This window comes from Streptosporangiales bacterium (assembly GCA_009379955.1).
In the GTDB taxonomy this organism is placed as follows: domain Bacteria; phylum Actinomycetota; class Actinomycetes; order Streptosporangiales; family WHST01; genus WHST01.
The window spans coordinates 1-57,179 of sequence record WHST01000028.1 but is presented as its reverse complement, the minus strand read 5'-3'; the positions used below and the strand labels follow the sequence as shown (position 1 = coordinate 57,179).

General features: G+C 69.7%; 52 protein-coding genes (1 of these 52 running past the window's edge). 33 read left to right on the top strand and 19 right to left on the bottom strand.

Going from position 1 to position 57,179, the window contains the following annotated elements:
• The 7 genes from GEV10_11190 to GEV10_11160 all read left to right on the top strand — a co-directional run.
• Positions 1 to 23, top strand: the final stretch of a protein-coding gene (locus tag GEV10_11190; protein MQA79022.1) for a gfo/Idh/MocA family oxidoreductase. The gene continues 997 nt to the left of window position 1, outside the view; only the last 23 of its 1,020 coding nucleotides appear in the window; its start codon lies off the left edge, out of view; the stop codon is at positions 21 to 23.
• Entirely contained in the window at positions 20 to 790 is a 771-nt protein-coding gene (locus GEV10_11185) for an amidohydrolase family protein (GenBank protein ID MQA79021.1), read from the top strand. The genes GEV10_11190 and GEV10_11185 overlap by 4 nt, the downstream gene beginning before the upstream one ends.
• The gene (locus GEV10_11180; protein MQA79020.1) at positions 787 to 1,533 is read left to right on the top strand and encodes an amidohydrolase family protein; all 747 of its coding nucleotides are present in this window, start codon (positions 787 to 789) and stop codon (positions 1,531 to 1,533) included. Before GEV10_11185 ends, GEV10_11180 begins: the two co-directional genes overlap by 4 nt.
• Positions 1,530 to 2,474 carry a dihydrodipicolinate synthase family protein gene (locus GEV10_11175; protein MQA79019.1) on the top strand — a complete coding sequence of 315 codons (945 nt, stop codon included), beginning with the start codon at positions 1,530 to 1,532 and terminating at the stop codon, positions 2,472 to 2,474. The genes GEV10_11180 and GEV10_11175 overlap by 4 nt, the downstream gene beginning before the upstream one ends.
• A gap of 105 nt (positions 2,475 to 2,579) precedes the next feature.
• On the top strand, positions 2,580 to 3,926 hold the full coding sequence (locus GEV10_11170) for an extracellular solute-binding protein (protein MQA79018.1): 1,347 nt from the start codon (positions 2,580 to 2,582) through the stop codon (positions 3,924 to 3,926).
• Between the two features lie 62 nt (positions 3,927 to 3,988).
• The gene (locus tag GEV10_11165; GenBank protein MQA79017.1) at positions 3,989 to 4,867 is read left to right on the top strand and encodes an ABC transporter permease subunit; all 879 of its coding nucleotides are present in this window, start codon (positions 3,989 to 3,991) and stop codon (positions 4,865 to 4,867) included.
• Complete coding sequence (locus GEV10_11160) at positions 4,848 to 5,723, top strand: ABC transporter permease subunit (GenBank protein ID MQA79016.1); 876 nt, start codon at positions 4,848 to 4,850, stop codon at positions 5,721 to 5,723. The genes GEV10_11165 and GEV10_11160 overlap by 20 nt, the downstream gene beginning before the upstream one ends.
• Positions 5,724 to 5,832: 109 nt before the next feature.
• Here GEV10_11160 and GEV10_11155 read toward each other — a convergent pair whose 3' ends face one another.
• Positions 5,833 to 6,693, bottom strand: coding sequence for a DegV family EDD domain-containing protein (locus GEV10_11155; protein ID MQA79015.1), 861 nt, complete (start codon positions 6,691 to 6,693; stop codon positions 5,833 to 5,835).
• Between the two features lie 92 nt (positions 6,694 to 6,785).
• On the opposite strand from GEV10_11155, the gene GEV10_11150 reads away from it, so the two are divergent.
• A complete protein-coding gene (locus GEV10_11150; protein ID MQA79014.1) occupies positions 6,786 to 8,210 on the top strand; it encodes a serine hydrolase in 1,425 nt (474 codons plus the stop codon).
• 6 nt (positions 8,211 to 8,216) lie between these two features.
• Here the strand turns inward: GEV10_11150 and GEV10_11145 are convergent, their stop codons facing one another.
• Positions 8,217 to 11,102: a leucine--tRNA ligase gene (locus GEV10_11145; protein MQA79013.1), complete on the bottom strand. Its 2,886-nt coding sequence runs from the start codon at positions 11,100 to 11,102 to the stop codon at positions 8,217 to 8,219.
• Positions 11,103 to 11,321: 219 nt separating this feature from the next.
• Between GEV10_11145 and GEV10_11140 the strand changes: the two genes are divergently transcribed.
• A complete protein-coding gene (locus tag GEV10_11140) occupies positions 11,322 to 11,813 on the top strand; it encodes an NUDIX domain-containing protein (GenBank protein ID MQA79012.1) in 492 nt (163 codons plus the stop codon).
• 175 nt (positions 11,814 to 11,988) lie between these two features.
• Here the strand turns inward: GEV10_11140 and GEV10_11135 are convergent, their stop codons facing one another.
• A complete protein-coding gene (locus GEV10_11135; protein MQA79011.1) occupies positions 11,989 to 12,840 on the bottom strand; it encodes a CPBP family intramembrane metalloprotease in 852 nt (283 codons plus the stop codon).
• Between the two features lie 401 nt (positions 12,841 to 13,241).
• Here GEV10_11135 and GEV10_11130 point away from each other — a divergent pair, with 401 nt between their 5' ends.
• Positions 13,242 to 13,454 (top strand): LysR family transcriptional regulator, encoded by a 213-nt coding sequence (locus tag GEV10_11130; GenBank protein MQA79010.1) that lies wholly within the window; start codon positions 13,242 to 13,244, stop codon positions 13,452 to 13,454.
• A gap of 280 nt (positions 13,455 to 13,734) precedes the next feature.
• Here GEV10_11130 and GEV10_11125 read toward each other — a convergent pair whose 3' ends face one another.
• Together GEV10_11125 and GEV10_11120 are read right to left on the bottom strand one after the other, a co-directional pair.
• The gene (locus GEV10_11125; GenBank protein MQA79009.1) at positions 13,735 to 14,721 is read right to left on the bottom strand and encodes a helix-turn-helix domain-containing protein; all 987 of its coding nucleotides are present in this window, start codon (positions 14,719 to 14,721) and stop codon (positions 13,735 to 13,737) included.
• Positions 14,722 to 14,806: 85 nt separating this feature from the next.
• Positions 14,807 to 15,142 (bottom strand): metalloregulator ArsR/SmtB family transcription factor, encoded by a 336-nt coding sequence (locus GEV10_11120; protein MQA79008.1) that lies wholly within the window; start codon positions 15,140 to 15,142, stop codon positions 14,807 to 14,809.
• 74 nt (positions 15,143 to 15,216) lie between these two features.
• Here GEV10_11120 and arsM point away from each other — a divergent pair, with 74 nt between their 5' ends.
• Positions 15,217 to 15,999: an arsenite methyltransferase gene (gene arsM, locus GEV10_11115; GenBank protein MQA79007.1), complete on the top strand. Its 783-nt coding sequence runs from the start codon at positions 15,217 to 15,219 to the stop codon at positions 15,997 to 15,999.
• Positions 16,000 to 16,005: 6 nt separating this feature from the next.
• On the opposite strand, the gene GEV10_11110 is transcribed toward arsM, so the two are convergent.
• On the bottom strand, positions 16,006 to 16,938 hold the full coding sequence (locus GEV10_11110) for a WYL domain-containing protein (GenBank protein ID MQA79006.1): 933 nt from the start codon (positions 16,936 to 16,938) through the stop codon (positions 16,006 to 16,008).
• Positions 16,939 to 17,033: 95 nt separating this feature from the next.
• Between GEV10_11110 and GEV10_11105 the strand changes: the two genes are divergently transcribed.
• Both GEV10_11105 and GEV10_11100 read left to right on the top strand, forming a co-directional pair.
• Entirely contained in the window at positions 17,034 to 18,044 is a 1,011-nt protein-coding gene (locus GEV10_11105) for an ATP-binding cassette domain-containing protein (protein MQA79005.1), read from the top strand.
• Positions 18,041 to 18,793 carry an ABC transporter permease gene (locus GEV10_11100; protein ID MQA79004.1) on the top strand — a complete coding sequence of 251 codons (753 nt, stop codon included), beginning with the start codon at positions 18,041 to 18,043 and terminating at the stop codon, positions 18,791 to 18,793. The genes GEV10_11105 and GEV10_11100 overlap by 4 nt, the downstream gene beginning before the upstream one ends.
• 140 nt (positions 18,794 to 18,933) lie before the next feature.
• Here the strand turns inward: GEV10_11100 and GEV10_11095 are convergent, their stop codons facing one another.
• From GEV10_11095 to GEV10_11085, 3 genes are all read right to left on the bottom strand, one after another.
• The gene (locus GEV10_11095) at positions 18,934 to 20,313 is read right to left on the bottom strand and encodes an amidohydrolase family protein (GenBank protein ID MQA79003.1); all 1,380 of its coding nucleotides are present in this window, start codon (positions 20,311 to 20,313) and stop codon (positions 18,934 to 18,936) included.
• A gap of 21 nt (positions 20,314 to 20,334) precedes the next feature.
• Positions 20,335 to 21,759 (bottom strand): hypothetical protein, encoded by a 1,425-nt coding sequence (locus tag GEV10_11090; GenBank protein MQA79002.1) that lies wholly within the window; start codon positions 21,757 to 21,759, stop codon positions 20,335 to 20,337.
• Positions 21,760 to 21,840: 81 nt separating this feature from the next.
• Positions 21,841 to 24,837, bottom strand: a complete 2,997-nt coding sequence (locus GEV10_11085) for an alpha-mannosidase (protein ID MQA79001.1) — start codon at positions 24,835 to 24,837, stop codon at positions 21,841 to 21,843.
• A 161-nt stretch (positions 24,838 to 24,998) separates the two neighbouring features.
• Here GEV10_11085 and GEV10_11080 point away from each other — a divergent pair, with 161 nt between their 5' ends.
• On the top strand, positions 24,999 to 25,706 hold the full coding sequence (locus GEV10_11080; GenBank protein ID MQA79000.1) for a 4'-phosphopantetheinyl transferase superfamily protein: 708 nt from the start codon (positions 24,999 to 25,001) through the stop codon (positions 25,704 to 25,706).
• A gap of 13 nt (positions 25,707 to 25,719) precedes the next feature.
• Here the strand turns inward: GEV10_11080 and GEV10_11075 are convergent, their stop codons facing one another.
• Entirely contained in the window at positions 25,720 to 26,346 is a 627-nt protein-coding gene (locus GEV10_11075) for a TetR family transcriptional regulator (protein ID MQA78999.1), read from the bottom strand.
• 113 nt (positions 26,347 to 26,459) lie between these two features.
• Here GEV10_11075 and GEV10_11070 point away from each other — a divergent pair, with 113 nt between their 5' ends.
• Together GEV10_11070 and GEV10_11065 are read left to right on the top strand one after the other, a co-directional pair.
• Positions 26,460 to 27,125 carry a hypothetical protein gene (locus tag GEV10_11070; protein ID MQA78998.1) on the top strand — a complete coding sequence of 222 codons (666 nt, stop codon included), beginning with the start codon at positions 26,460 to 26,462 and terminating at the stop codon, positions 27,123 to 27,125.
• Positions 27,126 to 27,225: 100 nt separating this feature from the next.
• Positions 27,226 to 28,374: a cytochrome P450 gene (locus GEV10_11065; protein ID MQA78997.1), complete on the top strand. Its 1,149-nt coding sequence runs from the start codon at positions 27,226 to 27,228 to the stop codon at positions 28,372 to 28,374.
• A gap of 51 nt (positions 28,375 to 28,425) precedes the next feature.
• Here GEV10_11065 and GEV10_11060 read toward each other — a convergent pair whose 3' ends face one another.
• The gene (locus tag GEV10_11060; protein ID MQA78996.1) at positions 28,426 to 29,487 is read right to left on the bottom strand and encodes a LacI family DNA-binding transcriptional regulator; all 1,062 of its coding nucleotides are present in this window, start codon (positions 29,485 to 29,487) and stop codon (positions 28,426 to 28,428) included.
• A gap of 113 nt (positions 29,488 to 29,600) precedes the next feature.
• Between GEV10_11060 and GEV10_11055 the strand changes: the two genes are divergently transcribed.
• The 3 genes from GEV10_11055 to GEV10_11045 are packed head-to-tail and all read left to right on the top strand — an operon-like array spanning position 29,601 to position 32,810.
• The gene (locus tag GEV10_11055) at positions 29,601 to 30,962 is read left to right on the top strand and encodes an extracellular solute-binding protein (protein ID MQA78995.1); all 1,362 of its coding nucleotides are present in this window, start codon (positions 29,601 to 29,603) and stop codon (positions 30,960 to 30,962) included.
• A gap of 14 nt (positions 30,963 to 30,976) precedes the next feature.
• Positions 30,977 to 31,915 (top strand): ABC transporter permease subunit, encoded by a 939-nt coding sequence (locus GEV10_11050; protein MQA78994.1) that lies wholly within the window; start codon positions 30,977 to 30,979, stop codon positions 31,913 to 31,915.
• Position 31,916: 1 nt separating this feature from the next.
• Positions 31,917 to 32,810, top strand: coding sequence for an ABC transporter permease subunit (locus tag GEV10_11045; GenBank protein MQA78993.1), 894 nt, complete (start codon positions 31,917 to 31,919; stop codon positions 32,808 to 32,810).
• A 126-nt stretch (positions 32,811 to 32,936) separates the two neighbouring features.
• On the opposite strand, the gene GEV10_11040 is transcribed toward GEV10_11045, so the two are convergent.
• Positions 32,937 to 34,382, bottom strand: a complete 1,446-nt coding sequence (locus GEV10_11040; GenBank protein MQA78992.1) for a sulfatase-like hydrolase/transferase — start codon at positions 34,380 to 34,382, stop codon at positions 32,937 to 32,939.
• 23 nt (positions 34,383 to 34,405) lie between these two features.
• Positions 34,406 to 35,962, bottom strand: coding sequence for an extracellular solute-binding protein (locus GEV10_11035; protein ID MQA78991.1), 1,557 nt, complete (start codon positions 35,960 to 35,962; stop codon positions 34,406 to 34,408).
• Between the two features lie 63 nt (positions 35,963 to 36,025).
• On the opposite strand from GEV10_11035, the gene GEV10_11030 reads away from it, so the two are divergent.
• From GEV10_11030 to GEV10_11015, 4 genes are all read left to right on the top strand, one after another.
• Positions 36,026 to 37,057: a LacI family DNA-binding transcriptional regulator gene (locus GEV10_11030; protein ID MQA78990.1), complete on the top strand. Its 1,032-nt coding sequence runs from the start codon at positions 36,026 to 36,028 to the stop codon at positions 37,055 to 37,057.
• A 106-nt stretch (positions 37,058 to 37,163) separates the two neighbouring features.
• Positions 37,164 to 38,114: an ABC transporter permease subunit gene (locus GEV10_11025; protein MQA78989.1), complete on the top strand. Its 951-nt coding sequence runs from the start codon at positions 37,164 to 37,166 to the stop codon at positions 38,112 to 38,114.
• Entirely contained in the window at positions 38,111 to 38,953 is an 843-nt protein-coding gene (locus GEV10_11020) for an ABC transporter permease subunit (GenBank protein ID MQA78988.1), read from the top strand. Before GEV10_11025 ends, GEV10_11020 begins: the two co-directional genes overlap by 4 nt.
• Before the next feature lie 188 nt (positions 38,954 to 39,141).
• The gene (locus GEV10_11015) at positions 39,142 to 40,944 is read left to right on the top strand and encodes a beta-galactosidase (GenBank protein ID MQA78987.1); all 1,803 of its coding nucleotides are present in this window, start codon (positions 39,142 to 39,144) and stop codon (positions 40,942 to 40,944) included.
• 8 nt (positions 40,945 to 40,952) lie between these two features.
• Here the strand turns inward: GEV10_11015 and GEV10_11010 are convergent, their stop codons facing one another.
• A complete protein-coding gene (locus GEV10_11010; protein ID MQA78986.1) occupies positions 40,953 to 42,263 on the bottom strand; it encodes a hypothetical protein in 1,311 nt (436 codons plus the stop codon).
• Between the two features lie 88 nt (positions 42,264 to 42,351).
• Entirely contained in the window at positions 42,352 to 43,227 is an 876-nt protein-coding gene (locus tag GEV10_11005) for a virginiamycin B lyase (protein ID MQA78985.1), read from the bottom strand.
• A gap of 45 nt (positions 43,228 to 43,272) precedes the next feature.
• Between GEV10_11005 and GEV10_11000 the strand changes: the two genes are divergently transcribed.
• On the top strand, positions 43,273 to 43,662 hold the full coding sequence (locus GEV10_11000; GenBank protein ID MQA78984.1) for an MmcQ/YjbR family DNA-binding protein: 390 nt from the start codon (positions 43,273 to 43,275) through the stop codon (positions 43,660 to 43,662).
• Between the two features lie 162 nt (positions 43,663 to 43,824).
• On the opposite strand, the gene GEV10_10995 is transcribed toward GEV10_11000, so the two are convergent.
• Entirely contained in the window at positions 43,825 to 45,630 is a 1,806-nt protein-coding gene (locus GEV10_10995; GenBank protein ID MQA78983.1) for a GAF domain-containing protein, read from the bottom strand.
• Between the two features lie 180 nt (positions 45,631 to 45,810).
• On the opposite strand from GEV10_10995, the gene GEV10_10990 reads away from it, so the two are divergent.
• The 9 genes from GEV10_10990 to groL all read left to right on the top strand — a co-directional run bounded on the left by GEV10_10990 (position 45,811) and on the right by groL (position 54,926).
• Positions 45,811 to 46,059, top strand: coding sequence for a hypothetical protein (locus GEV10_10990; protein ID MQA78982.1), 249 nt, complete (start codon positions 45,811 to 45,813; stop codon positions 46,057 to 46,059).
• Between the two features lie 97 nt (positions 46,060 to 46,156).
• A complete protein-coding gene (locus GEV10_10985) occupies positions 46,157 to 47,809 on the top strand; it encodes a methane monooxygenase (protein ID MQA78981.1) in 1,653 nt (550 codons plus the stop codon).
• A gap of 32 nt (positions 47,810 to 47,841) precedes the next feature.
• Complete coding sequence (locus GEV10_10980; protein ID MQA78980.1) at positions 47,842 to 48,891, top strand: 2Fe-2S iron-sulfur cluster binding domain-containing protein; 1,050 nt, start codon at positions 47,842 to 47,844, stop codon at positions 48,889 to 48,891.
• Positions 48,892 to 48,909: 18 nt separating this feature from the next.
• Positions 48,910 to 50,079, top strand: coding sequence for a toluene hydroxylase (locus tag GEV10_10975; GenBank protein MQA78979.1), 1,170 nt, complete (start codon positions 48,910 to 48,912; stop codon positions 50,077 to 50,079).
• Positions 50,076 to 50,447: a monooxygenase gene (locus tag GEV10_10970; protein ID MQA78978.1), complete on the top strand. Its 372-nt coding sequence runs from the start codon at positions 50,076 to 50,078 to the stop codon at positions 50,445 to 50,447. The genes GEV10_10975 and GEV10_10970 overlap by 4 nt, the downstream gene beginning before the upstream one ends.
• Positions 50,448 to 50,456: 9 nt before the next feature.
• Complete coding sequence (locus GEV10_10965; GenBank protein MQA78977.1) at positions 50,457 to 51,497, top strand: amidohydrolase family protein; 1,041 nt, start codon at positions 50,457 to 50,459, stop codon at positions 51,495 to 51,497.
• A complete protein-coding gene (locus GEV10_10960) occupies positions 51,494 to 52,186 on the top strand; it encodes a DUF59 domain-containing protein (GenBank protein MQA78976.1) in 693 nt (230 codons plus the stop codon). Before GEV10_10965 ends, GEV10_10960 begins: the two co-directional genes overlap by 4 nt.
• Positions 52,183 to 53,208: an alcohol dehydrogenase catalytic domain-containing protein gene (locus tag GEV10_10955; GenBank protein MQA78975.1), complete on the top strand. Its 1,026-nt coding sequence runs from the start codon at positions 52,183 to 52,185 to the stop codon at positions 53,206 to 53,208. Before GEV10_10960 ends, GEV10_10955 begins: the two co-directional genes overlap by 4 nt.
• 26 nt (positions 53,209 to 53,234) lie before the next feature.
• Positions 53,235 to 54,926 (top strand): chaperonin GroEL, encoded by a 1,692-nt coding sequence (groL, locus tag GEV10_10950; protein ID MQA78974.1) that lies wholly within the window; start codon positions 53,235 to 53,237, stop codon positions 54,924 to 54,926.
• Between the two features lie 35 nt (positions 54,927 to 54,961).
• Here groL and GEV10_10945 read toward each other — a convergent pair whose 3' ends face one another.
• From GEV10_10945 to GEV10_10935, 3 genes are all read right to left on the bottom strand, one after another.
• Complete coding sequence (locus GEV10_10945; protein MQA78973.1) at positions 54,962 to 55,444, bottom strand: DUF1772 domain-containing protein; 483 nt, start codon at positions 55,442 to 55,444, stop codon at positions 54,962 to 54,964.
• 327 nt (positions 55,445 to 55,771) lie between these two features.
• Positions 55,772 to 56,470, bottom strand: coding sequence for a hypothetical protein (locus tag GEV10_10940; GenBank protein MQA78972.1), 699 nt, complete (start codon positions 56,468 to 56,470; stop codon positions 55,772 to 55,774).
• A 3-nt stretch (positions 56,471 to 56,473) separates the two neighbouring features.
• Positions 56,474 to 56,908, bottom strand: coding sequence for a hypothetical protein (locus tag GEV10_10935; protein ID MQA78971.1), 435 nt, complete (start codon positions 56,906 to 56,908; stop codon positions 56,474 to 56,476).
• Positions 56,909 to 57,179: the final 271 nt, after the last annotated feature.

Here is a 57,179-nt window from a genome sequence, read left to right as displayed (position 1 = left end):
ACGGAGGCGAGAGCCGGGCATGATCGACTTCCACTCCCACCCTCCCGCCTGGCGCACGGCGAGCTGGCTCGCCGGCGCGGCGTTCGGACCCGACGAGTTCGTCGCGTTCATGGACACCGCGGGCATCGAGGCGGCCGTCGTCCTCGCCCACGACGGCCTGTTCAACGCAACACCGGAGGCCAACGACGAGCTCGCCGCGTTCGTCCACCGGTATCCGGACCGGCTCGCCGGCTTCGGCACGGTCAACCCGCGGCACGACGGCGCGGTCGCGGAGACCGAACGGGTCCTCGGCGAGCTCGAGCTCGCCGGCCTCAAGCTGCACCCCTGGCTGCAGGGCTTCAGCATGCACGAGCCCGCGCTCGACGCGATCTGCGAGGTACTCGTCGCCGGCGACAGCGTGCTGCTCAGCCACGACGGCACGCCGCCGTACTCGACGCCCGCACAGATCGCGGCCCTCGCACGCCGGCATCCACGGCTGCCCGTGGTCCTCGGTCACGGCGGCCTGCACGACTGCTGGCGCGAGGCGCTCGCCGTCACCCAGGAGACCCCGAACCTCCACCTGTGCATCTGCGGCACCCCGCCGTACGCCGCGCGCACGATCCTCGAGCACGCCCCCCGCGACCGCGTGCTGTTCGGCACCGACGCAGGCCTGTCCGACAAACCCAGCCAGGACTACGCGGTGGCGCGCGTCGCCGAGATCGACGGCTGGGGCATCACCGACGAGCAGCGCACCGCGATGCTCGTCGACAACCCGCGCCGGCTACTCGGCGACCGGCTGGGGGCGCGATGATCGTCGACGCACACGTGCGCCTGGGGCGCGGCCGCGAGGTCGCGCTCGACGCCGACACCCTGCTCACCACCATGGACACGCTCGGCATCGACCGTGCGCTCGTCGCGCCGGACGAGCGCTGCATCGCGTACGACAACCGGGCCGGCAACGAGGCCACGACGACGGCCGCGGCGGCGGCCGGTGGCCGGCTGCTCCCGTACGCCGTCGCCAACCCGTGGCGCGGCGAGGCGGCACTCGACGAGCTCGCCTGGGCGCGCGACCACGGCGCTCGTGCGCTGGCCGTCGACTCGGTGCTCCAGGGCTTCGACCTGCTCGACGGCCTCGTCGACCCGTTGCTGCGGTTCGCGGCCGACGCCGGCTGGTTCGCGTACGTGCGCACCGGCACGCCGCCGAGCGCGGTGCCCCTGCCGCTCGCGACCCTCGCGCGCCGGCACGACGACCTGCGCTTCGTGATGGGTCGCAGCGGCGCGACGGACTTCTGGATCGACGCCGCACCCGCGCTGCGGCACGCGCCGAACGTCTACGGCGACACCTGCTACGCGCCGTGGGACACCGTCCTCTCCGAGCTCGCACGCGACCCGGAGATCGGGACGTCGCGACTGGTCTTCTCGACCGACGCGCCCTACACGGTGCCGGCCGCCGAGCTGCGGCGCGTCACCGACTGGCCATTGGAGGACGGGGACCGCGCCGCGGTGCTCGGCGGCAACCTGAGCGCACTGCTCGGCGAGGAGGAGGACACATGAAGGTCGACGAACGTGACGACGCCTCGACGCTCGTCCGCGGCGTGTCACCGGTACTGGGCGTGCCGTTCACCGCCGCGGGCGAGATCGACGTCCAAGGGTTCGACCGCGTCGTCGCGCACGTGCTCGGCACCGGGGTGAGCAGCGTGATGTTCCCCGGGTTCGCGTCGGAGTACCACAAGCTCGCCGAGGACGAGCGTCGGCGCCTCACCGAGGTGCTGCTCTCCCACACCAGGAGCCGCGACGACGTGGCCGCGATCGTCGCCGTCCAGGACCACGCCACCATCCTGGCCGTACGCCGCGCGCGTGAGGTCGTCGAGGCGGGCGCCGACCTGGTGAACCTGCTGCCGCCGCACTTCCTCACCCCGTCCAGGCGCTCGGTCGTCCAGCACGTCGGCGCGGTGCTGGAGGCGATCGCGCCGACGCCCGTCGTCCTGCAGTACGCGCCGAGCGAGACGGGCACGAGCCTCGACGCCACGATCCTGCGCGGCCTCGCCGCGCGGTACCCGAACCTCGCGCTGGTGAAGGTGGAGTCGAGCCCGCCAGGCCCGCTCATCGAGGAGCTCGCCGGCGGTGACCCCGCTCTGTGCGCCGTCGAGGGCTACGCCGGCGTCCAGCTCCCCGACGCCATCAGGCGGGGCGCCGTGGGCACCCAGCCCGGCTGCTCGTTCACCGAGATCTACGTCGAGATGTGGCAGCGCTACGCCTCGGGCGACGAGAAGCGCGGTGACGAGCTGCACCGCCAGCTGCTGCCGTACATCTCCTACTGGATGCTCGACACCGAACGGATCATCGCGGCGGAGAAGCTGATCTCCGTCCGTCGCGGACTGTTCGCGAGTAGCTACTGTCGGGAACCCGCACACCTGCTCGACGACGAGGAGGTCCGGGTGATCGACAGGTTCCTCGACGAGTTCAGCGACCTGCTCCCCACACCCACCGCCTGAGCCCTTGTGCGAGCCGGACCAGCGGAGTACTTTCTACGAATTCAGAGAACTTCTTTCGATATTCTAGAAGTTCGTCGGGCGGCGAGCGAACGAAGGAGGACCCGGATGAGAACCCGCACCAGCTGGGGAGCGCGAATCGTCGCGGCGCTTGCCGTGTGCTGCCTCGGCCTCACCGCCTGCGGTGGCGGCGGCGGCAACGAGGAGGCCCCCGACGTCAAGACCTGGCAGGACGACATCAAGGGCGGCCCGCTCGAGGTCGGCGTCCTCCCGGCCAAGGGCACGCCGGGCTACACGTTCCTCGAGGACCTCGCGACCGGCCTGGAGAAGGACCACCAGGGCACCGACGTCAAGCTCACGTTCGCCAACACGAAGGCACGGCCCGGCCTCGAGCAGCGGTGGCGTGCGGGTGACGCGCCCGACGTCGACTACGGCATGTTCGACGCGACCGACCCGAACCTGCAGGCCTGGGCGGACGACGACTTCCTGCTCGACCTGGCGCCGTACCTGAAGCAGCAGGACCCGGCGACCGGCAAGCCGTGGCTCGACAGCTTCACCCCGTCGGTCGTCCAGTTCATGAAGTCCAAGGACGGCGGCATCTACGGCATCCCGTCCGAGCTGTCCGTCCACGCGCTCTTCTACAACAAGAAGCTGTTCGCGGACAACGGCATCAAGGCCCCGACCACCTGGGACGAGCTGCTCGCCGCCAACGCGAAGCTCACGAAGGCCGGCGTCGACCCGATCGCGCTCACCGGCGGCTTCGAGCCGTACATGGGCATGTGGAGCGACCACCTGTGGCTGCGCACCGTCGGGTACGACAAGGCCCGTGCGGTGCTCACCGGCGGCAAGGGCCACATCACCGACGACCCCGGCTTCCTCGACGGGCTGGAGAAGCTGCAGCAGCTGCGTGACGACAAGGCGTTCCTCGAGGGCTTCGAGGGCACCGACTTCACCGCGGCGCAGGCACAGTTCTTCCAGGGCAAGGCCGGCATGATCCTGATGGGCAGCTGGCTGGTCAGCGAGATGAAGGACGTCATCCCGAAGGACTTCGAGCTCGGCGTCATCCCGTTCCCCGCGGTCACCGGCGGCGCGGGTGACCAGAAGTCCGTCATGGCCGCCGCGCAGAACGTCTCGATCTCGGCCGAGAGCGAGGTGCAGCCGCTGGCCCTGGAGTGGTGCCGCAGGCTCACCAGCGTCGAGACCCAGACCGAGCGCGGTGACAAGACCGGCGAGGTGTCCGCGGTCCAGGGAGTGAAGAGCCCGCCTGGGCTCGAGGGCATCGACAAGGTGATCAAGGGAGCCGACAAGCTGCAGCCGCGTGACTACGGCATCTCCACGAGCAAGGCGAAGGACGTCATCTATCCGGAGATCTCCCGGCTGCTCTTCGGCAAGCAGGACGCCGACGAGACACTGCAACGGTTGGACAAGGCACTGCGCAGGTACCACAAGAACTGACCGGGTGGTCCCCTGGTCGCCGGCCCTGTGGCCGGCGGTCACGGGACCAGGGAGAGAAGGCGATGCACAAGCTCGCGCAACGCAGGATCGTCATCCCGTTCCTGCTGCCCGCGCTCGCCCTGCTCGGCGTCTTCTTCGTCTACCCGCTCGTCAGGACCGTCGGCATCTCGCTCAGCGAGTTCTCCCGCACCGGGCGGTCGACGTTCGCCGGCCTCGCCAACTATCAGCAGCTGTTCGGCGACCCCGCCTACTACAACGCGCTGCAGAACACGTTCATGCTCACGTTCGTCGGCGGCTGCATGCTCTTCCCGCCGGCGATCGCCATCGCGTGGGGACTGAGCCAGCGCCTGCACGGTGAGCGCTTCTTCCGGTTCATCGTGTTCGCGCCGATCGTGCTGTCGGTCGCGGTGGTGTCGCTGCTGTGGAAGTTCCTCTACCACCCGACGCTCGGCCTGATCAACCCCGCGCTGAAGGGCGTCGGCCTCGACGTGCTCGCGCGTACCTGGCTGGGTGACCCCGCCACCGCGCTGCCCGCGGTCGCGTTCACCTCGGTGTGGCACGGCATCGGGATCTGGGTGGTCCTGCTCTGTGCCGGCTTCGAGCGGTTGCCGAAGGACGTGCTCGAAGCGGGGCGCATCGACGGCGCGGGCGAGTGGCGGCTGTTCTGGACGGTGATGCTGCCGATGATGCGCGACCTGTTCCGCGTGCTCATCGTGCTGTGGATCGTGCAGAGCATGCAGGCGTTCGCGTTCGTCTTCATCATGACCGACGGTGGCCCGTTCAAGTCCACGGAGATCGTGGGCACGCTGATGTACCGAGCCGCGTTCGACCACATCGAGTTCGGTTACGCGGCGGCGATGGGCGTCGTCCTCATCGTCCTGATGCTCGTCATCGCCCAGGTCCTGAACAAGGTGTTGAAACGTGACGACGTCCAGTACTAGGCGTACGAAGCGGGAGGCGCGCGCGCCGTTCCGCCGCTACCACCTGTTCTTCTACCTGCTGCTCGGGTCCATCGCGTTCTCCACGATCAGCGCGTTCGTCTGGGTGTTCAACGCCTCGATGAAGAGCAACAGGGAGTTCATCGGCACTCCCCCGTGGAGCGCCGCCGACACCTGGCGGTGGGAGAACTACGCGAACGCGTGGAACAACGCCAACGTCGGCGCGTTCTTCGGCAACAGCATCCTCGTCAGCGTCACCGCGACGGTGCTCGGCGTCGCCCTGTCGGCGTTCGCCGCGTACCCGATCGCGCGCATCCCGTTCCGGGTCAACAACCTCGTGCTCAGCCTGTTCCTCGCCGGGCTGATGGTGCCGTGGATGGTGACGTTCATCCCGCTGTACCTGACACTGCAGGAGCTTGGCCTGCTCGACAGCCGCACGGGCCTGATCCTCGTCTACGCGACGTACAACCTGCCGCTCAACGTGTTCGTGCTCGTCGGCTTCATGAAGACCCTGCCGTACGAGCTGGAGGAGGCCGCAGCCGTCGACGGCGCCGGGCCGACGCGGACGTTCGTGCAGATCATCCTGCCGCTGCTCGGCCCCGCGCTGGCGTCGGTGAGCATCATCAGCTTCCTGAACAACTGGAACGAGTTCTTCTACGCGCTGGTGTTCATCCACTCGCCGGAGTACATGACGTTGCCGCTGGGACTGTTCCAGCTCGGCCAGTCCGCCGACTACGGCACGAACTGGGTCACGCTCTTCGCCGGCATGATGGTGACGGTCGTGCCGGTGCTCATCGTCTTCGCCCTGCTGCAGGACCACGTGACCAAGGGCCTGACGACCGGCGCCCTCAAGGGCTGATCCTGCAGTCACGGCGGCGAGCACTCGGGTACTTCCCACGGCGAAGGTGACGGTGCCAACGTCGTCGCGTCGGTCATCGCCTCTCCTCGTATCCGCCTGCAGGGAAGGATCAGGCGCGGTGGCGTGACACCGTCACTGCGATCATGCCGGGCCCGACGTGCGCGCCGACGACGCCGCCGACCTCGCCGGTGTAGAGACGCCGGCAGCGGGGCAGGTGCCCCCGCAGGCTCTCGGCGAGGCTCCCCGCGCGCTCGTGGGCGGCGAGGTGCTGGACGGCGAGGTCGACCACGGTGCCGGGAGCGCCGGACGCCGACGACACGGCGATCTCCTCCAGCCGGACGAGCGCCTTGGCCGAGGTGCGCACCTTCTCCAGCAACGCGATCTGGCCGTCGTGGATGCGCAGCAACGGCTTCACCATGAGCACGTTGCCGACGAGGCTCGTCGCGGCGCCCATCCGGCCGCCGCGGTGCAGGTACTCCAGCGTGTCGACGTAGAAGAACACGTCGGTGGACGTCGACCGTTCCGCCGCGGCCGCAGCGCATGTCGCCGCGTCCGCACCCGCCGCGGCGGCCTCCGCCGCCGCGACCACGCCGAAGCCGAGGCCCATGCCGATGCGGCGCGAGTCGACGACCTCGACCGGCACCGGCGCGGACTTCGCGGCGAGCCGCGCGCTGTCCAGCGTGCTCGACATCCGGGCCGACAGGTGAACGGAGACGACCGCCGAGGCTCCGGCACGTGCCGCCTCCTCGTATGCGTGGACGAACCTCTCCGGGTTGGGCCGCGACGTCGTCACGCGCCGCTTGGCGCGCAACGCCTCGGCCACGTCGAGCGCCGTGATGTCGACGCCGTCGTCGCCCGGCACCGCGTCGACGAGCACCTGCAGGGGCACGACGGTGATGTCGTGGAGCGCCACGACGTCGGGCGGCAGGTACGCCGTGGAGTCGGTGACGACGGCGACGCGGTGGCCCATGGCGCGACAGTACCGGCCTGCCCGACTTGTCGGGATCTCAGCGCGCCAGAGTGGGCCGAGATTCCGGCAGGTCGAGCGATACGGTCGGCTCCATGCCGACTCCCCCTCCCCTCACCGCTGCCCTCGTCCGCTCCGCCGCCGCGTACGCCGAGCACTGGCTGTCGTTCCGGCGCCGGTACCTGCGCGTGCCCGGCGTCCAGGCCGCCGTCGGTTTCGGCGACGAGGAGGTGCTGTCGACCGCGTCGGGTCACGCCGACGTCGAGAGCGATGTCGCCCTGACGCCCGACCACCTGTTCCGGATCGCGTCGCACTCCAAGACGTTCACCGGCACGGCGGTCATGCAGCTGGCGGAGGCGGGCGCCCTGCGGCTCGACGACGCGGTCGGCACGCACGTCGACTGGCTGGAGGACGCGTGCGCGGACCTCGCGCCGGTGACCGTACGCGAGCTGCTCGCCCATGGCGGTGGCGTGACGCGCGACGGTGACGACGCCGACCACTGGCAGCTCGACCGTCCGTTCCCCGACGAGGCCGGGCTCCGCGCGGTCGTCGAGCGGGACGGCTCGGTGCTGCCGGCCAACACGCGGTTCAAGTACTCCAACATCGGCTACGCGCTGCTCGGACTCGTGGTCGAGTCGGCGTCCGGCCGGTCGTACAACGACTACGTGCGCGCGAAGATCGTCGACCGGCTCGACCTGACCGACACCGCACCCGAGCTCGACCCGGCGCGTGCCGGCGACCTCGCCACCGGCTACTCGGCACTGTCGTACGCAGACACGCGCGTGCCGATCGACCACGTCGACACCCGCGCGATGTCCGCGGCCACCGGCTTCACCAGCACCGCCCGCGACCTGTGCCGCTACCTCTCCGCGCACGTCCTCGGTGCCACCCGACTCCTCACCGACGGGAGCAAGCGACTGATGCAGCGCGACGAGTGGGAGGTGAAGGAGGGCGAGACCTGGTACGGGCTCGGGCTCTCCGTCAGCAGGACCGGCGACCGCCGGATGGTCGGCCACGGCGGCGGCTACCCCGGGCACGCCACCCGTTCCATGGTCGACCCGAAGGCCGGCCTCGCGGTCTCGGTGCTCACCAACGCGATCGACGGTCCCGCAGCGGAGCTCGCCACCGGAGTCGTCAAGCTCATCGACCTCACGGCCGACACCGACCGCGACGGCGACCGTGACGCGGTCGCGCCCGAGGTGCTCGACAGGTTCTGTGGCAGGTTCGCGAACCTGTGGGGCGTCCTCGACATCGTGCGCCTCGGCGACCGCCTGTACGGCCTCAGCCCGGCGGACGCCGATCCCGCCGAGGAGCCGACAGAGCTCGCGGTCGAGGACGCCGACACGCTGCTGATCCGCGAGTCGTCGGGCTTGCGTTCACCCGGCGAGCGGTTGACGTTCGAGATCGACGACCGGGGCGTCCGCGCGATCAGGGGCCGCGGCGGCATGACGTACTACCCGTACGACGAGTTCAGCGCACGGATGGCCGACCGCGACCGGGTCCGCCTCGCCGGCGGATGAGCCGGGCTAGACGACGATGCTGACCATGCGGCCGGGCACGACGATGACGTTGCGCGGCTCACGGCCGTCGAGTGCCCGCTGGACGCCCGGGTCGGCCAGGGCCGCGGCGCGCACCTCGTCCTCGCTCGCGTCGGCTGCGATCTCGACGCGGCCGCGGACCTTCTTGGCCACCTGCACCGGGTAGACGACGGTCTCGGCCACCAGGTAGGCGGGGTCGGCCTCGGGGAACGGCTCGAACGCCAGCGTCTCGTCGTGTCCCAGGCGCTCCCACAGCTCCTCGGCGACGTGCGGGGCGATCGGCGCCAGCAGCAGCACCAGCGGCTCGGCCACCTCGCGCGGGGTCGGCCCGCCCGACTGGGTCAGGTGGTTGTTCAGCTCGGTGAGCTTCGCGATCGCCGTGTTGAACCGCATGCCCTCGTAGTCGGCGCGGATGCCCGCGACCGCGCGGTGCAGCTGGACGCGGGTCTCGCGGTCGGCGTCCTCGTCGACCACCCGCAGCTCGCCGGTGCGCTCGTCCAGCAGGGTGCGCCACACCCGCTGCAGCAGCCGCTGCGCCCCGACGACGGCCCTGGTCTCCCACGGGCGCGACGCGTCCCACGGACCCGTCGACATCTCGTAGACGCGGAAGGTGTCGGCGCCGTACTGCTCGCACATATCGTCGGGTGTGACGATGTTCTTCAGGCTCTTGCCCATCTTCCCGTACTCGCGCCGCACAGGCGTGCCCTCGTACAGGTACGTCGTCATACCCTCTTCGACCACCTCCTCGACCTGCTCGGCCGGGACGTAGAAGCCACGGGAGTCGGTGTACGCGTACGCCTGGATGTAGCCCTGGTTGAACAGGCGGTGGAACGGCTCCCTGCTCGTCACGTAACCCAGGTCGTACAGCACCTTGTGCCAGAACCTGGCGTACAGCAGGTGCAGCACGGCGTGCTCGACGCCGCCGACGTACAGGTCGACGCCGCCCGCGTGGCCCTCGCCGCGAGGACCCATCCAGTACGCCTCGTTCTCCGGGTCGCAGAAGATCTCGTCGTTGCGAGGGTCCAGGTAGCGCAGCTCGTACCAGCACGAGCCAGCCCAGTTGGGCATGGTGTTGGTCTCGCGCCGGTACGGCTTCGGCCCGTCTCCCAGGTCGAGCGTGACCTCGACCCACTCGGTCGCGCGCGACAGCGGCGCCTGCGGCTCGCTGTCTGCGTCGTCGGGGTCGTACGTCTTCGGCGCGTAGTCGGGCACGTCGGGCAGCAGCACCGGCAGCTGGTCGTCGGGCACTGCGATCGGGCCGTGCTCGTCGTGCACGATCGGGAACGGCTCACCCCAGTAGCGCTGGCGGCTGAACAGCCAGTCGCGCAGCTTGTACGTGATGGTGCCCGTGCCGTGGCCGGTGTCCTCCAGCCAGGCGATGATGCGTTCCTTCGCATCGTCGATGCCCAGGCCGTCCAGACTCAGCTGTTCGGCGGGGTTGGCACTGTTGATGGCTGGCCCAGGGCCGGTGTACGCCTTGCCGTCGAAGTCATCCGGCGGCCGCACGGTGCGGAGGACCGGCAGGTCGTACTTCTCCGCGAACGCCCAGTCGCGCTCGTCCTGCCCCGGCACCGCCATGATCGCGCCGGTGCCGTAGCCCAGCAGGACGTAGTCGGCGATGAAGACGGGGATGCGCTTGCCGTTGGCCGGGTTGGTCGCGTAGGCCCCGACGAAGACGCCGGTCTTCTCCCGCGACTCGACCTGCCGCTCGACGTCGCTCATGCGACCGGTCGCCCCGCGGTAGGCGCGGACGGCCTCGACCGGCGTGGCCGCGCCACCCGTCCACGACGCGGGCAGCCCGGCGTCCGGCCAGGCCTCGGGCACCAGCTCGTCGACCAGCGGGTGCTCGGGCGCCAGGACCATGAACGTCGCGCCGAACAGGGTGTCGGGGCGGGTGGTGAACACCTCGATGCCGCGCGGGTCACCGGCGGGCGTCGCAGCGGGGAAGGTGACGCTCGCGCCGTGCGAGCGGCCGATCCAGTTGCGCTGCATGACCGTGACCGGGTCGGGCCACTCGATGTCGTCCAGGTCGTCGATCAGCCGGTCGGCGTACGCGGTGATCCGCAGCATCCACTGGCCCAGGCTGCGCTTGAACACCGGGAAGTTGCCGCGCTCGCTGCGCCCCTCGGAGGTGACCTCCTCGTTGGACAGCACCGTGCCCAGCCCCGGGCACCAGTTCACCGGCACGTCGGAGACGTACGCCAGCCGCTGCCCGTCGACGATCCTGCGGCGCTCGGGCTCGGTCAGCTGCGCCCATGCCCGACCGTCCGGCGTGGGCCGCTCGCCGCTCTCGTACGCGGCGACCAGCTCGGTCACCGGACGCGCCCTGTCCTGCGCCTCATCGTAGTACGAGTGGAACAGGCGCAGGAAGATCCACTGGGTCCACCGGTAGTAGGCGGGGTCGATCGTCTCGATGCTGCGCCTGGTGTCGTGGCCCAGCCCGATCCGCCGGAACTGCCGGCGGATCGTCGCGATGTTGCGCTCGGTCGTCACCCGCGGGTGCTGGCCGGTCTGCACGGCGTACTGCTCGGCCGGCAGCCCGAAGGCGTCGAACCCGATGGTGTGCAGGACGTTGTAGCCCAGCATCCGCTTGTACCGCGCCAGCACGTCGGTGCCGATGTAGCCGAGCGGGTGCCCGACGTGCATCCCCTCACCCGACGGGTACGGGAACATGTCCTGGATGAAGTACTTCTCCCGACCCCTGATCGCCTCGGGCTCGGCCATCGGGCCGGCCGGGTTCGGCGCCTCGAACACCCGCTGCTTCTGCCACCGGTCCTGCCACTTGTCCTCGATCTCGCGGGCGGCAGCGGGGGTGTAGCGGTACGGCGCCTCGTCGGGCACCTCCGGCTCGGTGCGCGCGTCGGTCGCGCTCATGATCGAATCCTCGCTCCCTGGATCGGCTGTCGAGACGAAGAAACCCCTCGCACAGGAGGGGTCGCCGCACTGACTTCGGAATCCGGTCCGTCAGTGCGGCCGGCGAAGGAGCAGCCGAGCTCGCATGGCACCAGGGTACCGCACCGGCCGTGACGCCCTCGCGGGTAATCACCTGGCGCCGTCCGCGCGGCCACCTCGGCGTTCTGCTAGACAACGGACGTGACCGTCAAGCACCTCACCGCGAGCGCACTCGTCTGGTCCCCGCACGGCGACGACTGGCGGCTGTGCCTGATCGAGCACCCGCTGCAGCACCTGCTGCTGCCGCCCGGCGGACATCTGGAGCCGAACGAGAACACCGAGCAAGCCGTGCTGCGCGAGATCCGCGAGGAGTCGGGGCTCGAGGTCGACCTGCTGCCCCCGCCCGGCACACCCGTCCTCGACGACCTGCCCGGAGCCGCCGCTGTGGCGGCCCCATGGTGGATCTCCGAGCACCCGATCGAGCGCGACAACCACCTCGCCGCGCCGCACCTGCACGTCGACCACCTCTACGTGGCCGTCGCCAGGTCACCGGAGCCGGTGACCCCGCCCGAGCACCCGGCCGGCTGGTACGCCGCGGACCGGTGGCCGGCGCTGGAGATGGCCGAGGACACCCGCAGGTTAGCCACGGCGACCCTGCCGTTCCTCGCCCGGCACCCGCCGGCCACCGGCTGACGGCTACCACTGCATGTACTCGATCAGCACTTCGTCGGGGAAGCTGCATTGCCGTCGAGGAACGCGCCGCGCCGTCGGAGTGGCCGGATGGCGGACGATCGATCGCACATTTGAGGTCGCGGTCCCAGCCGGCGAGGCTGAGGTCGGTGGGATCTGACCCAGAGGGCAATGCCCTTCAGGCGGGGTGGGTGGCCGTCGGTTCGTTGTGCGTGCTGACGGCGAAAGCTGAGGTGATCGCGATGGTGGTCAGCGCGGCGGCGAGCATGAGGCCGATGGTGGCGGGTAGGGACAGTGAGGTGATCGCTGCGAAGGCGACGGCGTTGTGCGCGGCGTGTACGGCGATGCCCGGCAGCAATGATCTGGTGCGCTGGTAGAGGGTGCACAGTGTGACGCCGAGTAGTGCGAGCTGGAGCATGGCAGCCGGCGGTGCCGCGTGTGCCACGCTGAAGAGTGCGCCTGCGAGCAGGACCGCCGGGACGGTGCCGAGACGGCTACGCAGCGCGGGGAAGAGGAAGCCGCGGAAGAACAACTCTTCGATCGGTGGGGCGAGGACGCACGCGGTGACCGCGTAGATGATGAGCAGACTGTCGGCGTCGACCTGGGCCAGTGCGTTGGCACTGTCGCGTGCAGGGGGTGGGCCGAGGATCGCGGAGGCCAGCGCGGCCAGGAGCACATAGGCGCTGTAGATCACGGCGGCGTTGGCGATCGCCGGGCGCCATGGCGTCCGGCGCAGGCCGAGGCTCGGCGCTGCGATCCTCCCAGTCGCGAGTCGGACCGCGACCAAGACGGCCGCGAGGATCAGGGCGTGCTGGACGACTGCGGAGATGACGTCCCACCACGTCATCTCCGCAGTCGTCTCCGCGGGGTTGCTGCTGTTGCGGGACTCCAGCGAGCGTGCGAGCCAGTCCGTGGCCAAGACGGCGGGCGCGAGCACCACAAGCGTCCCCAGTGCAACGGCCGGGGACACTGCTGATCGCCGCGGCGGTTCGCCCCGCGGGGCTTCGGAACGCCTCAGTGAAACGCGCATGCCGGACGGCTCCAGTTCCGTCTTCGGTCCGTGGGGAACGACCAGGCGAGGGCGGCCCGCCTGTGACACAGGCCCTGGTGCGCGTTTGAGTCCCCGATGAGGTCAAGCTCATCGGGGACTCAAGACGCGCACCACACGGGCGTCAGTTGTACGTCATACCGATCACCTGCGGGTCACCGAACAGCAGTACTGCCGCGGCAATGGCGACCACGGCGACGGCCGCCGCAATGCGGCCCTCACGGCCAGAAATGCTGGCACAAACCTGCGCGAAACGAGTAGTCAAGGCGACACTCCTAACAAATAGCACGTCAATTTCGATCCGAGATCCGGCGAATAACTGAGCCCCTAAAGACTCGAAACAGACCCCTTTCTGGTAACGCTTCGTGTTACATGGCTATGAGTTGGGCTCAGGTTCTCCCCTGGCGGTGGTCACCAGCGGGTCGGTGGCCGCCGCAGTGCCGCACCTCGGCTACACCCCTTCCACCGTCAGGCAACAGGTGGCGGCCCTGGAGAATGAGACCGAGATCGCGCTGCCCGAACGGGTCGGCCGGTGCGTGCGACCCACGGCCGCCGGCCAGAATCCGCCTGGACACGATCACTCCCTAGAACACTGAGGACTGACTCGTTAAGTGAAGACCGCGCAGCCCACGCGACGCCAGGGTTTCGACCTGGATCGAAACCGCGCATCTCCGGACAAACGTCCCGTGCCGGGCTGGCACTCGAGGGTCATGAGCACAGGGGTCGGCTGCTGGTGGCTCGAACCGTGCCGTGGGTAGCGCGCCGCAACGGGAGCGCACTCTCGAGGCAGCCGAGACGGTCTTCGGTCCCACCCTGGACGTGACACCATCGCAGACGTAGGGCCAGGCACCGGTCGCCGCCGGATGACCTGCGCGCCTACGCCTGGGTGGCGCCGCCGTCCAGCAGCTCGGCGCCCAGCGGGGTGATCTCGTGGACGGCGGCGCCACCGCGTCGCCGGGTGGTGATCAGGCCGGCCTCCCTGAGCACGGTCGCATGGCGACTGGCTGCCGCAATCCGGACGTCGCAGGCGCGGGCGAGCTCGGTGGTCGTGCAGCCACGCGCCATGGCCCGCAGGGCGAGCGAGCGCGTCCGCCCGAGCAGGTCGGCGAGCGCCACGTCCTGGTCCGTCGCCGCCGTACCGTCCGGGCGCAGGTCGCCCGGAGTGTGCACGATCGGGTGGACGAGCACCGGCGGCAGCTCGGCGTCCCTGAGCTTCGTCGGCGCGGCCCAGCAGAAGTACGACGGCAGCACGGTCATCCCGCGGCCGCGCAGGTGGATGTCACCGCCACGGAGGCCGCGGACCGTGAGGACCGGCGACTCCCAGGTGACCCCGGGACCCAGTTGGCCGAACAACCGGTCGAGACCGCCGTCGCCCAGCTGGCGCATGCGACGCGCACGATCGACCGCGACGCGCTGGTTCAGCGACAGCCAATACGGCTTCAGGACGTTCCCGTAGTACCCGCGCATCGCATCGGCCAGCCGGCGCATCACCGACGAGTCCGCGCGGGCGAGCCGTCTGATCCACGGTGTCATCGCCTTGCACCCTGCGAGCTGCTCCAACTCCGCCCGGACCTGCTGCCGCGGGGTCGACCGCATGGCGTCGAGAACCTCGTCCAGGTCGGTCGCGCCGTAGGTGGGCGTGAGGAAGTCCGGCGAGTATCCCCGCGGCGGCGCCAGGTCGAACAGCAGCTGTGCCGACCTCGGCAGCCGCCGGCGTGCCTCCCGCCGCCACGGCCCGTACACCAGCTCTCCCCTGCCGTGCTGGATGACGTGCAGGCTCAACAGGAGCTCCCACAACGGGTCCGGCCCCGCGGCGATCGTCGTGCGCGCGAGGTCGTCGCAGGTGAAGTGGATCCGCAGCATGCGCCCCTCCCGCACTGACCAACACCGCCAGCACAGGCCGAACCGCTTGCATATGCGTTGGGTGCGGCTTGCGCCTCCCTGCGACTCAGACGGTGAGCCGCTCTCCCTGCAGGACGCCGGCGAGCCGGTCGAGCCGCTCAGGGACGACGCGGTAGTAGACCCAGGTGGCGCGGCGCTCACTCGTCAGCAGCCCCGCCTCGCGCAGCACCCGCAGGTGGTGGCTGATCGTCGGTTGGGACAGGTCGAACGCCCCGGTCAGCTCGCAGACGCACGCCTCGGCGCCCTCGTCGGAGGCGATCAGCGAGAGGAGGCGCAGCCGCACGGGATCGGAGAGCGCCTTGAACGTGCGGGCGAGGTCGCCCGCATCGGCGTCGCCGAGTGGGGCGTCGACGAGGGGCGGGCAGCACGGTGACATCGACATCCTTCAATATTGACGCTTGTCGATACAGATGGCAAGCTCGGTTGTATCGACGTCCGTCTATCCAGGAGGAGATCATGAACGAGCAGGCCGACGCTCTGCGCGAGCGTGTGCGGGAGCGGTACGCCGCGGCGGCGCTCGCGGTGACCGACCCGTCCACTGGATCGAGCACCGCGTGCTGCGCGGACGACAGCTGCTGCGGAACCCCCGCAGACGAGCTGACCGAGGGATTCGGCAGCGCCCTGTACGACGCCGGCGAGCGCGGCAGCCTGCCGGTCGAGGCGGTCGCCGCGAGCCTGGGCTGCGGCAACCCGCACGCGGTCGCCGACCTGCGCGAGGGTGAGACGGTGCTCGACCTCGGCTCGGGCGGCGGGATCGACGTCCTGCTGTCAGCGCGGCGCGTCGGCACGAGCGGCAAGGCGTACGGGCTGGACATGACCGACGAGATGCTCGCGCTCGCGAACGCCAACAAGGAGCGGGCGGGGGTGACCAACGTCGAGTTCCTGCAGGGGGCGATCGAGGCGATCCCGCTTCCGGCGGACACGGTCGACGTCGTGATCTCGAACTGCGTCATCAACCTGTCGACCGACAAGCCGTCGGTCTTCGCCGAGACCTACCGTGTGACGCGTCCGGGCGGACGGCTCGGCATCACCGACGTCGTCGCCGAGGACGACCTGACGCCGGCAGACCGCGCCGAGCGCGGCGACTACGTCGGCTGCATCGCGGGCGCGCTGTCGGAGACCGAGTACCGCGACGGGCTGGTCGCGGCCGGCTTCGCCGACGTGGAGATCGTCAGGACGCACCAGGTCGCCGACGGCATGCACTCGGCGATCGTGAAGGCACGCAAGCCCGCCGGCTGACACCCGCTACGACGCCGCTCGGGTGAACAGCTCGCCCACGCCGCGCAGGTAGTCGCGCAGCTCGGTGGGGCCGACCACCTCGAACTCCGCGTTGACCGCGGCGAGAACGAGGGCCGGCCAGTCGAGGGTGTCGACGTTCATCTGCAGTCGGCACGAGCGCTCGTTGTGCGGCTCGACGGTGCCCCAGCGGTCGACGACCTTCTCGACGTCGGCGGCGGGCGCGGCGACGTCGACGGTCACCTGGTAGCGGGTCGGCGCGCGCGCGATGCCGGCACGGACGTAGCTCGCGGCGTCGACGTCGCCCGGCAGTGAACGCGGGCGGAACCGCGCTCCCGTCGGTGTCGGCCCGACGAGACGGTCGATGCGGAAGCTGCGCCAGTCCTGCCGGTCGACGTCGTACGCGACGAGGTACCAGCGGCGCCCGTACGACACCAGCCAGTGCGGCTCGACCGACCTGGAGGCGCTGTCGCCGTCGCGCTTGGTGTAATCGAAGCGGATCCGTTCGGCGTCGCGACAGGCCTGGGCGATGACGGTGAGCGAGCCGGCGTCGACCGTGGGACCTGGGAAGAGCACCGGCACCGTGTGCGCCTGCAGCGCGTCGACCCGCCGCCGCAGCCGCGGCGGCATGACCTGGATGACCTTGGTCAGCGCGCGGACCGACGTGTCCTCGGCGCCGGCCACGGACGCGGCGGCCGCCGTGTGCAGGCCGAGCGCGATCGCGACCGCCTCGTCGTCGTCGAGGAGCAGCGGCGGCAGCGCGGACCCGGCCCGCAGCTGGTAGCCGCCGGCCACGCCCCGGCTCGCGTCGACCTGGTAGCCGAGGTCGCGCAGCCGGTCGACGTCGCGGCGCAGCGTGCGTCCACTGACGCCGAGCCGCTCGGCGAGGTCCTCGCCAGGCCAGTACCGGTGGGTCTGCAGGAGAGACAGCAGCCGCAGCATGCGTTCACTCGTGTTCGCCATGTCTCCAGGATTCTCGCCATTGAGGTCAGAAGCTGGCCGCTTTCGATCCTAGCGTGGTGCACCTGACGACGACGATGATCCGCACCCGCGGACTGACCAGGCACTTCACCGTGAAGAACCGCACCGTCGAGGCCGTCCGCGGCGTCGACCTGACCGTCGAACGAGGCGAGCTCGTGGCGTTGCTCGGCCCCAACGGCGCGGGCAAGTCGACCATGTTGCGGATGCTGACGACGCTCATCCCGCCGACGTCGGGCACGGCCGAGGTCACCGGTCACGACGTCGTCACCGGACAGGCGGCCGTCCGGCGGCGGATCGGCTACATCGGGCAGGGCAACGGCGCCGGCCACAGCCAGCGCGGGCGTGACGAGCTGATCAGCCAGGGCCGGTGCTACGGCATGCCCGTGCGCGCGGCGCGGGCGCGGGCCGCGGAGCTCATCGACTCCCTCGACCTCGGCTCGGTGGCCGACCGCACCGTGTCGTCGATGTCCGGCGGCCAGCGCAGGCGGCTCGACATCGCGATGGGCCTCATCCACTCTCCGGAACTGCTGTTCCTCGACGAGCCGTCCACCGGTCTCGACCCGCAGAACCGCGCGAACCTGCAGGAGCACCTCCGCGACCTGCGGGCGAGGCACGGCACCACCGTCGTCCTCACCACGCACTACCTCGACGAGGCCGACTCGATGGCCGAACGCGTGATCGTGATCGACCACGGCAGGCTGATCGCGGACGACACCCCATGGCGACTGAAGGCCGACCTCACCGGCGACCTGATCACCCTGCGCTTCTTCGAGGCGCACGACGCCGACCTCGCGGCCAAGGTCGTCGCCTCCGCAGCGCCGTTGGCGGCGGTCGAGCGTACGGACCGCACCCTGCGCATCCGCGTGCACGGCGGACCCGAGCTGCTGCCCAGACTGCTCCTCGACCTCCACGACGGAGGGCTCGCGGTGGCGAGCGCCGAGTCCGCGCGCCCGACCCTCGACGACGTCTTCCTCACCCTCACCGGCCGCAGCCTGCGCGAGGGCCGGGCACTGGACGGCACGGACGAGATCGACGCCCCGACCGACGAGCAGGAGATCGCTGCATGAGCACGCTTGCCACCGACACCGTCACCGTCTTCAGCCGCGAGCTGCGGCCCGTCCTGCGCGACCCGTTCTCGATCGTGTTCAGCCTGGTGCAGCCGCTGGTGTTCCTCACCCTGTTCGCGCCGCTGCTGCCCGACAACCCGGCCGGCACCGGCTCGACGCTGCAGTGGTTCGTCCCCGGCATCATCGTGATGTCGTGCCTGTTCGCCACGTCGATGACGGGGTCGAACCTCCTGTACGAGCTCAAGACCGGCTCGCACGAGCGCATGCTGGTCACCCCGTTGCGGCGACCGTCGCTGCTGATCGGGAGGGCACTGAAGGAGATCGTGCCGATGTTCGCCCAGGCGCTCATCATCGTCGCGGTCACGCTGCCGTTCGGCTTCCGCTTCAACGTGCTTGGCGCCGTCGTCGGCCTGGTGATCCTCGCGGCGTTCTGCGTCGGGCTCGGCGCGCTGTCGTACACGCTGGCCCTGGCGTCGAAGAACTCCGAGTGGCTGTTCTGGGCGGTGCAGCAGACGTTGCTGTTCCCGCTGCTGCTGCTCGCCGGCATGCTGCTCCCCGTCGACACCGGACCCGGCTGGCTGCAGACCCTGTCGCAGTTCAACCCGCTCACGTACGTCGTCGACGCCCAGCGCGCCCTCTTCGCCGGCGACATCGCGTCGACCACCGTCCTCGCCGGCCTGGCGTCCGCCGCCGGCGTCATGGCCCTGGGCCTGGCCGTGGGAACGCGCGCGATGCGCCGCGACAGCTGACCCGTCTCGGCGGGCATTCGAAAATGGGGCGGCGACCAGGCATCCCGTGAGCGGCACCCTCACCGTGCCCAGGCACGGTGAGGGTGCCCCTGACGGGTCCTGGCACGACCCCAGCGCACCCAACTCGCCGGTTGCGCCCACTACCACTTCCAGTCGTACGCGGCTTCCCCCGTCGCGGGGTCGGGGCTGCGTTCGCACAGCGAGCGTCGCGAGGCGACAGCGAGCTCGCGCGCCCTGTCGACGTCCCCGACCGGACGGCCGGCCCGCTTCACCAGCCGCCCGTCGACCATCACCACGTCGACGTCGCGGACGCTGGCGAAGCACACCACGGCCGCGACGGGGTCGTCGACGGCGGTGAGGTTGAGACCGGAGCGATCGATCACCACGAGATCGGCACGCTTGCCTGGCGTGAGGGAGCCGGTCCGGTCGGCGAGTCCGCACGCACGAGCGCCCGCGATCGTCGCGAACTCCAGCACGTCGCGGACGCCCAGGTGCCAGCTCTCCGGCCACCCGTCGTCGCTCGCCCGCGTCAGCCGCATGCGTTCCGCCGCCAAGGTCATCCGCATGACGGTGAACATGTCGGGACCGCACATCGCCGGTACGTCCGTCGAGAGGCTCGGCCGGACACCCGCTGCGACCAACCGACCGGTCGCCGGGGTGCCGTGCCCACAGTTCATCTCGATCTCCGGTGCGATCGACGACGTACCACCGGTCGCCGCCATCATCCGCAGCTCACCGTCGGTCAGCTGATTGCCGTGCACGTAGGTGGTGTCCGCACCCAGCAGCCCTGCCCGCTCCAGCTCGCCGAAGTCGTCGTGGTCAAGCCCGCTCCACCGACCGCGCCCGACGCCGTCGACGGTGATGCGGATCCCGAGCTCCCTGGCGAGGTGCCAGTCGTGGCGCAGGACGTCCGGCGTGACGTTGTGCGGCGGGCGCGCCCCCATCGCGAGGGTCAGCAGCCGATGCTCGTCGCCGAAATACCGATCGCGCACCCGACGGATGTCGGAGGGGTGCGGGAGCTCGCTCCTCTCGTACCACGCCTGCGCGTCCGCACCGTTGGGCGTGCCGTGCGCGAACACCGCGCGGACACCGGAGTCGAGGAGCGCCGCGACGGAGGCGTCCGCATGCTCGGGCGTGTTCATGATGTGAGCCCAGTCGACCAGGGTGGTGATGCCGCAGTCGAGCGCTTCGAGCGCTCCGAGCAGCGTGCCGGCGTAGACGTCCGCCGGCTCGTACGCCGGACCGAACCGGTGCCTGATCACCTTGCGGTACTGCGGCGCGGTGCAGTCCACGGCCAGGCCACGCAACTGGCTCTGCCAGGTGTGCCGGTGCGTGTCCACGAACCCGGGGATCACGATCTTCCCGACCGCATCGATGACGGTCGCGTTCGCCGAGTCGACGCCGCGACCCACCTGGCTGATACGTCCGTCCTCGACCAGCACGTCGCCTCCCGCGACGTCGCCGATCGCCGGGTCCATCGAGACGACGTCGCCCCCGGCGACCACGATCCGCTCGTTCACGGTGTCGACGGCGCCCACGCCCTAGCCCGCCAGCGCGTCGACGACGAAGTACAGCGTGAACCCGCCGTACAGCAGGACCGCCCACAGCACCGCGACGAGTCGCAGCCCGCGCAGCCGGATCGGCGCGTGCAGCTTCTTCCGGTTGAGCCTGATCAGCAGGATCGAGTACGTGCACATGACCGGACCATGGATCACGTTGGAGATCACCAGCAGGGTCAGCGGCTGCCCCAACCCGGCGAGCAGGATGACCGACCCGGCGGCGATGACGGTCCACACGACGAGGAGGTAGATCTTGCTCTCGGACCAGAACGCGCTCGTCGCCAGGTAATTGACCTTCAGGACGTCGGCCGTCAGCCGGCCGACCCATTCGAGCACGCCGAGCGTGCCGGCGAGCAACGCGATGCCGCCCGCCCACCAGAAGACGGTGCCCAGGTGTGGCAGCACGTCGTTGAGGATCCGGCCCTCCGCACTGATGAAGTCGAACCCGTCGCCGACGTCCCTCCCGTAGAGCACGGAGTAGGCGAGGATCGACCAGCCCGCGATCGACAGGATGCCCAGGGCGAAGAAGGCGACGAGCTGTTCCTTGTTCGCGACCCGCCACCAGCCCTTCCACCGCCGGAGGTTCTCCTCGGTCACGACGAAGTGCCTGCCCACGGCGGGACGGGCGACGTCCTGCCCGGTGAAGGGAGACACGATCCGCGGGATGTAGCGGCCCATGCCCATCCCCTTGTCGCGGACCCAGTTGCTCTGGATGAGGTTGCCGATGCCTCCCGCACCCGCGCTGGTGAGCGCGCCCAGCAGCACGGCGGCCGGCACGGTGTCGACGGGCAGTGAACCGACGCTGACGGTTCCGACGAGGGCATCACGCCACACGTCGCCGGTGGAGACGATCGCCAGCCCGACGACGAGGAAGACGAGCATGACGATGATCTTGGCGATAACGATCTTCTCGACCGTCCTGTAGATGACCGGCGACAGGCTCAGGGTGAGACCCAACCCGATCAGGCTCGCGATGGTGATCACGGTGACGTTGCCGCCCCCGATGGCGAAGCTGACCATGGTCGCCGCGCCGGTGGCCCACCCGGGCCAGGCGAACGTCACCACCCCCGCGAAGACGAAGAGCAGGCCCCACGGCTTCCACAACCGGGAGAACCCGATCACCGCGCTCTCCCCCGTCGCCAGCGTGTACCGGGTGATCTCCATGTTGAGGAAGTACTGCGTGCCGACGCCCAGCACCGCGCCCCACAGGAACTGCAGGCCGGCCTGGGTACCGAGGTACGGCCACAGGATGAGCTCCCCCGCCGCGACCGACACGCCCATCAGGACGGCGCTGGGTCCGAAGATCTGCCGGAGCCGCGCCGGTTCCGGCAGGTCGTCGTGGCCGACGACGCCCTGCTGGGCGGACGTGCGTCCGGCTCTCTCGTCGGGAGCATGCTGAGAGGTCATCCTCGACTCCTATCTGATGCACAATGCACGATACGGCGTCGCGTCGAGGAAAGACAAGAGTGCGAGGTCGTCAGCCCCGGATCACGCGGGGGACAGGCGCAGGGTCAGGATCTGGAACGGGCGCAGGCGTACGGTCGCCGAGTCGTCGGTCACTGCGTATGCAGGTGCGTCGGCGAGCGGGCGTTCGAGCAGGTCGGTCTCGGTGACCGAGGCCAGCGCGAAGCCCGTGGCCAGCGTCGTCACCGCGCGCCCGCCGAGCGACTCGTAGAGCCGCACGACGACGTCGCCCGACCTGTCGTCGGCCAGCTTCACCGCCTCGACGACGACGGCCGCGTCGCCGAGCGACACCAGTGGCGCGACGTCGCCCGCGCCCTCGACCACACGCGGCGGCAGGTTGACGCGGTAGCCCTCGCGGACGGCGTCGGCGACGCCGGCGCCGACCACCAGCGCGTGCCGGAAGCGGTGCACGCCCTGGTCGGTCTCCGGGTCGGGGAACCGCGGCGCGCGCAGCAGCGACGCCCGCACTGTCGTCGTCGTGCCGCCGTCCGGCCTCGTCGTGCGCGAGACGTCGTGGCCGTACGTCGCGTCGTTGACGAGCGCGACGCCGTACGAGGGCTCGCCGACGTGGACGAACCGGTGTGCGCAGATCTCGAACTTCGCGGCGTCCCAGCCGGTGTTGGTGTGCGTGTTGCGGAAGACGTGACCGAACTGCGTCTCCGCCGCCGACCGGTCGGCGTGCACGTCGAGCGGGAACGCGAGCTTGAGGAACTTCTCCCGCTCGTGCCAGTCGACCTCGGTCTCGATGTCGAGCCGCGCCTCCCCCGGCGCGAGACGCAGGACGGAGACGGCGCGCGAGGAGCCGAACGTCCGCTCGATGCGGATGCTGTCGCCGTCCGCGGTCACCTTCGCGTCGTGCACGAGGTCGGTCACGGTGTTGCGGTAGAACGCGTCGACGTCCCACGCGTCCCAGGCGTTCGGCAGGTCCGGGTGCAGCTGCAGCAGGTTGCCCACCGCCCCCGGCGAGAGCACCTCGCGGTCGGCGATGCGGTCGTGGATCGACGTCACGAGCCCGGCCGCGTCGACCTCCACCCGCAGGTGGCCGTCGACGAGCACGTAGCCGCCGTCCGCGGGGCGCACCTCCGCGGCCGGCGGCGCCGTCGCCGACGCCGCGCCCATCGCGGCCACGCCGTCGCGCGGATGCGGTGCCGCGTTGAACACCAGCGACTCCGTGCCCTCGCCCGCGAGCGAGCCGAGTGCAGAACCGATGACGCGCTCGAGCTCCGCGGCGACCTCACCGTAGGTGTCGCGCGCCTCGCGATTGACCCACGAGATCGACGAGCCGGGCAGGATGTCGTGGAACTGGTGCAGCAGCACGACCTTCCACAACCGGTCGAGCTGCTCGTACGGGTACGCGGCGCCGGTGCGTACGGCGGCGGTCGTGGCCCACAGCTCCGCCTCGCGCAACAGGTGCTCGCTGTGCCTGTTGCCGCGCTTCACCTGCGCCTGCGAGGTGTACGTGCCGCGGTGCAGCTCGAGGTACAGCTCACCGGACCAGACCGGCGCGCGGTCGGCGTACTCCTCCTCGGCCGCGGCGAAGAACGCCGACGGCGCCTCGACCACCACGCGCGGCGAGCCCTCGAGGTCGGCGGTGCGCCTGGCGCGCGCGAGCATCTCGCGGGTGGGACCGCCACCGCCGTCGCCGTAGCCGAACGGCACCAGCGAGCGCGTGGCATGGCCCTTGTCCTGGAAGTTGCGGACGGCGTGCGCGAGCTCGCGTCCCGACAGCTCGGCGTTGTAGGTGTCGATCGGCGGGAAGTGCGTGAAGATCCTCGTACCGTCGAGGCCCTCCCACCAGAACGTGTGGTGCGGGAACTTGTTGAACTGGCTCCAGGAGATCTTCTGCGTGAGGAACCAGCGCGAGCCGGACAGCGCGACCAGCTGCGGCATCCCCGCGGAGTAGCCGAACGAGTCGGGCAGCCAGACCTCCTCGGTCTCGATGCCGAACTCGTCGAGGTAGAAGCGCTTGCCGGTGACGAACTGCCGCGCCATCGCCTCGCCGCCCGGCATGTTGGTGTCGGACTCGACCCACATGCCGCCGACGGGCACGAAGCGCCCGTCCGCGACCTTGTCGCGGACCTTCGCGTACACCTCGGGACGGTGCTCCTTGATCCAGGCGAGTTGCTGCGCCTGCGACATGGCGAACACGAGATCGGGGTCGGAGTCCATCAGCGACACGACGTTCGCCGCGGTGCGCGCGACCTTGCGGACGGTCTCGCGCAGCGGCCACAACCACGCCGAGTCGATGTGCGCGTGCCCGACCGCGGAGAGCCGGTGCGCGCTCGCCTCGGCGGGCCTGGTGAGGACGGCGTCGAGCTCCTGCCGCGCGGCCTTCGCGGTGCCGGCCACGTCCCAGAGGTCGATGGCGTCGAGCGCCGCCTCGACGGCGCGCAGGATCTCCCAGCGCCGCGGGCTGTCCTGGCCCAGCTCGCGCATCAGCCCGTCGAGCACCTCGAGGTCGGACACGAGCTCCCACACCTGCTCGTCGAAGACGGCGAGGTCGGCGCGCGCGAGCCGGTAGAGCGGCTCGTCGCCCGCGGTGCCCGTGTCGCCCATCGGCGTGACCGGCCCGTCGATCGTCGGGTTCGCGGCCGCCTCGACGTAGTACTCGACCCGCTCGCCGCCGGCGACCGCGTCAGCGACGCGCACCCACGCGTTGCGCGGGTTGAGGCCCTTCACGACGTCGCCTTCACCGGTGTAGACGAGCCCTTCGCACTGGAAGCCGGTCCTGAAGATGTCGAACCCGAGGTCGACGACGGCCTCGACCTTCTGCCCCGCCCACCCCTGCGGCACCTCGCCGGTCAGCCGGAACCACGTCGTGCCCCACGGCGGTCCCCACCGGTCACCGGCGGACGCGGACTCGTACGGCGCGCCGAGTCCGTCCGCGACGGGAACGGGCTCGCCGGGCGCGTCCCACCGTTCCACCCGCATCGGTACGGAGGTCGCGTAGATCGCGGGACGGATGCGTTCACGCAGGACGCGGCCGAGCCGCTCCTCGACCAGGAACCGATCGTCGTGCACAGGTTGTCTCCTCCGCTCGTCCGGCACGGAGGCACGACGCTACCGGCCGGTCCCGCCCACGACCAGGCCCGCGCCACGGCCCCGAGGCGACCGTCGTAGATCACGGAAACGACACACCCAACATGATCATTTCCAGAAGGCCCGGCGGATAGTGTCGACGCGTGTCGGTCGTGGACGTGTGGGTGCTCGGCGTCGACGCCCTCGCCCGCGACGGCGTGCTCGCCGCGTACGACGGCCTGCTGTCGCCGGACGAGCGCGCACGGCGCGACGGCTTCCGGCACGACACCGACAGGCGCGCGTACGTCGCCGCGCACGGCCTCGTGCGGACGGCGCTGTCCCGCCGGTCCCCCGCCACCGCGCCGGCCGACTGGCTCTTCCGCACGACGTCCCACGGGCGTCCCGACGTCGACGGCGACGGACCTGCGGCGCGGCTGCGGTTCAACGTCGCGCACACCCGCGCGGCCGTCGCCTGCGTCGTCGCGGACACCGTCGACTGCGGCGTCGACGTCGAGGACGTCACCCGACCGGCGGACGTCGACCTGCTCGCGCGCGGCACCCTCACCCCGGACGAGCGGCGGGCGGTGACGACCGCACCCGCCCACGAGACGAACGTGGAGTTCTTCCGTCACTGGACGCTCAAGGAGGCGTACGCCAAGGCGCGCGGACTCGGCATGTCGGTGCCGTTCGACCGGTGCGGCTTCGCGCTCGACGGCGACGCGATCCGGCTCGTCCCGCACCCGTCGCTCGATGACGACGTGGCGGCGTGGCGGTTCGAGCAGTGGCGGCAGGGGACGGTGGTCGTCGCCGTCGCCGTCCGCGCCGAGGACGGCGACCCGCACGAGATCGTGCTGCACGGGGAACCGCCGTGACCTGGCGGCCGGCTCAGGGATCCTTGCGGGTGGCGCGGTCGAAGAGGTTCGCGTACTCGCGGCCGAACGTCGCGGCGTCGATGTCGTCACGGTAGGCGAGCACGCCGGGAACGCTGTCGATCGCGCGCCTGACGGCTATCGCCATGACGCGCACGTCGAAGTCGCCGAACTCGCCCTTCTCCTGGCCCTCGGTGAACATCTCCTCGAGCGGCTTCAGCAGCGGCTCGTCGGTGTGGACGCCGTACCGCAGCCCGCCGTCGTCGGTGCGCAGGTTCAGGGCGATCTCGCCGACCGCGATCGCCTCGTCGCGGTGGTCGCCGAGCCATTCGATGTTGGACTCGATGTACGCGCGCAGCCCTCCGCGCACGGTGTCGGCGGCCATGATGTGCGGTATGACGAACTCCGCGCCCTTGGTGTAGACGTGCACGATCGTCTGCTCGAGCAGCTCGTCCTTGCCGGCGAAGTGGTACGAGATGACGCCCTTGCTGATGTTCGCGCGCTTGGCGATCTGCGCCAGCGAGGCGTGGGCGTACCCGACCTCCGCCAGCGTCGTGATCGCGCACTCGATGATCTGCTTGCGGCGTGCCTCCTCGGTGAAGGTCCTCGTCCGCTCACCGCCGGCGGGATCTCCTGACCGCATGGCAAGAAATTAGCACGGGTAGTCAAACCCCGCCTAGGGTGGGCCTGGCCCCACCCCGAGAGGCGGGCTGGCCGGCTGTCACGGCGGCCCCGCACGCGCCTAGCGTCGTGGACATGACCTCCACCCTCGCACCTGCTACGCCGACCACCAGACTGCCCGGTCGCGTCCTGCACCAGTTGGGCGCGGACACCAGGTACCTGCTCGCCGGACTGCCCATCGCCACGGCCGCTTTCGTGGTACTCGTGACCGGCTTCGCCCTGAGCGCCGGTCTCCTCGCCATCGCCGTCGGGCTGCCCGTGCTCGGCGTCACGCTGCTCGCCGCCCGCGGGTTCGCGGACGTCGAACGGCACGGCCTCAGGGCCGTGTCCCGACGCCCCACGCCCCGGCCCGCGTACCGTGCCGCCGACCCGAGCCGCAACGTCTACCGCCGGGCGATCACGCCGCTGACCCAGGGACAGTCCTGGCTCGACATGCTGCACGGCATCGTCGGCTTCGTCGTCTCGATCGTCACCTTCACCCTTACGGTCGCCTGGTGGGCGTCCGCCGCCGGCGGCCTCACCTACGGGATCTGGGAGCGGTTCCTGCCCGGGGGCGGCAACGACGTCGTCGTCACCGCGGTTCTCGGCTCGTACTCGCACGCGGGCGAGATCGCGCTCTTCACCGCACTCGGCGCCGTCTTCGCGATCACGCTGGTGCCGATGATGCGCGGACTCGCCGGGATGCGCGCCGGCCTCTCCCGCGCCCTCCTGGTCGAGGTCGGGGAGAACGCCGCCGCCTGAGGTACCGCCGCCACCACTGCCGCGTGGACGCTTCGCTGTCGCTATGACGACAGCGAAGCGTCCACGCGGTTGTCAGGACCGGCCGGATAGCGTGGCGGGCATGACCGCACTCGGCGACGGCGTCACACTCGCCGATCTCGAGGGCGATCCGCATCCGGTGCTCGCACGGCTGCGGCGTGCCGAGCCTGTGGCGTGGCTGCCGGTGCTCGACGGATGGCTGGTCACCCGGCACGACCTCGCGGTACGCACGATGCGCGACGGGCGCACGTTCACCGTCGACGACCCGAGATTCTCGACCGCCAGGCTCGTCGGGCCCAGCATGCTGTCGCTCGACGGCAGGGAGCACGCGCGGCACCGCGCGCCGTTCCGGCGCCCGTTCCGTCCGGCCGAGGTGCGCGCCGGTTACGCCGACGTCGTCTCCGCCGAGGTCGACCGGCTCGTCTCGCGACTCGCTCCCGACGGCAGCGCCGAGCTGCGCCGCGGACTCGCCGGGCCGCTCGCGGTCACCGTCGTCGCGGCGATGCTCGGCATCGCCGACGCGGACGGCGACGCCGTGCTCGCGTGGTACGACGACATCGTCACGTCGGTCTCGGGGCTGAGCGCGGGTCGCGACCTCACGGAGGCGGGGCACCGTTCGTTCGCGAGCCTCCGCACGGGCATCGAGGCCACGGTCGACGACGACAGGGACACGCTGCTGCGCAGCGCGGCCGACGACCTCGCGCTGCCCGAGGTCGTCGCGAACGCCGCGGTGCTGATGTTCGGCGGCATCGAGACGACCGAGGGCATGATCGCCAACGCGCTCGTGCACCTGCTCACCCACCCCGAGCAGCGCGCCCTCGTCGACGCCGAACCCGCACTGCTGACGACCGCGATCGAGGAGTCGCTCCGGCTGGAACCCGCGGCGGCCACGGTCGACAGGTACGCGACGGCCGACGTCGAGCTCGGCGGCGCGTCCGTACGCCGCGGCGACCTCGTGACGGTCTCGATCACCGGCGCGAACCGCGACCCCGCCGTGTTCGCCGACCCGGACCGCTTCGACGTCCGCCGCGCGAACGTGCACCAGCACCTCGCGTTCGCGCACGGCGCGCACTTCTGCCTCGGCGCCGACCTCGCCCGACTGGAGGCCGAGGTCGCGCTCCGCGCCGCGCTCACCCGGCTCCCCGGACTGCGGCTGGACGACCAGGCGCCGCGACCGCACGGCCTGGTCTTCCGCAAGCCGGACGCCGTCCGCGTCCGCTGGGACACCTGAGCCGGCGTCACGTCCCGCGCGGCCGCGGAGTCGGACCCGTGAACGGCACCCTCACCGTGCCCTGACCCCGTCGGGGTGCCCCTCACGGGGCCGGTTTCCTCCCCCGCCTGCGGTGCTCTCCCGTATCTCGAGCCGGTACGGCGGAGTGAGCTTCTGCACCGGTATGTCGGCGCCGCCGAGCCTGGCGAGCAGCGTGTCGACGGCCAGCTCGGCGATGCGTGCCTTGTCCGGCGCGACGGTGGTGAGGGTCGGCGTCGTGTAGCGCCCCTCCTCGGTGCCGTCGAAGCCGACGACGGCGACGTCGTCGGGCACCCGGAGCCCGCGGCTGAGCAGGGTGCGCATCGCGCCGAACGCGAGCAGGTCGTTGTAGCAGAAGACGGCGTCGGGCGGCTCCGGCAGGTCGAGCAGGTGCGCCATCGCCGTCGCGCCGTCGGCCCGGTGGAAGTGCCGCGCGGCGACGACCAGGCTCGGATCGACGGTACGACCGGCGGCGGCGTGCGCCTCGCGGTAGCCGGCCGTGCGGTACTGCGCGGTCTCGCCGCTGAGGAACGGCTGGTCGCCGAGTGCGGCGACGCGTCGGCGTCCCACCTCGAAGAGATGGGTCGTCGCCGCCCGCGCGGCCGCGACGTTGTCGATGGCGATGTGGTCGAACGGTGCCGCGTCGATGTGCTCGCCGAGCAGCACCACGGGAGGCCCCGCCTCGTCGCGCCTGCGCAGGTCGTCGCCGGACAGTGCCAGCGGGCTGAAGATCAGCCCGTCGAACAGGTGGTCGCGACCCGAGGCGAGGACGAGCCGGCGTTCCTCGTCCGGGTCACCGTCGGTCTGGTCGACCACCACCGTGTAGTGCCGGCGCCGCGCGGTCTCGATGATCAGCCGGGTCAGCTCGGAGAAGTACGGCACGTCGAGCTCGGGGAGGACCAGCGCGATCATGCCCGAACGGCCGCGCCGCAGGTTGCGCGCCGCGAGGTTGGGCCGGTACCCGAGCTCGGTGAGCGACCGCTGCACCCGCTCCCTGGTGGCCGTGGCGACGTAGGGGAAGTCGTTGACGACGTTGGAGACCGTGCGCACGGAGACTCCCGCGTGCCGCGCCACGTCACGGAGCGTCACCGCCATCCCAGACCCCTTCCTGCCTCATCCTCGCACGGGACGATCCGGCGAGATTGACCCCTTGCGACGTTGTATGCATCGTTGCAAGCTTATCCCTACCCTGCGCGGAAGGACGCTCGATGAGCACAGACCCCCGCGGCCGGCAGAGCGGCCGGCCGGGCATCAGTCGGCGCAGCCTGTTGCGAGGGGCAGGACTGCTGACGCTCGGCGGACTCGGCGCCACCGCGTGCGGCTCTCCGCTGGTGACCGGGCTCACCGGCGCCGGCCCGGCGACACGGTCGCTCACCTACTGGAACCCGTTCGGCGGCGGCGACGGCGTCCGGATGATCGAGATGCAGGACGCCTACGTCAAGGCGCACCCCGAGATCGACCTCACCCCGGTCACCCTCACCTGGGGCGCGCCCTACTACACCAAGCTCTCGCTGGCCACGCTCGGCGACAGCCCGCCGGACATCGCGATCGCCCACCTCGACCGCTACCCGACGTTCGCCGAGGCCGACCTGCTCGAGCCGCTCGACACCGAGGTGCTCGCGCGCCACGGCATCACCGAGGACAAGTTCACGCCCGCGGCGTGGCAACAGTCCCATGTCGGCGACACCCTCTACGCGCTCCCGCTCGACACCCACCCGTGGGTGCTCTACTACCACAAGGACGTCTGCAAGAAGGCCGGCCTGCTCGACGCCGACGGCGCCCTGAAGAACCTCGACGGACGCGACGCGCTCGCCGACGCGATGGCGGCGGCCAAGAAGGTGACGGGGCAGTACGGCGGTGTGTCCGCGACCATCGCCGACCCGGCCACCTGCTGGCGGGAGTTCTCCACCCTGTACTGGCAGCTCGGCGGCAACGACATCCTCGCCGACGACGGCGCCCGCATCGTCCTCGACGACGACAAGGCCGTCCAGGCGCTCACCTACCAGGCCGAGCTCACGGTCGAGAAGAAGGTCATGCCCGACATCGACTACCCGGGCGCGATCACCGCGTTCTCCACGGGCAAGGCGGGCTTCTACTTCCAGGGTCCGTGGGAGGTCACCACGTTCCTGACCTCGAAGACGCCGTTCGGCATGACCACCTTCCCCCAGGTCTTCGACGAGTACGTGGTGTGGGCAGACTCGCACGCGTTCGTGCTGCCCAAGGACTCCTCGCGCGACCCACAGCGTCGCGACCTGATCCTGCAGTACGCGAAGTTCCTGCTCGAGAACAGCCTCACCTGGGCGCAGGGCGGCCACGTGCCCGCGTGGCTGCCGATCCAGGAGAGCAAGGAGTACCGCGAGCTCGATCCGCAGTCCAGTTACACGAGGGCCGCGTACGCCGCCCGCTACGACCCGCCCGCCTGGTACTCAGGCGCGGGCTCGAACTTCGAGAACGCGTTCGGCGACCCCGTGGCGGGACTGAAGGCCGGCCGACTGGAACCGGAGCAGGCCGTGCGGGCCATTCGGCGCAACCTGGCCGAGTTCGCCAACACTCCCCCGCCCGTCGGCTAGACCGGAGGACACCCATGGCGACCCAGATCGTCGTTGCACCGGTGCACGACGTCAGCACCGTTCCGTCCCGCGGCGAGCGCCGCGACTCTGGACCCGCATGGGGACTCCTGGCGCCGTTCACGGTGCTCTACGTCGCGTTCCTCATCGTGCCCACCGTCTACGGCCTCGTGATGAGCTTCTTCGACACGAGCCTGGTGCGTCCCGGGCTCTCCGGCTTCGCCGGGCTCGGGAACTACGGCGCCGTGCTCACCAGCGCCGACTTCTGGGCGTCGATGTGGCACACCGTGCTGTTCACCCTCCTCACCACGCCTCCGCTGGTCGTCATCGCCCTCGTTCTGGCGATCCTCACCGACCGGCTGCGCCGCGGACGCTGGTTCTTCCGGCTCGTGTTCTTCGCGCCGTTCGTCGTCCCGGTGTCGGTGGCCGGCCTCGTGTTCGCCTGGCTGTACGCCCCCGAGATCGGCCTGTACGGCACGTGGCTGACGGCGCTCGGCCTCCCCACCCCCGGCTGGCTGTCCGACCCGGCGTGGTCCGTCCCCGGCGTCGCCCTACTCACCGTGTGGTGGACGCTCGGCTTCAACTTCGTGCTCTACCTCGCCGGCCTGCAGGACATCCCCCGCGACGTCTACGAGGCCGCGTCCATCGACGGCGCGGGACCGTGGGCCAGGATGTGGCGGATCACGGTGCCGATGCTGCGCCGCACGACCGTGCTGATCCTGGTGCTGCAGATCGTGGCGTCGTTGAAGGTCTTCGGGCAGATCTACTCGCTGTTCAACGGTGCGTCCGGTCCGGACAACGCCGCCCGTCCCGTGCTGCAGTTCATCCTGGACACCGGGTTCACCGACTATCGCGCCGGTTACGGCGCCGCGGCGTCGATGGTCTACCTCGCGCTGGTCGTGCTCGTCGCGATCGTCTGGTTCCTCGTGTCCCGCCGCCTGACCAGGAGGGCGTGAGATGGCAGCCGTGACGTCCAGCACCGCGCGCAGCGCCGACGTGCCCGCCAAGGTCACGCAGTCCGACATCGACTGGCGCACGCGCTGGTTCAACGCCTTCTGCACCCTCGTCCTGCTGGTGTTCGCCGCGCTCTGGCTCATCCCGCTGCTGTGGGCGGGCGTCACGTCGTTGCGACCCGAGGCCGAGATCGCCGCCAACCCGAGCTCGTGGTGGACCGACAACTGGACGCTCGAGGCGTACCGCTCGATCTTCGCCATGGGCGACATGCAGAACTGGTACCTCAACAGCGCGGTGTCGTCGGCGATCGCGGCGTTCCTCACGGTCGTCGTGTGCTCGATGGCGGGCTTCGCGCTGTCGCAGACGAGGTTCGCCGGCCGGCGCGCGTTCATGGCGCTGCTCGTCGCAGGCCTCCTGCTGCCCAGCGAGGCGATCATCCTGCCGATGTTCCGCGAGTTCGAGGCGCTGGGACTGCTCAACACCTACTGGGCGCTGGTGCTGCCGATCGTGGCCTGCACCCCGATGGTGCTGGTCTTCTCGGTGTTCTTCTCCGGTCTGCCGAAGGAGCTCTCCGACTCCGCTCGAGCCGACGGCGCGGGCTGGTTCCGCATCTACCGGCAGATCTACCTGCCGCTGTCCAGGCCGATCATCTCGGCCGTGGCGATCTTCAGCTTCGTCACCAGCTGGAACAACTTCCTCTGGCCGCTGCTCGTCATGACCAACACCAAGATGATGACGATCCCCGTCGGTCTCGTCACGGTGCAGTCGAGCTTCGGCATCCGCTACGCGCAGCTGATGGCGTCGGCGGTGCTCGGCGCGCTCCCACTGCTGATCGTCTTCCTGGTCTTCCAGCGCCGCATCGTCGAGGGCGTCGCCACCACGGGCATCGACAAGTGACGAGGTCCGCCGCCGCGTAGGGCCGCCAGCGCCAAGACCGGGGACCCGTGAGGGGCACCCTCACCTTGCTATGACGCGGTGAGGGTGCCCCTCACGGGTGCGGGCGACCCCCCGCACGCGGCGAGGTCACGGGGCCGAGCCGGTCCAGTTGTGGGGCGCACGTCTGGGCGTGTACGCCGCCCGCGGGAGGTCGTCGCGGGTGCGGATCGACCAACGCAGCAGCTCGGCGGTGAGTGCGGCACGCACCTCGGTGAGCGACGCGTCGTCGTAACGGTTCGTCAGCTCGGCGGGGTCGGCGTCGAGGTCGTAGAGCTCGCCGCGTCCGCTCTCGTCCATCAGCAGCTTCCACCGGTCACGGCGCAGCATCACCGTCGTGCCTGACTGCGTCACGGTGTTGAGCTCGTCGAACGTCGGGCCGGCGTAGTCGAAGTGCAGCGGCGGACGTTCGTCGACGCCGTACGGGAGGCCGCCGAAGCCGCGCTCGGCGTAGATGCTCGCGAACTCCTCCGCCGGGTACGGCTCGCCGCGCAGCACCGGCCAGAGGCTGCGCCCCTGTACGCCCAACGGGATCTCGGCGCCGACGGCGTCGCAGACCGTCGGCAGGACGTCGACGAGCGAGACGAAGTCGCGGTCGTTCACGTCCGCGACCATGCCGGGTCCCGTCACCGCGAACGGGATGCGCATCAGGCACTCGGGCATGCCCGCGCCCTTGCGCTGCAGGCCGTAGTCGCCGACGTAGTCGCCGTGGTCGCTGACGAAGAGCACCACCGTGTTCTCGGCCCGCCCGCTCTCCATCAGCGCGGCGAAGAACCGGCGCAGCTGGTCGTCGATCAGCCGGAGCATGCCGCAGTAGTTCGCCCGGTAGCGTCGCCACCCGTCGTCGTAGCCGGGCCGCTTCTCCTCGACCAGCCTGCGCAGCCAGCGGCAGTCGCCACCCTTGCGCTCCGCGCCCTCCGGACCGGCGAGCCGGTCGGGCACGTCGGTCTCGGCGAACATGCCGAAGTACGGCTCCGGCACCTGGTACGGGTTGTGCGGCTCGGGGAACGACAGCCAGCCGAAGTACGGCCGGTCGTCCGGCGTGTGCGACAGCGAGTCGATCGCGCCGGACACGATGCGGTACGGCAGCTGGCACTCCAGCGGGAACGGCGTCGGTTCGTGCGCGACGCCGTGGTCGAGACCGGCGAGCCACTCCTCGAACCGCCGCTCCTCGCCGTGCGCCGCGCCGTCGGGCCCGCGTTCGTGCCAGTACGGCGCCGCGAACGCGTCGAAGTCACCGGCCTCCCGGTAGAAGTGCGTCTTGCCCGCGTACTGCAGCGAGTAGCCCGCGTCGCGCAGCACGTCGACGAGGTCGTCGCCGCGCAGCACGTGTCGCGCCGCACTGTTCTGCCGTACGCGGTGCGCGGTCGGGAAGCGTCCGGTGAGCAGGCTGCAGCGGGCCGGCACGCATGCGGGCGACGAGGTGTACGCACGGCGGAACCGCATGCCGGACGCCATCAGCCCGTCGAGGAACGGCATGGTGTCGAGGGCGAAGCCGTCGGCCGCGGTGAAGCCGGCACGGTGCTGGTCGGTCATGACCAGCACGATGTTCGGCAGCGTCACCGCTGGGCGTACATCTGCTTGGTGTAGTCCGCGCCCGGCTTCCAGTTGGGGAACGCGTAGTCGTCGAGCTCGACCTCGGCGCCCTTCTTCTTCGCCGCGGCGACGGCGCGCTCGCGCTCCTTGCTGCTCGCGTCGGAGAGCTTCTTCAACGCCCCGCGGACGTCAGTGATGTCACCGGTCAGCGCCCCCTGGGTGATATCACCGAGCGTCGGCGTGACGCGCTTGCCCTCGATCTCCACCTTCTGCACGTCGGGGTTGCCGATGATCGGTTCAGGCGCCGCGAACACCGACTCGCGGAACCAGCCGATCAGCTTCTTGTACGCCGGATGCGCGGACGACTTCTCGACCACCTCGATGTCACGGGGCGGCTGCGACATCGTGTTCGCGACCTGCACGGAGTACTCGGGCGTCGTGAAGTAGTCGCTCAGCAGGGCGTTGGCCGCCTCGACGTTCTTGGCGCCGGGCGAGAGCCAGTAGTCGCCGAGCTGCTGCCGGTGGTACAACGCGAGCGGCGAGCCGGCGTTTGGTCGCAGTATCGGGCCCACGCCGAGGGACTTGCCGAAGTCCGGCGTGTCCTTCAACGCGACGCCAGGGCACCACGGGCCGTCGAAGTAGTACGCGGACGCGCCTGCGGTCCAGCGGGCGCGCGCGACGTCGTCGATCCAGGAGTTCGCGCCGGGCACGACGAGCTTGTCCTTGCTCAGGGAGACGAGGAACTCGATCGCGTCGACATACTCGTCGGCGTGGAACGCGAATTCGCCCGTGCGGTACAACCTCCCTTCGTGGTAGCCCTCACCACCACCCTCGAAGCCCGCGGCCTGGGCGAGGTAGTCGACCTGTGCGGTCATCCGGTCCGGCATCCCGATGTTCCACACCCACCCGTAGGTGTTGTCCCCCGCCTTGTCCTGCACGGCCCGAGCCGCCGCGCGGAACTCGTCGTAGGTCTCCGGCGGAGCATCGGGGTCGAGACCGGCCTTCTCGACCAGCTTGGTGTTGAACCAGTTCACCGTGACGTACACCTGGTGGCTGAAGATGGGGAACGCGTACGTCTTGCCGTCGAAGACGTGTACGCCGTCGACCAGCGAGCCCTTCAGCCGCTCCGCCGCCTCGACCGACAGGTCGAGCGGCTGCGCCCATCCACCGTCGACCAGCGCCGCCGACTGCAGCAGCAGGCCGGCGTTGGAGTGGACGTCGGGGAGCTGGTCGCTCTGCTTGGCGAGCTGCAGCGCCTGCCCCATCTTCTGCGGGTTGTAGTACGTGTACTGGACCGGGACTCCGCCCTTCGCCTTCGCGAACTTCGTGAAGATCGCCTCCTTGGCCTGCTCCAGCTGGTTCTGGTGGTCCCACCAGGTGAGCGACCGCGAGGCGCCGCCACCACCGCCGCCACCGCCGCAGGCACCTGTCACCGCGGCGGCAGCCACGGCGCCGGACAGGGCGAGGAAGCGTCGCCTGGACATCGCGGTCATGGTCTCCGGCCTCCTGGGTAACCGAGGGTGAGCAACCACGGCGGGCCAGCGAATGCGACCTTGCCGCGCGGCAAGACCATCTTGCATCGATGCATGCCGCGCGGCAAGACTGTCCCTGGACGTATCTCGAGGCCGTCGCAGGGAGTGGACATGGACGGAGGGTCGCCCAGGGTGGTGACACAGCGCGAGGTGGCCGACCGTGCCGGCGTGTCCGTCCGCACGGTGTCGAACGTCGTCAACGAGTTCGCCTACGTCGCCGACGAGACCCGGGCCCGGGTGCAGCAGGCACTCGACGACCTCGGCTACCGGCCCAACCTGGTGGCCCGCAGCCTGTCGCAGGGCCGGTCGGGGCTCCTCGCGCTCGTGCTGCCGTTCGACGTCCCGTACTTCACCGAGCTCGCCGCCCACGTCGTCGACCAGGCCGAGGCACGCGGGTACACCGTCCTGCTCGACCGCACCGAGGGCGTCGCCGAGCGCGAGCGCGAGCTGGTGCTCAGGCGCGACCGGACGGCGCTGTTCGACGGGCTGCTGTTCAGCCCGCTCGGGCTGACCGAGGACGACCTGCGGCGCCGGGTCGGCAACTGCCCCGTCGTACTGCTCGGCGAACGCCCGGCCGAGATGTTCGACCGCGTCGCCATCGACGACGAGGCGGCCGCGCGCCGCGCGACGGAGCACCTGCTCGACCTCGGCCGCCGCAGGATCGCTGTCATCGGCGAGGTGGTGCACCGCCGCCGCGACACCGCCGCCCATCGGTCCGCGGGATACCGGAAGGCACTCCGCGCGGCGGGCATCGCCGACGACCCCGGTCTCACCATGGTCGTGGAACGGTTCCAGCGCGAGGACGGCCTGCGCGCGATGGAGCGACTGCTCGACCTCGACGAGCCGCCCGACGCGGTCTTCTGCTTCAACGACCTGCTGGCGCTCGGCGCGATGCGCGCGGTGCTCGCGCGCGGTCTACGCGTACCCGACGACGTCGCGATCGCCGGCTTCGACGACATCGAGGACGGCCGGTACTCCACGCCGACGCTGACGACGGTGTCCCCGGACAAGGCGGAGATCGCGGTCCGCGCGGTCGAGCAGCTCGCCCGCCGGATGTCGGGCGACACGAGCCCGCCGGACACCGTCAGCGCACCGTGGCGGCTGGCCGTACGCGAGAGCACCGCGGGCAGGGGGCACGCGTGACGGTATTGCCCGAGGACCTCCTCCGCTCCGCTCCTCGCTCACTGGCGCGTATCACCGAATCTCCTGCTCACGTGCTCGCTGCGATGCTCACTTCGGAGGTCCTCTCATGACGGTCTCCGCCGCCGGCGCCACGGCGTCGACGGCACTGCCGCGCGGGCGCGGCAACGGCCGCACCTCGCTCTGGGTATGGCTCTTCCTGGCCCCGACCGTCGTGCTCTACGGCGTCTTCACGCTCTACCCGATCGTCGGCAGCTACGTGTACTCGCTGACCGACTGGAACGGCTTCGACGCCGAGAGGTCGTTCATCGGGTTCCTGAACTACCAGGAGGTGCTGGCCGACCCGCAGTTCTGGAACTCGTTCACCGTAACCGTGACGTTCATCGCGGGCGCGGTGCCGTTGCAGGTGATCCTCACCCTGCTCGTCGCGATCGTGCTGAACTCACCACGCATGCCGCTGCGCCGGCTGTTCCGCACCGCGCTGTTCCTGCCGGTGGTCACGACGACCGCGATCGTCGGCGTCGTCATGCAGTTCGTCTTCGACCCGGCGAGCGGCCCGGTCAACCTCGCGCTGCGGGAGATCGGCCTCGCGCCGGACGGCATCGACTTCCTCGGCCAGTCGTCGACGTCGCTCGGCACGGCGATCGCGGTGTACGTCTGGAAGTGGTTCGGCATCACGCTCGTCTACTGGCTCGCCGCGTTGCAGACGGTCCCCGACGATGTCTACGAGGCCGCGCGGATCGACGGCGCCGGTGCGCTGCGCATCCTTCGGCACATCACGGTGCCGCTGCTCAAGCCGTTCCTCGTCATCATCACGCTGCTGTCGGTCGAGGCGTCGCTGCAGGTGTTCGACCTCGTCCTCACGATGACCAACGGCGGGCCGTTCTTCTCGACCGAGGTGATCGAGGTCTACATCTACCGCTGGGCGTTCGCCTCGACGATCCCGCGGCTCGGCTACGCCTCCGCGGCCGCGGTCCTGTTCGGCCTGTTCGTCTGCCTGGTCGGCGCGCTGCAGCTGCTCGCCGTCCGCGCCACGCGCCGGGGAGGTGGGCGCGGATGACGTCCGGACGGCTGCTGCGTCGGTTGCCGTGGTGGATCGCGGCGCTCCTGCTCGCGGTGGGCTGCCTGCTGTGGGTCTACCCATTCCTGTGGATGATCTCGGCGTCGCTCAAGACGTCCGCCGAGGTGTTCACGCAGGGGCTCGACCTGCTGCCGTCGTCGCCGGCGTGGGACAACTACGCGCGCGCCTGGGGCGAGGCGAACTTCGGCAGGTACCTGCTCAACACGGTGATCGTCACCGTGCTGACGGTGGTCATCGTCGTCGTCCGCTGCGCGATGGCCGGCTACGTCATCGCGCGGTTCCACTTCCTCGGCCGCAAGGTCGTCATCGGCGTGCTCGTCGCCACGCTGTTCGTGCCGACCGGCTACACGATCATCCCCGTCGTCGACATCTCGCAACGTCTCGGCCTGCTGAACTCCCTGGCCGGCATGGTCGTCGCGATCTCGGGTGCGGCGAACGTCGCCGCGATCCTGCTCTACGCCGGCTACTTCCGCGGCATCCCCCGCGAGCTGTCCGAGGCGGCACTCGTCGACGGCGCCGGCTTCGGCACCGTGTTCTTCCGCATCATGCTGCCGCTCGCCAAGCCGGTGACCGCGACGGTCACGGTGCTCACCTTCCTCAGCACGTGGAACGCCTTCTTCCTGCCGCTGGCGTTCACGTTCTCGCGTCCGGACCTGCGTACGGTGAGCGTCGGGATGCTGGCCTTCGTCGGCGAGAACACCACCGACTGGTCCGGGATGGCCGCGGCTGCGACCATCTCCATGCTGCCCGTCGTGGTGCTGTTCGTGGCGCTGCAGCGCTACTTCGTCGACGGCATCGCAGGAGCCGTGAAGTCCTGACGCGACACGCACCGCCCACCCGCCCGCGACACGCACCCGTGCCCACTGGACCGCCCACCCACCCGTGCCAACTGGACCGCCCACCCACCCGTGCCGACTGGACCGCCCACCCACCCGTGCCGACTGGACCGCCCACCCACCCGTGCCAACTTGACCGCCCACCCACCCGAGACCGAGGGACCACCACAGTGACCGAACCGACGTCCGTGCCCCGTCCCGAGTACCCGCGCCCGCAGTTCGTCCGCGACGAGTGGCTATGCCTCAACGGGACGTGGGCGTTCGAGATCGACCGGGGCGACTCCGGTCTCGAGCGCGGGCTGCTCGACCGCGACCTCGCCGGCGAGATCGTCGTGCCGTTCTGCCCCGAGTCGGAGCTGTCCGGCATCGGCGACCCGGACTTCCACACCGCCGTCTGGTACCGCCGCTCGGTGACGGTGCCCGACGGGTGGGCGGGACGCCGCGTGCTGCTGCACTTCCAGGCCGTCGACCACGACACCACGGTGTGGGTCGACGGCGCCGAAGCCGTTCGTCACCGCGGTGGGTTCACGCCGTTCTCCTGTGACCTGACCGACCGCGCCGAGCCCGGACGGCCGTACACCGTCGTCGTCCGTGCACGCGACTCGCGGTACGGCCCGCAGGCGCGGGGCAAGCAGTCGACGGCGTACCGCGGTGCGCGCGCCACGTACGGGCGCACGACAGGCATCTGGCAGACGGTGTGGTGCGAGCCGGTGCCCGAGACGCGACTCGGACGACCGCGTATCACGCCGAACCTCGCGGCGTCGGCGTTCCGGGTCACCGTGCCGGTGTCCGCGAACCGCGCCGGCCGGCGCGTCCGCGTCACGCTGTCCGACGCCGCGGGCACGGTGGTGACGGCCGAGTCGCGCGCCGACCTCGACCTCGCCCCCGAGGTGTGGCTGGCACTCCCCGCCGACCGCGTCCGCACCTGGTCGCCTGACGACCCGCACCTGTACGACGTGCGCGTCGATCTGCTCGACGCCGGCGGCACCGTCGTCGACTCGGCCGCGAGCTACGCCGGGCTGCGCGGCGTCGCGATCGACGGGCACGCCATCACGTTGAACGGCAGGAGGGTGTTCCAACGGCTCGTCCTCGACCAGGGCTACTACCCCGAAGGCCTGATGACCGCGCCGAGCGACGACGCGCTCCGGCGCGACATCGAGCTGGCGCTCGCGGCCGGGTTCAACGGCGCGCGACTGCACCAGAAGGTCTTCGAGGAGCGCTTCCTCTACCACGCCGACCGGATGGGCTATCTGGTGTGGGGCGAGTTCGGCGACTGGGGCGCGGACGTCCAGGGACCGCCCGGCGACAACCAGCAGCCGACGGCGTCGTACGTCACGCAGTGGCTGGAGGCGCTGGAGCGCGACCACTCCCACCCGAGCATCGTCGGCTGGTGCCCGCTCAACGAGACCCGGCAGACGCTGCACGACCGGCTCACCGTGCTCGACGACGTGACGCGCGGGATGTACCTCGCGACCAAGGCCGCCGACCCGTCGCGGCCGGTGCTCGACACGTCCGGCCACTCCCACCGCGTGCTCGACGCCGACGTCTACGACTCGCACGACTACGAGCAGGACCCGGTCGTCTTCGGCGAGCAGATGAAGGGCCTCGCCGACCGCAACCCGTACGTCAACGAGAGCCCGGACGGCGTGCCGTGGTCGGTGCCGTACCGCGGGCAGCCGTACTTCTGCAGCGAGTTCGGCGGCATCTGGTGGAACCCCGACCCCGACCGGCGTGACGACTCCTGGGGCTACGGGGAACGTCCGGCGAGCGAGGAGGAGGTCCACCGGCGCTTCGCCGGGCTCGTCGACGTGCTGCTCGACGACCCGTTCATGTTCGGCTACTGCTACACCCAGCTCACCGACGTCTTCCAGGAGGAGAACGGCGTCTACCGCTTCGACCGCTCGGGGAAGCTCGACGTGGCGCGGATCCGCGCCGTGCAGCAGCGCCCGGCCGCGATCGAGCAGCCGGCCTAGGGTTCCGGTCAACGGTGATCGTGGGGATGTCGCAGATAGCTGCGGCCGGTGGGGCTGGTCCAGGTGCTGGTGCCGTCATCGTTAGAGCGTAATCGCCATGTGATGTCGTCGTCGTCTTTCCACCGATGGTGCCGGCGACATAGCGGGTGGAGGTTCTTCGCTGCTGTGGCGCCGCCGTGTTCCCAGCGGATCGTGTGGTCCAGGTCGCAGGTCTTGGCGCGTCTGCGGCAGCCGGGGAATACGCACCGGACGTCGCGGGCCCTCACGTACCGGTCCAGCGCCGCGCCCGGCTTCCGAGTGGGGACCGCGGCGGGGACGGGTTCGATGGTGTCGGTCAGGAGGCTGGTCCAGTCGCCGGGGCGGTAGGTCTTCTCCCCGCACGCCCGCAGCCACCCGGTCGTCGAGTCGATGACCAGGCGCCGCCACGTCGACCCGGCGCGGGTTGCGATGTCTCGGGCGAGTGGTGCGGGGATCGGGCCGTGGCCGTGCAGCTCCCCGGGCTCGTTCCCGCCCCGCAGGGTGTCCGCGGAGATCGTGACCTCGACCCGCGCGGCCGGTGGTTGCCGGTCGCCGGGGACGGTGCCGAGGAGCAGGTCGGCGACGGTGTCCGCGCGCCGCTGATCCAGCGTCCGGTCGTCGTCCGGCACGGTCTTCCGCGCGAGGTCGTCGACGCGGGTCCACGCCGCGGCAGCGACATCGCCGGCCATCACCGCGGTCAAGGAGGACACCCCGTCGGCCAGTGGCTTCACCCAGGCGGCACGGTCCTTGACCCGCCACGCGACCCGGTCGGCGGCACCGTCGGGATCGACCGCGGCCACCGCGCGGCGCAATGCCGCACGGAACTCACTCAGCGTCTGCTCCGGCGCCTTGGGCAGCACCCGCTCCTCGACCGTCAACGCGAGGTCGGGGGTGAGGGCCTGGGTCTCGTCGACCAAGGCCCGCAGGTGCCAGTATGTGACCTGCCCACCCGCCAACAGGGCAAGCGTCGCGGTGAACATCCCGGACGACGCGTCGGCCACGGTGAGCCGGGAATGCACCGTGCCTTCCGACAACCGCAGCAGCGGCGCGAGCTCACCGCGGGTGTCGTGGTCACCACCCGGGTCGTCGCCGTAGTCGAACGCGCCAAGCACCTGCTGCTGCCGCGCCGCGAGTGCGGCCTCGCACCGCTGGTACAGCTCGACCATCGCCAACCGCGAGTCGTGGGTCACCGCGGCGACGTCGATCGTGTCCAGGACTCGTTGCATCTGTGGGCCGGGCGCCAGGGCCTCGGCGGCGACCACGTGCAGGTCACCCACCGTCAACCGCCGGCATTCGATCATACGTTCGATACTACCAGGAATACCCGGCCATTAACCCGACCACTTCCGGCCAAATTAGTGTGTAACGCACCAATACCGAGCCGGCGGACTAGCCCATCGCGAGGCGGGCTGCCTTCCCCACTTCCAGCGCCACCCACACCGCGCCGTCGGGGCCGAGCGTCAGCCCGTGCGGCTCGGACGCCGGGGTGGGCAGGTCGTACTCGCGCAGCTCGCCGACAGCGTCGAGGTGGCCGATCCTGTTGCCGCCCCATTCGGTGAACCAGGCGCCGCCGGACGGGTCGGCGACGACCGCGTGCGGCCGCGATTCCTGGTCGGGCAGCGGGAACTCACGCACCGATCCGTCGAGCGCCATCCTCCCGACGACTCCGCCGAGGATGCCGACGTACCAGAGTGCGTCGGTGCCGCTCGCGATGCCCACCGGCGCGGTGCCCTCGGTCGGCAGCGGATGCATCGTGCACTCGCCGCCCACGGTGATGCGCCCGATCGCGTTGCCCTGGTTGAGGGTGAACCACAGGGCGCCGTCGGGTCCGGTGGTGATCATCGACGGCAGGCCGCCGCTCGTGGGCAGCGGGAACTCGGTGACCTCGCCGTCCGGCGTGAGGCGGCCGACGGCGTCGGCCGACATCTCGGTGAACCACAGGGCGCCGTCCGGCCCGGCGGTGATCCCGTACGGCCCCGCGTCGGCGGTCGGCAGGGCATAGCTCGTGGCCTCGCCGGCGGGGGTGATCCGCCCGATCCGGTGGTCGTGCAGCCGGGTGAACCACAGGGCACCGTCGGGTCCGGCGACGATGACCGCGGGCCCACAGGTCGGCGAGTCGAGCGGATGCTCCGTGACACTGCCGTCGACCCCGAGCCGCACGACCTGCCCGGCGTGGACCAGCGTGACCCAGAGCGCGCCGTCGGGCCCGGCGACGACGCCGTACGGTCCCGAGCCCGGTTCTCCCACGGTGAACTCGGTGATCATCCGCGCACTCTAGTCGCCGTCGGTGGCGGGCTCTACAGTCGTGGCGTGGCGACCTGGGACGACGTGAGCGCGCTGGCACTGGCGCTGCCCGAGACCGTGGAGACGACCTCGTACGGCAACACCGCGTGGGTGGTCAGGGGCAAGGGGTTCGTCTGGGAGCGCCCGCTCAGCAAGAAGGACCGCAAGGACCTCGGCGACGCCGCACCCGACGGACCGATCCTCGGCGCCTCCGTGCCCGACCTCGGCGCCAAGGAGGCGCTGCTCACCGACGATCCCGAGGTCTTCTTCACCACGCCACACTTCGAGGGCTACGCCGCGATCCTCGTCCGCCTCGACCGCATCGACGTCCCCGACCTCGAGGAGCTCGTCGTCGAGGCCTGGCTGTGCCGCGCCCCGAAGCGCCTGGCGAAACAGTACCTCGACGAGCGGCCCTGACCCTCGGTCCGCGGGGGGCGTCCCGGACCCGCTCACGTTCGTGAGGTGAAGCACCGCTGCACATCGCGATTCGGGGGGTCCCATCGGCTGCAGCATGTGTGAACCCCCGACTCACGGTGTTAACACCACGACTGGACGGCGGGTGACGAGAGTGTTCGTGGGTCAGTGGCCGGACAGGACTATGTCGTACTCGTGGATCTTGCGGTACAGGGTCGCTCTGGAGATGCCGAGCAGGGTAGCGGCGCGCATCTTGTTGCCTTCGGCGTCGTCGAGGCTCTGGACGACGGCGTCGCGTTCTGCGGACTCCAGACGGTTGAGTGGGCGTCTGTTCAGTGCCCTGAACTCGGGCGGCAGGTCTGCGGGGCGGATCGTGCCTGCGCGCCGGCGGCGCGCGACGTTCTTGAGCATGTCGTAGAGCTGCGCCACGTTGCCGGGCCAGCTGGCACGCATCAGCAGGTGTATGGCGGCAGGTGAGTACGTCAGCCGGTCCCCGTGGCCGAGCTTGCTGAGCAGGAGCGGGACGAGCTCGCGGAGGTCCTCGGCGCGCTGTCTCAGCGGCGGGAGGTGGACGGTACGGGGGAAGAGGGCGAGCAGGCGGACCAGGCGGGTGTCGGTCGTGGAGTCCGGGGAGAGCGTCATGGCGATCCATGGCGCTCCCGCGTGGCGACCGGTGTCGACCTGTTCGAGGATCGTGGTCAGGGTGGCCAGCCTGTCGTCGGACAGCTGGTCCGCGTTCCGGATCACGAGGGCGTCCACCGGATCCTCGACGAGGTCTCGCCGCACACGCGCGAGCCAATCGTCGTCGGACGTGGCGTCCACCGCGTGCAGACGCCCTGTCGGCCGGTGCCGTTGTTGCGCGCAACGGGCCAACGTGTACCGGCCGGTGCCAGGCTCGCCGGCGAGTATCAGCCACTCGCCCCGACCACATGCCGCGTCCACGTCACGACAGCAACGCAGCCACAACGGCGTCGACCCGATCACGCCAGGGAGGAACGTCGGCAGGGAGCCGCCCATCATGTCGCCGCCCAGGGCGTCCGCGTCGATCAGGTCCACGTGCACCACGCCGCCGAGGGTCCGGCCACGTCGCTCGCCGTGCACACGACGACAGTGCAGGCGCGCCTTGCCGCCCGTGGGAAGAGACACGCTGATCGTGGTGCTGCTCCCGCCGGACAACGCCTGATCCGCGTGGGCGAGCACGACCGCCTGGTCGGCGGCGTCGAGCAGCTTGCGGGCACGGTCGTTCATCATCACCACGTCGTCCCTGAACGCGATGACGGCTCCGGTGCTTCGCTGGCAGGCACGCAGATATGCCTGGAACAGGAGGAGCTCCTGGCTGTGCGTATAGGAGAGCAGTGCCTGTCTGATCTGCTCGGCTGTCGACTTGGCGAGCAGCACGAGCAGCTGACCGGCGTCCCTGCGCCAGCAGGTGAGGTCGACCGCGCCGACGGTCTTGCCGGTGATCGGGTGCCGGATCGGTGCCCCCGCGCAGGCGAGGTTCTCCAGGTTCTCCGCATAGTGCTCGTGCCCGAACACGTGCGACGGCCGACCCTCCTCGAGGGCGGTGCCGATACCGTTGGTGCCGACGAAACGTTCCCCGTAGCTGAACCCGGGTGCCAGCTCCACCGTCTCCAGGTGCCGGTTGAGGTCAGGGTCTCCCGTCTGTCGGCTCAGCACCAGACCGGTGGGATCGGTGAGGATCAGGCTGATCGCCTGACCGTCGAGCTGCTCGCTGAGTCTGGCCAGCACCGGTTCACCCGCACGCATCAGCGGGGTCTCCGGATCGTGGTCCGGCACGTACGGCAGCTCGATCCGGTCGGCCGGTACGTGGAATTCCCGTGACCGTAGCCACGAGGCCAGGATCGTGTCACGCACGGTGTCCGGTTCGATGCTCTCCGAGGTGAGGAACCGGACGCGTGTGCGAGCGAGGCCGATGTCCTCGTCGGGGCGGACGAGCGAGGTGTCGTCCATCGAGCCTCCCCATGCTCACTGAGGACAGCACGGGATGTGAACACCGGTGTCCTGCGCATGAGCGTATACCTGCGACGGGGCAGCTCGGTGTCTCATATTGAGACACTCGGAGACCGGCAGCGGACGTTTGATCGGTGCGTAAGATGAGAACGCCTGCCTGCCAGCCGGGGAGGACCTCCCATGGTGTCCGAAGACTCGTCCGAGGAGACGTACAACCCCTGGACCGTCGTGAACGCCGTGTTCCACCATCTCGTGAAGCACGGGCGCCATCCGACCCTCGGCGACTCGGGTGATCCCGGCGAACCGGCCGCCGCACTGCTGCGTGCACTTGGTATCCAGCCGACCATCGAGGCCGACGCGCAGGCCGCGCGTGCCAGACGTGACCGCGAACTCTCCGACCTGCGCGCCAGCGTGCTCGACGAGCCGTGAACGCGTCCTACCTGTCTCATATTGAGACCGAAACACCGCCGGTTCCGGGATCTAATCACCGCAACGGGTCGCCGGAACCGGCCGGTTAGGAGTCATCATGAGCCGCCAAAGCGTGGCGAGAGCGCATCAGAAGATCCAGGAGCTGTCCTGGGAGCCGGCTTACCACGAGCCGGTGTCGCACTACGGGACGGACTACACGTTCCGGAAGGCGAAGAAGAAGGACCCACTCAAGCAGGTACTGCGGTCGTACTTCCCCATGCAGGAGGAGAAGGACCACCGGGTGTACGGCGCCGAGGACGGCGCGATACGCGGCAACATGTTCCGGCAGGTGCAGGAACGATGGCTGGAATGGCAGAAGCTGTTCCTGAGCATCATCCCGCTGCCGGAGATCTCGGCCGCACGTGCGATGCCGCTGCTGTTCCGCACGGTGCCGAATCCGGAGCTGCACAACGGCCAGGCGATCCAGATGATCGACGAGGTCCGTCACTCGACGATTCAGCAGAACCTGAAGCGTCTGTACATGAACAACTACATCGATCCCGCCGGCTTCAACAGCAGCCTGCGCAACTTCCAGAACGACTACTGCGGCACCATCGGTCGCCAGTTCGCGGAGGGGTTCATCACCGGCGACGCGATCACCGCGGCCAGCATCTACCTGACGATCGTCGCGGAGACCGCGTTCACCAACACGCTGTTCGTCGCCATGCCGGCGGAGGCCGCGGCCAACGGTGACTACCTGCTGCCGACGGTGTTCCACTCGGTACAGTCCGACGAGTCCCGGCACATCAGCAATGGCTACGCCACGCTGCTGATGGCATTGTCCGACGAGAGCAACCACCAACTGCTCGAGCGAGACCTGCGCTACGCGTGGTGGAACAACCACCGCGTCGTCGACGCGGCCATCGGCACCTTCATCGAGTACGGCACCAAGGACCGCCGCAAGGATCGGGAGAGCTACGCGGAGATGTGGCGGCGGTGGATCTACGACGACTACTACCGCAGCTACCTCGTCCCTCTGGAGAAGTACGGCCTCGTCATCCCGCACGACCTCATCGAGGAGTCGTGGAACCAGATCTGGCACAAGGGCTACGTGCACGAGGTCGCGCAGTTCTTCGCCACCGGGTGGTTGGCCAACTACTGGCGCATCGACCCGATGACGGACGAGGACTTCGAGTGGTTCGAGTCGAAGTACCCGGGTTGGTATGACCGGTACGGCAAGTGGTGGGAGAACTACAACCGCCTGTCGTACCCCAACGGGCACAACCCGATCGCGCTCGAGAACGTCGACTACGTCTACCCGCACAGGTGCTGGACCTGCATGGTGCCGTGCCTGGTCAGGGAGGACATGGTCGTCGACAAGGTCAACGGTCAGTGGCGGACCTACTGCCACGAGGCATGCCGGTGGACCGACGCCGAGGCGTTCCGTCCGGTCTACCAGGGCCGGCAGACACCGAACATGGGCCAGCTGATCGGCTCCCGTGAGTGGGAGACGCTCTACCACGGCTGGAACTGGGCGGACGTCGTTTCAGACATGGGGTTCGTCCGCGACGACGGCAAGACACTGGTCGCCCAGCCGCACCTCGACCTGGACCCGAAGAAGATGTGGACGCTGGACCACCTGCGCCGCTGCCCGCCGCTGCAGAGCCCCAACGTCCTCCTCAACCAGATGACCGACGCGGAGCGGGCCGCGTTCGTCACCGACTACAACCGTCAGGGTCCGGCCGGACGCCCCGCCAGGCCGAAGTCCTGACCTCGACTGTCGATCCCGACCGGAGCGTGACCATGGGCGAGAAGCACAAGGTGACATTCGAACCGGTCGGGATCGACATCGAGGTCGACGAGGACCAGACCATCCTGCGCGCCGCCGCGGAGCAGGGCATCATGCTCATGCACGGCTGTAAGGAGGGCCAGTGCGGGTCGTGCAAGTCGTTCGTCCTCGACGGTGACGACTTCGACCTCGACAAGTACTCGACGTTCGCGCTGCCCGAGTTCGAGAAGGACGAGGGCTACACCCTGCTCTGCAGGACGCACGCGTACGAGGACCTGACCATCGAGCTGCTCAACTACGACGAGGAGATGATCAAGTCCGGCCTACCGATACAGCAGGCCGAGGTGGAGGTCGAGGCCTTGGACCACGTGACCCACGACATGCGCAACCTGGTGGTCCGTCTCGTCGAGCCGTCGATACTGAAGTTCTTCCCCGGCCAGTACGTGGACTTCACCGTGCCCGGTCACGACGCCACCCGGTCCTTCTCCATGGCGAACACGTCCAGTGCGGACACCGGTCTCCTCGAGTTCGTCATCAGGATCTACCCGGACGGCCTGTTCTCCAGGTTTCTCGACACCGAGGTCGCGGTCGGTGACCACTTGGAGATCACGGGCCCGTTCGGTGTGTTCACGTTACGGGATGCGCCTGACGCCGGGTTGGTCTTCGTCGGCGGCGGCGCCGGGATGGCACCGATCCTCTCGCTGCTGCGCTCGATGGCGGAACGCGGCATCGACCGACCGGCGACGTTCTACTACGGCGCCCGCCGCCGGCGAGACCTGTGCTTCGAGGAGGAGCTCACCGCTCTGACGGAGAGACTCGCCGACTTCCGGTACGTCCCCGCTCTCTCGGAGCCGGACGACGAGGACGACTGGCACGGCGAGGTCGGGTTGATCACCGATGTGGTCGAGCGCATGCAGGGCGACCTGACCTCCGTGGACGCGTACGTGTGCGGGCCCCCGCCCATGGTCGAGGCCGCTCTGGCTCTGCTGCCCACGCTCGGTGTGGCGGAGAGACGGATCTTCTACGACAAGTTCACCACCACCGGTGATGCCGACGAGAGCTAGCACCGAAGGAAGAAGCAGATGACAACGACACAACAGCGAAGTGTGCCGAAGCCTGTCTTCACCGACGCCGAGGCGGGCGCGAAGGACTTCCCGGACTCGGAGGCCCGCCGGTTCAACTACTTCACGCCGCAGAAGCGCAAGCAGAGCCACTACGAGGACGTGACCGTCGAGGTGCAGCCGGACCCGAGGCACTACCTCGCCCAGGGCTGGCTGTACGGGTTCGCCGACGGCAAGGGCGGCTACCCGCTGGAGTGGACGGAGCTCAGGGCCTGGGGAACGGACAGGCCGGTACCGGTACGGTCACCCGGCTCGGGCGGCCAGGGATACGAATGGCCTGCCCTGGGCTGGCACGAGTTCCGCGATCCCAACGAGGAGTGGGAGCTGACGCTGTACCGCTACAACTCCAACGTGGTGCGCCAGCTCAACCAGAACGTCGACGCGGCGCGGCAGGCCAAGGCGTTCGAGCAGTGGAATCCGAACTGGGTGCAGTTCGTCTCGCACCACGTGGGCGCCTGGATGCATGTCGACCACGGCCTCGGGCTCTATTTGTTCGCCAATGCCAACCGCCGGGCGCCGACCAACATGCACAACAACGCGATATCGGTGAACAGCATGCACCGGATCCGCGCCGCCCAGGACCTGGCGTTGTACAACCTGACGCTCAGCGAGGAGATCTCGGCGTTCGACGGCGCGGCACACGTCGAGACCTGGAACGGTGACCCCGCCTGGCAGGGCGTGCGTGAGACGGCCGAGCAGCTGACCGGGATCTGGGACTGGTGCGAGGCCGTATTCGCCGGGAACATCGTCTTCGAGCCGCTCGTCGGCGAGCTGTTCCGCAGCAACATGGTCCAGCAGGCGGCGCCGGCGAACGGGGACTTCGTCACGCCGACGCTGGTCGGCGCGGAGGAGTACGACTACGCCGAACGCGACCTCCGCTACACCAAGGCGATGTTCCGGCTGCTGTGCGACGACAAGGAGTTCGCCGACCACAACCGGAAGATCATGCAGCGTTGGCTGACGGGGTGGGTGCCGCGATGCATCGCCGCGGCGAGGACGCTGCAACCACTGTGGTCGCAGCCGGACGCCAAGCCGCCGCGTTTCGAGGACGGCCTCGACCGTGCCAAGAGCCGTTTCGTCGGCATCTTGTCCGACCTGGATCTGCAGACACCGAAGGAGCTGGCCCAGTGACGACCTACACAACGGCGAAGAGCCCGTTCGAGCGCAACAACACGGCGTCCAACATGTGCGGCTTCACGCTGATGAACAACCAGGTCGGCGCGATCGTCGCCGAGGTGATGGGACACAGGGACAACGTCACGATCACTCCGCTGCCCTCGATGATCCGGGTCGACGCGAAGGGTCGGATGGACGTCGTCTACGACGAGATCGACGAAGCGGCCGGTGAGGAGGACGGTTGGTTCAACGCGGCCGAGTTCGAGGAGAGCATGTCCACCCACTACGGGCGCATGATCCACCAGGACGACCGCACCATCATGTTCGCGAACCCCGAGGACGCCGCCGAGTTCCTCGACTTCGACCTCGTCGCTCGCTCCTAGGAGGCAGACGTGTACGAGAAGAACGGTGAGAAGTACTTCATCGTCGACACTCACATTCACTACTGGGACGCCAGTCCGGAGAACTGGGTCGAGGGTCGCGAGGAGTACGCCAAGGGTTGGATCGAGTGCTTCCACGGGTACATGGGCCTCGGCCCGCCGGAGACGCACTGGAAGATGGACAAGTTCCGGAAGTATTCCGAAGACGATCTGATGCGGGACATCTTCGAAGACGGCCATGAGGACATCGCGATCTTTCAGCCGACCGACCTGAGGTACTGGTACAAGGACGGCTTCAACACCGTCGAGCGCAACGCGATACTCAAGAAGAAGTATCCGGACAAGTTCATCCTCAACAGTCGCTTCGACCCGCGTGAGGGAGACGCTGGTCTGCGCAAGCTCGAGCAGGACGTCGCCCAGTACGGCTGCAAGGGTGTGAAGCTCTACACCGCCGAGTGGATCGGCGACTCCCGCGGCTGGTCGATGAAGGATCCCGCAGCAGAACGGTTCTTCGAGAAGTGCGGAGAGCTCGGCGTCACGAACATCCACGTGCACAAGGGTCCGACGATCTGGCCGTTGGACAAGGACGCCTTCGACATGGCCGACGTCGACTACGCGGCGACCAAGTACACCGGCTTGAACTTCATCATCGAGCACGTCGGACTGCCGCGGATCGAGGACTTCTGCTACCTGGCGACGCAGGAGCCGAACGTGTACGCGGGCCTGTCGGTGGCGACGGGCGCCGAGATGTTCGGCCGCCCTCGCTTCTTCGCGAAGGTGATGGGTGAGCTGCTGTACTGGGTCGGCGAGGACAAGATGACCTTCGGCAGTGACTACGCCATCTGGGAGCCGAAGTGGCAGGTGGAGATGTTCGTCGACTGGGACTATCCGGACGAGACGTTCTCCGACTACCCGCGGCTCGGCACCGCGGGGAAGAAGAAGATCCTCGGCCTGAACGCGGCGAAGCTCTACGGCATCGACGTGCCGAAGGAGTGTCAGGTCGACGCTGAGCCGGCCGCCCGCGATGACGCGGCGCTCGTGGAGCAGGCGTGAGTCGGTTCGCCACCATCACGGCGGCGCTGGACACGGTGCTCGACCCCGAGCTGGGTCAGCCGGTCACGAGCCTCGGCTTCGTCCGGTCGAGCACCGTTGCCGACGGCACGGCGACGGTTCGGCTGCGGCTGCCGACGTACTTCTGTGCGCCGAACTTCGCGTTCCTCATGGTCGCCGACGCGTATGAGGCGGTGCGTGACGTCGAGGGCGTCCACGCCGTCGACGTGCAGTTGGAGGACCATTTCGCCGCTGACGTGATCAACCAAGGAGTCGCCGCGCGTGCGGGCTTCGTCAGCACGTTCGACGGCGAGGCCGTCGCCGAGCTGGACGGATTGCGGGCCACCTTCCTGCGCAAGACGGTGCTGGCCGGCACCGACCGGGTGTGCCGGGCCGTGCTCGCGTCCGGCATCGACCCGGGACGACTGGTGGACGTGACTCTCGGCGACGTGCCCGCGAGCCAGGACCTGGAGCGGCTGCGTGAGCGGAGGCGTGAGCTGGGCCTGCCACACGGTGACGACACCCCGCTCGCGATCGATCCGGAGACGGGTGCCGCCGTCGACGCCGAGGCGATGCGCGACTATCTGGCCCGGGCGAGGCTGACCGCGGTGGGCCAGGACGCGAACACCGGAATCTGCGTCGGCATGCTCCGTCATCGGTATCCCTCGTCGAATCTGGAGGAGGCGTCGTGAAGGCTGTCCGGTTGCATGCGTATCACCGGCAACCCGTCGTCGAAGAGGTGCCTGAGCCCGAGGCCAGGGACCCGTTCGACGTCGTGGTGAAGGTCGGCGGGGCCGGGGTCTGCCGCACCGACCTGCACATCATCGAGGAGCAGTGGGCGGACAAGTCCGGGGTGAGCCTGCCGTACACGATCGGGCACGAGAACGCCGGCTGGGTGCACGAGACGGGCAGCGCGGTCACCAACGTCGCCGTCGGCGACACGGTGATCCTGCATCCGACGCCGACGTGCGGGCTGTGCCACGCCTGCCGTGCCGGCGACGACATGCACTGCGTCGCCAGCTCGTTCCCCGGCATCGACACCGACGGCGGCATGGCCGAGTACCTGTTGACGTCGGCCCGTGCCTGCATCATGTTGAACCCGAGCACGAAACCGGCCGACGTCGCCGCTCTGGCAGACGCGGGGATCACCGCCTACCACGCCGTGCGCAAGGCAGCGCCGTCGCTGTTCCCCGGCACGATATGCGTGGTCAACGGTGTCGGCGGCCTCGGCCACGTCGGCCTGCAGGTGCTGTCGGCGTTGACAGCGACGACGATCGTCGCCGTCGACCGCAACCCCGACGCGCTCGAGCTGGCCGCCACGCTCGGAGCCGACCACACGGTGCTCGCCGACGGCAAGCAGGTGGACGCGGTGCTCGACCTGACCGGAGGCAACGGCGCCGAGGTGGTCCTCGACTTCGTCGCCGAGCAAGGTGCGCAGCAGGACGCGTTCGCGATGACACGGCGTGGCGGCTCGCACTACGTCATCGGTTACGGCAGCAACATCGACATCCCGACCATCGACATCATCTCCACCGAACGCAACGTAATCGGCAACCTGGTCGGCACGTACAACGACCTGGCCGAGTTGATGGTCCTGGCCCAGGCGGGCAAGGTCACCCTGCACACCAGGACGTACCCGTTGGACGCCGCGCTGGACGCGTTGGCCGATCTGGACGCCGGCCGGGTCCGTGGCCGCGCGATCCTCATTCCCTGAACCCGCCGAGCGCGAGGAGCACAGTCATGGCGAAGGATCTGCGGTTCGGCCCGGAGGCACGCAACCTCCTGCTCGTGGGTGTCGACAAGCTCGCGGACACGGTGAAGTCGACGCTGGGCCCGAAGGGCCGCAACGTCATCATCGAGAAGATCACCGGTTCGCCCGTCGTCACCAACGACGGCGTGACGATCGCGAAGGAGATCCACCTGCCCGACCAGTTCGAGAACATGGGTGCGCAACTGGTCAAGGAAGCGGCGATCAAGACCAACGACGTGGTGGGCGACGGCACGACCACGGCGACGGTCGTCGCGCAGGCGATCATCAGGGAAGGGATGCAGAAGATCAGCCAGGGCGGCAACCCGGTGCTGATCAAGCGTGGCATCGACATCGCCGTGGCCCGGCTGGTCGAGCATCTGGAGAAGGTCGCCCATCCGGTCACCGACGAACGCGACCTGATGCGCGTCGCCGCCATTTCCGCCAACGACGACGACGCGGTCGGCTCGGTGGTGGGCAAGGCGCTGCACACGGTCGGGGAAGGCGGTGTGGTGACGGTCGAAGAGTCCCAGCGAATCGGCATGTCCGTCGACTTCGTCGAGGGCTTCGAGTTCGACAACGGGTACCTGTCGCCGTACCTGGTGACGGACCCCGGCCGGTTGGAAGCCGTGGTCGACGATCCGTACATCCTGCTGTGCAGCGAGAAGGTGTCACAGGTCCAGCAGCTGATGCCAGTGCTCGACAAGATCATGCGCGCGCCGAGGCCGTTGGTGCTGATAGCCGAGACGGTGGAAGGCACCGCGCTGAGCATGCTCGTGCACAACCACGCCAACGGCACGTTCCAGGCCGTGGCGGTTCGCGCACCCGGGTTCGGTGACCGGCGGCTGCACAAGCTCGAGGACATCGCCGCGGTCGTCGGCGGCTCGGTACTGTCCCGCCAGTCCGGGTTCAGCATGGAGACGATGACCCTGGAGCATCTCGGTCGGGCCCGCCAGGTGCGCGTCACCGAGAACACCACCACCATCATCGACGGTGCGGGGAAGGCCACCGACGTCGAGTTCCGCGTCACGCAGCTGCGTGCTGAGCTCGAACGTGCCCAGTTCGGCGTGGACGAGGACGTCCTCACCGAACGGATCGGCGCGTTGACAGGCAGAGTCGCAGTGATCCGGGTCGGCGCCGCCACCCCGGCCGAGCTGAACGAGCTGCAACACCGGGTGGAGGATGCGCTCTCGGCGACGAGAGCGGCGATGGCCGAGGGAGTCGTCGCCGGCGGCGGTGCGTCGCTGCTGCACGCCGAGCCGGTGCTCGCCGAGCTCGCCGTCGAGGGAGACTTCGCGAGCGGCGTCGACATCGTCGGCAAGGCGCTGAGCGAACCCGCCTACCTGATCGCGGCGAACGCCGGGCACCCAGCGGCCGACATCGTCGAACAGTCCCGGGGACTCGGCGACGACGAGGGCTTCGACGCACTGTACGGACGTTTCGGCAACCTGGTCGAGGTCGGCATCATCGACCCGCTGCGGGTGACCAGGTCGGCCCTGCAGAACGGGGCATCCGTGGCCGGGCTGCTGCTCACCACCAACGTGTTGATCGCGGAGGAACAGACCCCTTGGGGAGGCAGCCGAGCCCTGATGACCGAGTTCGGCCCACTGGACGAGGGCCTGCACCAACCGTCCCCGGACGCCAGTACACCCCAGTCCCTGGGGATGGGCCCCTCGGTCGCCTGACGAGTTCGCGGCCTGCCCGCGTGCGCCAGCGGCTGTCAGTCGACCAGGGCGACGGTGAGCGCGGCGAACGCGGCGAGGCACACCAGGGCACGTACGACGTTCAACCGCGACCACGGCCGCTCGAAGGCCGTGCGCACGGCGCCGTGGTCGGCGATGTGCTCCGGGTCGCCGGCGCGGTCGAGGGCGTTGTTGAGCGGGACGTTCAGCGCCATCGTGATGACGAACACGGCGAGGTTCAGCGCGAACCCCGCCGCCACCCACGGCAGCGCGCCGCGCTGGCCGGCGCCGAGGTGCAGCAACGCCGCGACCAGCGAGAGGATCGGCGCGCCGGCGAAGGCGAGGGCGAACCAGCCGTTGAGGATCGCGCGGTTCACGTGCTGCGTCGCCTCGACGAACGTCCGGTCTCCGGTCCGCCCGATGCCGGGCATGACCGCGATCGCGAAGGTGTAGTAGAGCCCGGCGTGCAGGCCCGTCGCCAGCACCGCCAGGACCAGCACCACCAGACGTAGGACGTCCACCGTTGTTCTCCCACCAGAGTCGTACCGCCGAACCCTGAGTCAACCAGCACCGGTCGGGAGCTGCCATAGCTGAGGCGCCGTGATCCATGTCCGGCCGTCCGAGAGGAGACAGACTCGCTGGGGTGGACCTAGCGGGAGCATTATCGAGACTTGCCCCGCGTCTGCGGCCGCTCGCAGCAAAGCGGCGGGAATCGTGCGCGGAGGCACTTTGATCGGCTCGGTCAGGACTGTTCGGGCGGTGACGCCCGGAAGATCCGCGAATCGAGCGTCAGCATCACGACTGAGCAGAACACGTCCCACACCTTCGGCTGTCGCCCCTCGGCTGATTCACAGCGCGGCGAGCAGTTCGTTGACGAGAGCGGAGAAGGCTGGGGCGACGGTTTGGTCGTCCTGGGAGGCGGCGGCAGCAAGCTGGGCGAGTCGTCCCTGCGGCGTCAGCCGGAATGCGTCGAGGGCGTCCTTCTCCTTGAGCCGGTCGGGCTGCCGGTCCGCTTGTTCCAGCCGCTCTCCGATCTTGATGGCCTTCGCCGTCAGCAATGCCGCTGGCCCAGCCACCCGCATGTCGCACGTCCTGGCGTCACCAGGCTCGAGTGCGGCGATGGTGACGATCTCGTTGTCGAGCAACGCAGGTTCGAGGCCGCGAGCGATCCGGGCGGTGAGCTTCTCGTGAGGGGCGATCCGCGCTGCACGTGCTGAGGCATTGGTCGTGCCTGCCTGGTGGGGCACCACCATCAGATCGACGGCCACGTCGCTCACCGACACCCAGTGCCCGGGATTCGGGCCGGGAGTGAAGCCGGCAGCCCGCAGCACCCCGCCGATCTCCGGTACGTTGGCAAACTCGCGGGTGTTGACGGCCAGGTCCGCGTCCGTGGTCATGAGCGGCACGTTCAGGTCGGCCGATTCGGTGTGGTGGTAGACAGCCTGAGCACCGACGAGCACGAGGTTGTCGACGTGACCGTCGAGGGCGACGAGCGCGTCGAGCAGCACCCTGCGCGCGGCGACATACTCAGGAGCAAGGTCGTCCATGGGTCATCCCTTCCACGCTTCGTCGGCGGCCGCGAGTGCGTCCATGAGCTGCTCGGCCTCCGCGTCGGACCGGCCGGGCAGGGTGAGCAGGTCCGCGATCACGAGCGGAAGCGGCGCCGTCACGAGATCGCCTTCGTCAGGCGGAGTGAGTATGTCGGGGTCCTGCGGTCGTGCGATGACGACGTTTGCGGTCGCCGGCTCTGCGTCGATCAGCCCAAGCTCGCCGGCCAACTCCGCTGGACGCGCGGCGTAGATTGCCAACAGCCGCAGTGGAACGACGGACGTCGACGACTCCGGCAGCAGCCGTCGCGCGGCGGCCGATCCCGTGATGGCGACGTTCATCTGATCATCCAGACGAACGAGAGTCCGCTCCAGACCCCGTGGTGCGATGGAGTAGCCGACCGATGGGTTGGCCTTCGCGAAGGAGTAGTCGACCACCCAACGCCCCAGCAGTGCTCGCCGGCGAACGGCGACAACGCTGCCGTTCTCGTCGCGGTCGACGACCCCCTCCGAGGCCAAAGTGACAAGGAGCTTGGAGACCGACCCAGGCGAGACGCCCGCGAGACCAGCTAGGGATGCGCTGATCAATGAGCCATTCCCGGGATGACCCGGCCTTCGGACGCTCGCGGTGGTTCCCGAACGGCTGCCGGGTTCTCTGCCGAGCCCCCTTGACCCCGGCTCGGGGGTCTGCGGGGCGGTTTCGGGCAGG

What these genes read in the sequence shown, in the direction of transcription:
- GEV10_11120 (MQA79008.1), bottom strand. Translation starts at nt 15,142, where the DNA reads ATGTCGATGTCACCGTGCTGCCCGCCCCTCGTCGACGCCCCACTCGGC.
- GEV10_11070 (MQA78998.1), top strand. Translation starts at nt 26,460, where the DNA reads ATGACCTCCACCCTCGCACCTGCTACGCCGACCACCAGACTGCCCGGT.
- GEV10_10940 (MQA78972.1), bottom strand. Translation starts at nt 56,470, where the DNA reads ATGGACGACCTTGCTCCTGAGTATGTCGCCGCGCGCAGGGTGCTGCTC.
- GEV10_11110 (MQA79006.1), bottom strand. Translation starts at nt 16,938, where the DNA reads ATGCTGCGGCTGCTGTCTCTCCTGCAGACCCACCGGTACTGGCCTGGC.
- GEV10_11010 (MQA78986.1), bottom strand. Translation starts at nt 42,263, where the DNA reads ATGATCGAATGCCGGCGGTTGACGGTGGGTGACCTGCACGTGGTCGCC.
- GEV10_10980 (MQA78980.1), top strand. Translation starts at nt 47,842, where the DNA reads ATGGGCGAGAAGCACAAGGTGACATTCGAACCGGTCGGGATCGACATC.
- GEV10_11020 (MQA78988.1), top strand. Translation starts at nt 38,111, where the DNA reads ATGACGTCCGGACGGCTGCTGCGTCGGTTGCCGTGGTGGATCGCGGCG.
- GEV10_11060 (MQA78996.1), bottom strand. Translation starts at nt 29,487, where the DNA reads ATGGCGGTGACGCTCCGTGACGTGGCGCGGCACGCGGGAGTCTCCGTG.
- GEV10_11145 (MQA79013.1), bottom strand. Translation starts at nt 11,102, where the DNA reads ATGAGCGCGACCGACGCGCGCACCGAGCCGGAGGTGCCCGACGAGGCG.
- GEV10_11035 (MQA78991.1), bottom strand. Translation starts at nt 35,962, where the DNA reads ATGCAAGATGGTCTTGCCGCGCGGCAAGGTCGCATTCGCTGGCCCGCC.
- GEV10_11105 (MQA79005.1), top strand. Translation starts at nt 17,034, where the DNA reads ATGATCCGCACCCGCGGACTGACCAGGCACTTCACCGTGAAGAACCGC.
- GEV10_11025 (MQA78989.1), top strand. Translation starts at nt 37,164, where the DNA reads ATGACGGTCTCCGCCGCCGGCGCCACGGCGTCGACGGCACTGCCGCGC.
- arsM (MQA79007.1), top strand. Translation starts at nt 15,217, where the DNA reads ATGAACGAGCAGGCCGACGCTCTGCGCGAGCGTGTGCGGGAGCGGTAC.
- GEV10_11170 (MQA79018.1), top strand. Translation starts at nt 2,580, where the DNA reads ATGAGAACCCGCACCAGCTGGGGAGCGCGAATCGTCGCGGCGCTTGCC.
- GEV10_11075 (MQA78999.1), bottom strand. Translation starts at nt 26,346, where the DNA reads ATGCGGTCAGGAGATCCCGCCGGCGGTGAGCGGACGAGGACCTTCACC.
- GEV10_10995 (MQA78983.1), bottom strand. Translation starts at nt 45,630, where the DNA reads ATGGACGACACCTCGCTCGTCCGCCCCGACGAGGACATCGGCCTCGCT.
- GEV10_11150 (MQA79014.1), top strand. Translation starts at nt 6,786, where the DNA reads ATGCCGACTCCCCCTCCCCTCACCGCTGCCCTCGTCCGCTCCGCCGCC.
- GEV10_11055 (MQA78995.1), top strand. Translation starts at nt 29,601, where the DNA reads ATGAGCACAGACCCCCGCGGCCGGCAGAGCGGCCGGCCGGGCATCAGT.
- GEV10_10985 (MQA78981.1), top strand. Translation starts at nt 46,157, where the DNA reads ATGAGCCGCCAAAGCGTGGCGAGAGCGCATCAGAAGATCCAGGAGCTG.
- GEV10_11165 (MQA79017.1), top strand. Translation starts at nt 3,989, where the DNA reads ATGCACAAGCTCGCGCAACGCAGGATCGTCATCCCGTTCCTGCTGCCC.
- GEV10_11135 (MQA79011.1), bottom strand. Translation starts at nt 12,840, where the DNA reads ATGCGCGTTTCACTGAGGCGTTCCGAAGCCCCGCGGGGCGAACCGCCG.
- GEV10_11100 (MQA79004.1), top strand. Translation starts at nt 18,041, where the DNA reads ATGAGCACGCTTGCCACCGACACCGTCACCGTCTTCAGCCGCGAGCTG.
- GEV10_11040 (MQA78992.1), bottom strand. Translation starts at nt 34,382, where the DNA reads ATGACCGACCAGCACCGTGCCGGCTTCACCGCGGCCGACGGCTTCGCC.
- GEV10_11045 (MQA78993.1), top strand. Translation starts at nt 31,917, where the DNA reads ATGGCAGCCGTGACGTCCAGCACCGCGCGCAGCGCCGACGTGCCCGCC.
- groL (MQA78974.1), top strand. Translation starts at nt 53,235, where the DNA reads ATGGCGAAGGATCTGCGGTTCGGCCCGGAGGCACGCAACCTCCTGCTC.
- GEV10_11125 (MQA79009.1), bottom strand. Translation starts at nt 14,721, where the DNA reads ATGCTGCGGATCCACTTCACCTGCGACGACCTCGCGCGCACGACGATC.
- GEV10_11030 (MQA78990.1), top strand. Translation starts at nt 36,026, where the DNA reads ATGGACGGAGGGTCGCCCAGGGTGGTGACACAGCGCGAGGTGGCCGAC.
- GEV10_11155 (MQA79015.1), bottom strand. Translation starts at nt 6,693, where the DNA reads ATGGGCCACCGCGTCGCCGTCGTCACCGACTCCACGGCGTACCTGCCG.
- GEV10_10990 (MQA78982.1), top strand. Translation starts at nt 45,811, where the DNA reads ATGGTGTCCGAAGACTCGTCCGAGGAGACGTACAACCCCTGGACCGTC.
- GEV10_11065 (MQA78997.1), top strand. Translation starts at nt 27,226, where the DNA reads ATGACCGCACTCGGCGACGGCGTCACACTCGCCGATCTCGAGGGCGAT.
- GEV10_11185 (MQA79021.1), top strand. Translation starts at nt 20, where the DNA reads ATGATCGACTTCCACTCCCACCCTCCCGCCTGGCGCACGGCGAGCTGG.
- GEV10_11180 (MQA79020.1), top strand. Translation starts at nt 787, where the DNA reads ATGATCGTCGACGCACACGTGCGCCTGGGGCGCGGCCGCGAGGTCGCG.
- GEV10_11090 (MQA79002.1), bottom strand. Translation starts at nt 21,759, where the DNA reads ATGACCTCTCAGCATGCTCCCGACGAGAGAGCCGGACGCACGTCCGCC.
- GEV10_11175 (MQA79019.1), top strand. Translation starts at nt 1,530, where the DNA reads ATGAAGGTCGACGAACGTGACGACGCCTCGACGCTCGTCCGCGGCGTG.
- GEV10_11005 (MQA78985.1), bottom strand. Translation starts at nt 43,227, where the DNA reads ATGATCACCGAGTTCACCGTGGGAGAACCGGGCTCGGGACCGTACGGC.
- GEV10_11050 (MQA78994.1), top strand. Translation starts at nt 30,977, where the DNA reads ATGGCGACCCAGATCGTCGTTGCACCGGTGCACGACGTCAGCACCGTT.
- GEV10_10975 (MQA78979.1), top strand. Translation starts at nt 48,910, where the DNA reads ATGACAACGACACAACAGCGAAGTGTGCCGAAGCCTGTCTTCACCGAC.